The sequence below is a fragment of the Mesorhizobium sp. M6A.T.Ce.TU.016.01.1.1 genome, assembly GCF_003997065.1.
In the GTDB taxonomy this organism is placed as follows: domain Bacteria; phylum Pseudomonadota; class Alphaproteobacteria; order Rhizobiales; family Rhizobiaceae; genus Mesorhizobium; species Mesorhizobium mediterraneum.
This window is the reverse complement of sequence record NZ_RZTJ01000013.1, coordinates 1-42,768: the sequence shown is the minus strand read 5'-3', so window position 1 is coordinate 42,768 and position 42,768 is coordinate 1. Positions and strand designations below refer to the sequence as shown.

At 61.7% G+C, this 42,768-nt stretch carries 49 protein-coding genes, 1 tRNA gene and 1 pseudogene; 15 read left to right on the top strand and 36 right to left on the bottom strand.

The genetic code is table 11. The features are described 5' to 3' along the window. Positions 1-22 precede the first annotated feature (22 nt). Both EOC94_RS21920 and EOC94_RS21915 read right to left on the bottom strand, forming a co-directional pair. Positions 23-241: a hypothetical protein gene (locus EOC94_RS21920; protein ID WP_127293414.1), complete on the bottom strand. Its 219-nt coding sequence runs from the start codon at positions 239-241 to the stop codon at positions 23-25. Further along, on the bottom strand, positions 238-1,086 hold the full coding sequence (locus tag EOC94_RS21915) for an N-acetylmuramidase family protein (protein ID WP_245465625.1): 849 nt from the start codon (positions 1,084-1,086) through the stop codon (positions 238-240). Before EOC94_RS21915 ends, EOC94_RS21920 begins: the two co-directional genes overlap by 4 nt. 39 nt (positions 1,087-1,125) lie before the next feature. Here EOC94_RS21915 and EOC94_RS21910 point away from each other — a divergent pair, with 39 nt between their 5' ends. From EOC94_RS21910 to EOC94_RS35095, 4 genes are all read left to right on the top strand, one after another. Continuing rightward, on the top strand, positions 1,126-1,311 hold the full coding sequence (locus EOC94_RS21910) for a hypothetical protein (RefSeq protein ID WP_127293412.1): 186 nt from the start codon (positions 1,126-1,128) through the stop codon (positions 1,309-1,311). A gap of 423 nt (positions 1,312-1,734) precedes the next feature. Then, on the top strand, positions 1,735-1,935 hold the full coding sequence (locus tag EOC94_RS21905; RefSeq protein WP_095482675.1) for a hypothetical protein: 201 nt from the start codon (positions 1,735-1,737) through the stop codon (positions 1,933-1,935). Positions 1,936-2,084: 149 nt separating this feature from the next. Next, a complete protein-coding gene (locus tag EOC94_RS34150; RefSeq protein WP_185928304.1) occupies positions 2,085-2,255 on the top strand; it encodes a hypothetical protein in 171 nt (56 codons plus the stop codon). A 516-nt stretch (positions 2,256-2,771) separates the two neighbouring features. Then, positions 2,772-3,323 (top strand): acyltransferase, encoded by a 552-nt coding sequence (locus EOC94_RS35095; protein WP_127206649.1) that lies wholly within the window; start codon positions 2,772-2,774, stop codon positions 3,321-3,323. On the opposite strand, the gene EOC94_RS21895 is transcribed toward EOC94_RS35095, so the two are convergent. From EOC94_RS21895 to EOC94_RS21820, 16 genes are all read right to left on the bottom strand, one after another. Next, positions 3,312-4,025 (bottom strand): class I SAM-dependent methyltransferase, encoded by a 714-nt coding sequence (locus EOC94_RS21895; RefSeq protein WP_127293410.1) that lies wholly within the window; start codon positions 4,023-4,025, stop codon positions 3,312-3,314. The two genes, EOC94_RS35095 and EOC94_RS21895, sit on opposite strands and share 12 nt — an antisense overlap. 72 nt (positions 4,026-4,097) lie before the next feature. Further along, a complete protein-coding gene (locus EOC94_RS21890; protein ID WP_127293408.1) occupies positions 4,098-4,280 on the bottom strand; it encodes a hypothetical protein in 183 nt (60 codons plus the stop codon). Between the two features lie 3 nt (positions 4,281-4,283). Further along, complete coding sequence (locus EOC94_RS21885; protein ID WP_127293406.1) at positions 4,284-7,340, bottom strand: SGNH/GDSL hydrolase family protein; 3,057 nt, start codon at positions 7,338-7,340, stop codon at positions 4,284-4,286. A gap of 269 nt (positions 7,341-7,609) precedes the next feature. Then, a complete protein-coding gene (locus EOC94_RS21880) occupies positions 7,610-7,960 on the bottom strand; it encodes a VanZ family protein (protein ID WP_127293404.1) in 351 nt (116 codons plus the stop codon). A gap of 33 nt (positions 7,961-7,993) precedes the next feature. After that, positions 7,994-8,632 carry a hypothetical protein gene (locus EOC94_RS21875; protein ID WP_210212090.1) on the bottom strand — a complete coding sequence of 213 codons (639 nt, stop codon included), beginning with the start codon at positions 8,630-8,632 and terminating at the stop codon, positions 7,994-7,996. A 148-nt stretch (positions 8,633-8,780) separates the two neighbouring features. Next, positions 8,781-9,398, bottom strand: a complete 618-nt coding sequence (locus EOC94_RS21870) for a T6SS immunity protein Tdi1 domain-containing protein (RefSeq protein WP_245465624.1) — start codon at positions 9,396-9,398, stop codon at positions 8,781-8,783. Beyond that, positions 9,398-9,889 carry a hypothetical protein gene (locus tag EOC94_RS21865; RefSeq protein WP_127293402.1) on the bottom strand — a complete coding sequence of 164 codons (492 nt, stop codon included), beginning with the start codon at positions 9,887-9,889 and terminating at the stop codon, positions 9,398-9,400. The genes EOC94_RS21870 and EOC94_RS21865 overlap by 1 nt, the downstream gene beginning before the upstream one ends. Before the next feature lie 90 nt (positions 9,890-9,979). Further along, the gene (locus EOC94_RS34630) at positions 9,980-11,920 is read right to left on the bottom strand and encodes a hypothetical protein (protein ID WP_245465623.1); all 1,941 of its coding nucleotides are present in this window, start codon (positions 11,918-11,920) and stop codon (positions 9,980-9,982) included. Positions 11,921-12,010: 90 nt separating this feature from the next. After that, the gene (locus EOC94_RS21855) at positions 12,011-12,532 is read right to left on the bottom strand and encodes a hypothetical protein (protein WP_127293400.1); all 522 of its coding nucleotides are present in this window, start codon (positions 12,530-12,532) and stop codon (positions 12,011-12,013) included. Between the two features lie 2 nt (positions 12,533-12,534). Beyond that, complete coding sequence (locus EOC94_RS21850) at positions 12,535-13,194, bottom strand: hypothetical protein (RefSeq protein ID WP_127293398.1); 660 nt, start codon at positions 13,192-13,194, stop codon at positions 12,535-12,537. A gap of 161 nt (positions 13,195-13,355) precedes the next feature. After that, positions 13,356-15,821: a hypothetical protein gene (locus EOC94_RS21845; protein ID WP_127293396.1), complete on the bottom strand. Its 2,466-nt coding sequence runs from the start codon at positions 15,819-15,821 to the stop codon at positions 13,356-13,358. Beyond that, a complete protein-coding gene (locus tag EOC94_RS21840; RefSeq protein ID WP_127293394.1) occupies positions 15,821-16,420 on the bottom strand; it encodes a hypothetical protein in 600 nt (199 codons plus the stop codon). The genes EOC94_RS21845 and EOC94_RS21840 overlap by 1 nt, the downstream gene beginning before the upstream one ends. A 298-nt stretch (positions 16,421-16,718) precedes the next feature. Next, positions 16,719-16,970 (bottom strand): hypothetical protein, encoded by a 252-nt coding sequence (locus EOC94_RS21835; RefSeq protein ID WP_127293392.1) that lies wholly within the window; start codon positions 16,968-16,970, stop codon positions 16,719-16,721. Positions 16,971-17,184: 214 nt separating this feature from the next. Then, complete coding sequence (locus EOC94_RS21830; protein ID WP_127293390.1) at positions 17,185-18,174, bottom strand: Coat protein; 990 nt, start codon at positions 18,172-18,174, stop codon at positions 17,185-17,187. A gap of 203 nt (positions 18,175-18,377) precedes the next feature. After that, a complete protein-coding gene (locus tag EOC94_RS21825) occupies positions 18,378-19,286 on the bottom strand; it encodes a hypothetical protein (protein ID WP_127293388.1) in 909 nt (302 codons plus the stop codon). Positions 19,287-19,497: 211 nt separating this feature from the next. Continuing rightward, on the bottom strand, positions 19,498-20,070 hold the full coding sequence (locus EOC94_RS21820) for a hypothetical protein (protein WP_127293386.1): 573 nt from the start codon (positions 20,068-20,070) through the stop codon (positions 19,498-19,500). A 283-nt stretch (positions 20,071-20,353) separates the two neighbouring features. On the opposite strand from EOC94_RS21820, the gene EOC94_RS21815 reads away from it, so the two are divergent. Continuing rightward, positions 20,354-20,671: a YMGG-like glycine zipper-containing protein gene (locus EOC94_RS21815; RefSeq protein ID WP_095482688.1), complete on the top strand. Its 318-nt coding sequence runs from the start codon at positions 20,354-20,356 to the stop codon at positions 20,669-20,671. Positions 20,672-20,871: 200 nt separating this feature from the next. Here EOC94_RS21815 and EOC94_RS21810 read toward each other — a convergent pair whose 3' ends face one another. Both EOC94_RS21810 and EOC94_RS21805 read right to left on the bottom strand, forming a co-directional pair. Next, positions 20,872-21,195: a hypothetical protein gene (locus tag EOC94_RS21810; protein WP_126105759.1), complete on the bottom strand. Its 324-nt coding sequence runs from the start codon at positions 21,193-21,195 to the stop codon at positions 20,872-20,874. Beyond that, on the bottom strand, positions 21,192-22,952 hold the full coding sequence (locus EOC94_RS21805; protein ID WP_127293384.1) for a portal protein: 1,761 nt from the start codon (positions 22,950-22,952) through the stop codon (positions 21,192-21,194). The genes EOC94_RS21810 and EOC94_RS21805 overlap by 4 nt, the downstream gene beginning before the upstream one ends. Positions 22,953-23,060: 108 nt before the next feature. Here EOC94_RS21805 and EOC94_RS21800 point away from each other — a divergent pair, with 108 nt between their 5' ends. Next, complete coding sequence (locus EOC94_RS21800; RefSeq protein ID WP_127293382.1) at positions 23,061-23,678, top strand: methyltransferase domain-containing protein; 618 nt, start codon at positions 23,061-23,063, stop codon at positions 23,676-23,678. A 390-nt stretch (positions 23,679-24,068) separates the two neighbouring features. Here the strand turns inward: EOC94_RS21800 and EOC94_RS21790 are convergent, their stop codons facing one another. From EOC94_RS21790 to EOC94_RS21745, 9 genes and pseudogenes are all read right to left on the bottom strand, one after another. Further along, on the bottom strand, positions 24,069-24,638 hold the full coding sequence (locus EOC94_RS21790; protein ID WP_127293380.1) for a hypothetical protein: 570 nt from the start codon (positions 24,636-24,638) through the stop codon (positions 24,069-24,071). Between the two features lie 198 nt (positions 24,639-24,836). Further along, positions 24,837-25,034 (bottom strand): hypothetical protein, encoded by a 198-nt coding sequence (locus EOC94_RS21785; RefSeq protein ID WP_127293378.1) that lies wholly within the window; start codon positions 25,032-25,034, stop codon positions 24,837-24,839. A 33-nt stretch (positions 25,035-25,067) separates the two neighbouring features. Beyond that, positions 25,068-25,265 (bottom strand): hypothetical protein, encoded by a 198-nt coding sequence (locus EOC94_RS21780; protein ID WP_127293376.1) that lies wholly within the window; start codon positions 25,263-25,265, stop codon positions 25,068-25,070. A 61-nt stretch (positions 25,266-25,326) separates the two neighbouring features. Next, a complete protein-coding gene (locus EOC94_RS21775) occupies positions 25,327-25,554 on the bottom strand; it encodes a hypothetical protein (RefSeq protein WP_127293374.1) in 228 nt (75 codons plus the stop codon). A 234-nt stretch (positions 25,555-25,788) separates the two neighbouring features. After that, positions 25,789-27,483: a hypothetical protein gene (locus EOC94_RS34625; protein WP_245465622.1), complete on the bottom strand. Its 1,695-nt coding sequence runs from the start codon at positions 27,481-27,483 to the stop codon at positions 25,789-25,791. A 541-nt stretch (positions 27,484-28,024) separates the two neighbouring features. Continuing rightward, the gene (locus EOC94_RS21765) at positions 28,025-28,924 is read right to left on the bottom strand and encodes a terminase family protein (protein ID WP_281032976.1); all 900 of its coding nucleotides are present in this window, start codon (positions 28,922-28,924) and stop codon (positions 28,025-28,027) included. A gap of 187 nt (positions 28,925-29,111) precedes the next feature. After that, positions 29,112-29,792: pseudogene (locus tag EOC94_RS21755) on the bottom strand (terminase family protein); the annotation flags it as partial. After that, positions 29,710-30,150 (bottom strand): hypothetical protein, encoded by a 441-nt coding sequence (locus EOC94_RS34620; RefSeq protein ID WP_245465620.1) that lies wholly within the window; start codon positions 30,148-30,150, stop codon positions 29,710-29,712. The gene EOC94_RS34620 and the pseudogene EOC94_RS21755, both read right to left, overlap by 83 nt. Positions 30,151-30,153: 3 nt before the next feature. Continuing rightward, complete coding sequence (locus tag EOC94_RS21745) at positions 30,154-30,552, bottom strand: hypothetical protein (RefSeq protein ID WP_127293370.1); 399 nt, start codon at positions 30,550-30,552, stop codon at positions 30,154-30,156. A 540-nt stretch (positions 30,553-31,092) separates the two neighbouring features. On the opposite strand from EOC94_RS21745, the gene EOC94_RS21740 reads away from it, so the two are divergent. After that, entirely contained in the window at positions 31,093-31,398 is a 306-nt protein-coding gene (locus EOC94_RS21740) for a hypothetical protein (protein WP_127293368.1), read from the top strand. 45 nt (positions 31,399-31,443) lie between these two features. Here EOC94_RS21740 and EOC94_RS21735 read toward each other — a convergent pair whose 3' ends face one another. After that, positions 31,444-31,878 (bottom strand): DoxX family protein, encoded by a 435-nt coding sequence (locus tag EOC94_RS21735; protein WP_127205324.1) that lies wholly within the window; start codon positions 31,876-31,878, stop codon positions 31,444-31,446. Positions 31,879-32,008: 130 nt separating this feature from the next. After that, positions 32,009-32,758 (bottom strand): tryptophan 2,3-dioxygenase family protein, encoded by a 750-nt coding sequence (locus tag EOC94_RS21730; RefSeq protein WP_127293366.1) that lies wholly within the window; start codon positions 32,756-32,758, stop codon positions 32,009-32,011. A gap of 160 nt (positions 32,759-32,918) precedes the next feature. Between EOC94_RS21730 and EOC94_RS21725 the strand changes: the two genes are divergently transcribed. Continuing rightward, entirely contained in the window at positions 32,919-33,389 is a 471-nt protein-coding gene (locus tag EOC94_RS21725) for an Lrp/AsnC family transcriptional regulator (RefSeq protein WP_095482700.1), read from the top strand. An 86-nt stretch (positions 33,390-33,475) separates the two neighbouring features. On the opposite strand, the gene EOC94_RS21720 is transcribed toward EOC94_RS21725, so the two are convergent. Further along, on the bottom strand, positions 33,476-33,949 hold the full coding sequence (locus tag EOC94_RS21720) for an Lrp/AsnC family transcriptional regulator (RefSeq protein WP_127293364.1): 474 nt from the start codon (positions 33,947-33,949) through the stop codon (positions 33,476-33,478). 111 nt (positions 33,950-34,060) lie between these two features. Between EOC94_RS21720 and EOC94_RS21715 the strand changes: the two genes are divergently transcribed. Beyond that, on the top strand, positions 34,061-34,621 hold the full coding sequence (locus EOC94_RS21715; protein WP_126105747.1) for an alpha/beta hydrolase: 561 nt from the start codon (positions 34,061-34,063) through the stop codon (positions 34,619-34,621). Positions 34,622-35,346: 725 nt separating this feature from the next. Beyond that, positions 35,347-35,862 carry a hypothetical protein gene (locus tag EOC94_RS21705; protein WP_127293361.1) on the top strand — a complete coding sequence of 172 codons (516 nt, stop codon included), beginning with the start codon at positions 35,347-35,349 and terminating at the stop codon, positions 35,860-35,862. Positions 35,863-35,926: 64 nt separating this feature from the next. Here EOC94_RS21705 and EOC94_RS21700 read toward each other — a convergent pair whose 3' ends face one another. Then, entirely contained in the window at positions 35,927-36,313 is a 387-nt protein-coding gene (locus tag EOC94_RS21700) for an ester cyclase (protein ID WP_127293359.1), read from the bottom strand. Positions 36,314-36,439: 126 nt separating this feature from the next. On the opposite strand from EOC94_RS21700, the gene EOC94_RS21695 reads away from it, so the two are divergent. The 5 genes from EOC94_RS21695 (at position 36,440) to EOC94_RS21675 (ending at position 37,845) form a co-directional block, all read left to right on the top strand. Next, a tRNA-Gln gene (locus EOC94_RS21695) sits at positions 36,440-36,513 on the top strand. Between the two features lie 166 nt (positions 36,514-36,679). Further along, entirely contained in the window at positions 36,680-36,862 is a 183-nt protein-coding gene (locus tag EOC94_RS21690; protein WP_095482704.1) for a DUF3606 domain-containing protein, read from the top strand. A 156-nt stretch (positions 36,863-37,018) separates the two neighbouring features. Beyond that, entirely contained in the window at positions 37,019-37,228 is a 210-nt protein-coding gene (locus EOC94_RS21685; RefSeq protein ID WP_126105746.1) for a hypothetical protein, read from the top strand. A gap of 66 nt (positions 37,229-37,294) precedes the next feature. Further along, positions 37,295-37,489, top strand: a complete 195-nt coding sequence (locus EOC94_RS21680) for a hypothetical protein (protein ID WP_185928303.1) — start codon at positions 37,295-37,297, stop codon at positions 37,487-37,489. A gap of 170 nt (positions 37,490-37,659) precedes the next feature. Beyond that, complete coding sequence (locus EOC94_RS21675; RefSeq protein ID WP_127293357.1) at positions 37,660-37,845, top strand: hypothetical protein; 186 nt, start codon at positions 37,660-37,662, stop codon at positions 37,843-37,845. A 143-nt stretch (positions 37,846-37,988) separates the two neighbouring features. On the opposite strand, the gene EOC94_RS21670 is transcribed toward EOC94_RS21675, so the two are convergent. From EOC94_RS21670 to EOC94_RS21660, 3 genes are all read right to left on the bottom strand, one after another. Continuing rightward, positions 37,989-40,085: an EAL domain-containing protein gene (locus EOC94_RS21670; RefSeq protein ID WP_127293355.1), complete on the bottom strand. Its 2,097-nt coding sequence runs from the start codon at positions 40,083-40,085 to the stop codon at positions 37,989-37,991. A 244-nt stretch (positions 40,086-40,329) separates the two neighbouring features. After that, a complete protein-coding gene (locus EOC94_RS21665; protein ID WP_185928302.1) occupies positions 40,330-41,535 on the bottom strand; it encodes an NAD-dependent formate dehydrogenase in 1,206 nt (401 codons plus the stop codon). Between the two features lie 264 nt (positions 41,536-41,799). Continuing rightward, complete coding sequence (locus EOC94_RS21660; RefSeq protein WP_127293546.1) at positions 41,800-42,399, bottom strand: YdeI/OmpD-associated family protein; 600 nt, start codon at positions 42,397-42,399, stop codon at positions 41,800-41,802. Between the last annotated feature and the right edge of the window lie 369 nt (positions 42,400-42,768).

The window sequence follows — 42,768 nt, the reverse complement described above, 5'->3', positions numbered from 1 at the left end:
CAGCATGGAAAGCACCCACATCTCAATTGCCCTCCACGGCGGGTTGCTTTTTGACGAGGCCGGCGACGCCGTCGCGGACGACATTCATCAGGATCTTGAGCAGGGTCAGCACCCCGGCGATCTTGAGCGCCAGGGCGGCGTCGATGCCGAACATCGTCCAGTCGAAGCCGACCAAGCTGGTGAGCAGCAGGATCAGCACATTGATCAGATTGTGTGCGGCATTCGTATTGAACCACTTCATGGCTTTGCCTTTCGAAACAAAGAGGGGACCTTTCGAAACAAGGGAAGGATTGCGGCGACCAAGGAGGCCACGACTACGGCCCAGGGCCGGACTCCAGCCTTGCCCGGCTCTGCCTTCGGAGCCGAAGGCGTGGGACCTTCCGGTTGTGGAGCCTGTGGGATCGGGACAGGCGCTGGAGGCTGCGCTGGGGCAGCGGGCGGCCACGGCGTGTCCTTGATCCCAGACCATTTGCGGAACGCGTCGGCAAGCCGGGTGTCATAGGCGTTCTTCCTGTAGGACGCGCCGTTGTAGCCCTTGGCAAAGCCGGCCCAATCATGCTTGCGCAATTTGTCGTCGAGCCGGTTCGCGGCAATGAAATTGACCGCCGCCGCCAGCTGCAGCGCCTCGTCCTCCATCATGGCTTCGACCATGGCCTGCACGGTGAGGAAGCCGGCCGCCTTGAAATTCTCGCCGAGAACCTGGCCGAGACCCCATGACGCCGATCTGAGCGCCGCCGTCTCGTCGATCGCGCAGGCGGCTTTCAGGCGCGGATAGCTGTCCCGGGGATACGGCTTTTCGCCCCACCTGACATAGGCAAGGCCAGCCGCGACAGCATGTGCCCGCGCCGTCCCCGACAGGTTGCGAAAAAAGACATGCGGCTCGAACAGGATGATCGGCCGGCCCTGGGCGTCGAAGCCATGCCCGCTGGTCTCGACATCGAGGAAGGCATGGATCTCATCCTCGCCGACGCCGATCCTGGCGCCAAGCCTCGGCAGATCGAGATCGGTGAAGGCGCCTGGCGGCGCCCTTGAACGTGGTGTCCATGGGTTTCCTTTCCGCCCTCGCGGGCAGGTTGATGTTTGCAAGCGATTGTGTGAGATGAGCCCAAAGGGGAGGATGGGCCCATGTCGCAAGATGACGGAACGGCCGCAGCGCGCTGGACGGTGAAGGCCGAGCTATGCGCGGTCGGCCGCGACAAGCCGTTGCTTGTGGCTTTGGCAGCGATCTTCTGCCTCTATTGCGGGGTGGTCGCGGGGCCAATCCTCTATGCGTTCCTGGCCATCCGGGGCATGGCGGAGTTCTTCAAGTGACGGTGTCGACCATCTGAGAACAGCTCGATCCGTCTTGCCACCTCAACCGAAATTGCTTAGCCGGGATGAAACTGCTCCCATCAACCGTTCGTACCTTGTGGGACACAGGGTGCGGGAGGGCACGTGACAATAAGGATCAGGCTTCCGGGCGGGACGTTGAAGATCAAGAAAAGGGACGAGCTTCGCCGCCGCGAGCAGAAGCGCGAAGTCCCGGTCTGGCAGGTCGGAAAGTACTTCATCGTCTGGTGGCCGAGCAGCATGTCGCCGTCTGGGCGCCCACCAAAACAATGATCCCGAGCCTGCGACCCGGACCCATCTGGAACCAGTTGCAGAAATAGCCCCAGAAATAGTCAACGACCGGCCATTGACTATTCCGCTGCGGAAGCTCTCTAATTGCTGCACTGCACAATTGGGATTGGGCTGATGACGGTTCGTATCAAGTTGCCGGGCGGCACCTTGAAGATGAAGGTGTATCGGGAATTGCGCGAGCGCGAGCGCGCCCGCCGCGTACCGGTTCTGAAGATGGGTTCGCTGTATTTTACCTGGTGGTCGAACCGCCAGCGTCCTTTGAACGGCCAGCCGGGTGCACCGGACGATCCTGACCGGCCCCAGGCAATGCGTTGACACCCTGGACCGTCATCGGGCGCCTGCGCTCAAATCCTTCCGGAAATAGTCAAAGAACTTGCCTATCGGCTGTTGACTCTTCCCTGGGGGAAGTTCTCTAATTGCTGCATTGCACATCATCGTTGCGTTGCACGGCGGGAGTTGAACCGATGGCAGTGCGTATCAAATTGCCGGGCGGCACCCTGAAGATGAAAGTTTATCGCGAGTTGCGGGTGCGCGAACGCGAGCGCCGCGTGCCGGTCATGAAGATAGGTTCGCTGTATTTTATCTGGTGGTCGAACAGCCAGCCTCACAACAGGCCGCAAGACAACCATCAATAGCTGTTGCGCCATTCGCCTGCGTATTTAGCGCCGCTACGGCCTCGGCGCCGTTGATAAAGTTACCGGACCACTCATCCGGTATAGCCCAGCCGATCCGGCGTCACCCGCTACGTTCTTTCCAGAACGTTCCGTTGGATTTTTGCGCCTGGCGACTACGCAGGGGGCTCTTCTTCGGAGCGAGAGAATTCTCTTCGGCAATTTTGAAGGGCGTCTCGATCAGAGTCGCGATCGATATGCAAGTCCGTGCGAATGGCGAACGCCAACTGCGCAGGCTCTCCAATCAGAGACACTGTTAAGCCAAACGTATTAGAGCGTGAACGCGGGACTATCGCGCTTGCAAAGCGCCGCCGCTTGCCGCAAATAGCGGCAGAAACGTGGGCAGCCTAATGATAGTGATGCGTACTGACCAGCCGGTAGCACAAAGCCTCAAGCGCTTTTCGGCCCATTTCCGATTCTTCGCGGGATCGCAGCTTATCGCCGAAAGGTTGCCGAAATCGCGTTTCGGGCGAAACTGAGATGCCGTTCGTTCCACGGTTCATGTATCGCCTAGCTGGCATCAACGCCGGCGCCGGCGCGAAGATGAGTATCCAAAGCATTCGCACCGCACGGCGCGGCCATCATGCGATCGGCGAGGAATGTATCCTCCACTGCGCTTTTTCCTTTGACCGGCCCGACGCAAAGATCACCGTCGGCCAGCGCAGCTACATCGGCAAGAGCCACCTCGTCGCGGCCGAGCGCATCGAAATCGGTAATGACGTGATCATAAGCTGGGGCACCACGGTCGTAGATCACAACTCGCATGCGACAGGATGGCAGAATCGGAAGGCCGATGTCGCCGACTGGCATCAGGGAAAGAAGGACTGGTCGAACATCACCATCGCGCCGGTGAGAATTGAAGACAACGTCTTTATTGGCTTCAACACCGTTATTCTGAAAGGTGTGACGATCGGCAAGGGCGCAGTCGTCGGCGCCGGATCGGTAGTAACAAAAGATGTGGCGCCCTTCACCATGGTTGGCGGCAACCCTGCCAGGCAAATCGGCGACCCAGTGGCTCGATCAGTGGCTTGAGCACAGAGCTCCGGCCATGTAAGCGACACTGCGCATTGCGGCTTTAGGCGCAATTTTCAGGAACTCTGTCCGCACCTTGTACTTCAGCCATCCTTTTGTACGACCTGCCAAGTGTTGCTCATAGGCGAGATCATGAGGAAAGACTTTAAGCCGCTCGACCGCCAGTCCGGAGGTCTTGAGCAGGTTTTCGAATGATAGGGTGGTATAGAAGTTGATATGCCCAGACGGCCCCGACATGCGGATGGCGCGGTCTAGCCTTCGCGTATGCTCCAGTGGGACCTCGATATAGAGCTTTTTGCAGACCCTCGCCGCCTCTGCCAAGAACAAACGTTCGTGTTCGACGTGCTCGACGACGTGGATCGCCAACCCCAGATCGAACGACTTGTCGGAGTGCGGAATGTGGTAGCCGTCAAAAACATCGAGGCTCTTCAGACTAGGGATTTTCCGTGCCTTGATGGCCTCAATACCCGAGGTCGAAATCTCGACCGCTCCGAGTGTCTTTGCCAGATTTCGCTTGTTGAGTTTGTCCAGCACAGCTCCTTCACCGGCCCCAATATCAAGGATCTTTTCGAAGGTCTTCCCCTGGAGGATCGCTTCGATATGACCGACTGACTGCTGCGAAGCAATTTCGCGTTTCGCAGCTACTTTGCCATCTGCGTAGTAATCATCATAGATCGCTATAATGCTGCCGGCGTCCGCCATCGACAAATCCTCCTAAGGATCGCCCCCGCCAACCCGACCGTGCCATAGCGCGCGAACCGCGTCCAGTACGGACTAGGAGCCACCAAGCCACATTTCGACGAGACCTTCGGCATCGTCCTTAGGCATTGTGATTTCTCGACAATGAGTCGGGTCACTGGGCTTGGTAAACAGAATTTTCTTGCCGACGATCACCCATTCCTCACCTTCTTCGAGCGTCGCGATCACTTTACCCTTGCGTCGAATTGCGAGTGGCATCGGCTATCCCCTCTCCGCGACGTATTCGACGAAGCGCAGCGCGTTGCCATAGTGGCCGGCATCGTTGTAGTGCAGGCCCTCTTGATAGGCTCCTGAATTGATGTAATCGAACCCGTCGATCGGGATCGTCAGCACATTTCGCGACCGGTAGGTTTGGCGAATCGCGCCAAGCGCTGCATCGTAGGTTCGGCCACCCGTATAGCTGCCGTTCCACGAAGATGATGGCCGCGTCGGCGGCATGACAATGATGCGGGGCGCCGAGGCCGCTTCCAAAGTGTTGATGATCGAAGTGATGTTAGCCGAAATCGTAGCCGGCGGCGTGCCGAAACTATCGTTGATGCCCAGGGCGAGGACAGGCACAATCTTGCCGCCAGCATACCCGCATTGAGCGATGGTCGAGGCAAGGCGCGGCGCGTTGAAGGACGCGAAGGTATAACTTCCGTGCGCGGCGCGCAACGTGCGCAGGCGCGGGCGCGAGCCGGCCGCCTTGATGCCGAGCCGGATAACCCCCGTGATCTCCACAGGTCCGCCTACGGCCGTGAGCGTATAATTCCCGCTCGCAGCCTGCCCTGTCAGGGACGGGCCGGAATATTGATCGAGCGCCAGGGCGCCGGCAGCGTTCACAATCTTGTAGGCTGCGTCGCCGTTAAAGGCGAAGGCGAGCGAACCTTGACCGGCGTCCTGGGTGTAGTGGACGTCGACCTGTTCATAAGCTCCCGTGAACGCCAGGGACGCGCCATCCGCAAGGATGATGCTTTCGCCGAGCGGCCCACGCGTTCCCGTCGAGACGATTCCGCTGGTCGTAACGCCATAGAAATCCGGGGTGTACGTGGAGCTTGGCCGGAGCGCCGTCATGCCCGGTTCATCGGCCGCGATGCCGAGGTTGGCGAAGCGGGTAACGAGATTGAACCAGTGCGCCGGGCCGTTGCTGGCCAGCGCCCAATGACCAATGCTATCGGCGATCAGGCAGAGCACATCATTGTTAGCGATATGCTCCGCCATCTTAGTGCGGAAGCCGTCATAGAGGTTGTAAAGTGATGGCTTAGGCGAAATGAAGAACCTCTCGCCGTTCACTATAGGCTTGCCCGGTCCATTGAACCCGTTTCCGGACGCAGGCATGGCCGTCAAGGCGAAACTGCCGGGCGGCACATAGGGATATGGATGCGCGGCCGCAGCGGCGGCAAAAATTGCTGTCGCATCAACGACACCATTTGGGTCGGCGTCCGCCAGCAGAGCCAGCCCCGTGTTCTCCCCTCCGCCGGTCAGAGCCCGTGAGACGTCGGCAATAAGCCCAGTCTTGATCGTGAAGGCCACCTCATAGCGGTGCTGGGTGGATGAGGCCACCGTCGCGCCGTTCGACAGCGCGCCGGCCCTGATCCATACGGGGATGCCCTGCGGATTGACGCTGTTTTGAAACTTGTAACCGCCGCCGCTGATCGCCGGATACTGCCCCGCTGCAATCGGGATGCTGAGAGGGATTTTGCTCATACCATTGGCCAGCGTGATCTGATGGGTGCTGATCACGTCGACGGTCGGGTCGCCATTGTACTGGATTACGTGAATGTTGGCAGTTCCGGGTCCGCTTGCGCCAACGTCGACATCGGTGATGTAGCCATCGGCTTCTGCCGGAGTTTGGAAAACGACGCTGTAATTTGCCGGCGTATTCGTCCCGGTGTTGACCAAGGCCGGCCAACCAATCACCTGCTCTGCACCCACCGTCTCTTCGAGTCCGGAAATCGAAGCATAGGCCGTCCGTGCCTTGGCGGAAACTTCGCCCGCAAATGTAGCTTTCCATTGTGGGCCATTGGTGAAACCGACCGATTTTGCCGTACTCACTGTCGGGACAGCGGCCGTGAACCACTCGCTTTCGCCATTCGGAATTGTCCCCAGCGTATAATACCAGGTGCCGGAAATCCACTGGACGCCTACAACACTGCCGGCCGGCTTCAAGATTGAAAGCCCGCTGAGAGTTGAAACGCCGGTCGCGACAATGACCTCTTGCTCGGAGACCTTCGTAAGCGTGCCGTCACCTTCAACATGGGCTATGACCACGTTCAAAATGCCGACCGTCCCCATGCCAGTCTCTAGAGCCGTCAGATACTGGTCAACGGTCTTCAGAGAGAGCGGCCAAAAGTAAACGCTTGGGTTGCTGACGGCCGTTCCCGCACCGGTAATGGCGACGGGACCGGCCTTTTGCGACCCGATCAGGGCGGCGATATCGGCCGGCGTCGACACCAAGCCAGTCTCGGTCGCAACCGGCCCTGCCGCCACTTGGTAAAGTCCGAGCTCCCTCGCCGTGACTGGCGTCCAGAAATATTCGCCAACGCCGACATTCCGGCCCAGGACCGCCGCCGCACTTGCGCCTGCCAACCCCGCCGATGCCGCGAAATTGAAGCTCGGCGCCACTGTGTAGAAGCCCGGCGCTGTGACCAGGATCTGCGTCAGGGCGCCGCCGGCGACCACGAACCGCCCGGCGGCACCCGAACCGGCGCCGCCGGTAAACGCCAGGTCGAAGGCACCATCAGTGCCGCCGGAGCCCGTAGTGATCGCGCCGTTGCCAACAACGCCAAGGCCGATCGCCGCCGCGATCGTCGGAAAGATGCCCTTGCCATACAAAGACGCATCGCGCGCCGCCTGGGCGCTGGCCAGATTGGCCGCGGTAGTGACGACATCGGCGGCGGTTTGTCCGGCATTGGCGGCGGAGGTGGACGCGCTGGCGGCTACCTGGCCGGCACTGGCCTCAGTGGCATCCTTCAGCACCTGCGTTTCATCGCGCAGCGCTTCGACCTCATCGACAACGTCAGAAATGTCGGGCGGCACAAACGGGATAATCGCAATGGCATCGGTGCCCACGACCGGCTCGTCCGCCGTAAACTGGAACACCCGGTCGGAATTGGCTGACCCGACCTGCGTGTGAACCGTCGTTCCCTTCTGCAGGGTGCGGGCGGTGCGGGCGTCGGCGGCGCGGAACCATCCGCCTTCGCTCACCGTGTAGATGCCGTTCTGCGTCGGGTCGGCCTGGTCCTTGACCAGCACCCGGTCGCCGACCGCCGCCGGCACATCGTCGATGGTCTGCAGGCCGTAGAGGATGACATTGACCGTGGTCGCCAGACGCACGGGTTCGCGTTCGCCGGTCAGAAGTCGAACGGCGGCAGTTGCAGGTCGGGCCATCAGGCTTGCTCCATGAAAAAAGCCCCGCGAAAGCGAGGCTGGAAAGTGTTCTGAGATTTCGCCCACGGGACGTGCGGTCCATGGCGTATCGGGGGAAGGTTCCGGCCCTTGGGGCGCGGAAGAAACGTAGCTGGCTTAGCCGGGGTGTCCGCTGCGGTTTATATCAATCTGCCAACGCGCCTCTTTGTCCAGCCTGCGATTGTCAGCCCGCACGCCATGCCGGCGCAGTCGGCAACCCAGTCGAGCACATCCATATCGCGCCCTATCAGTTGCACGCCTTGAAGAACCTCGATCGCCGCGCCGGTCAAAGCGAGGAGAACAACCAGCCTTGCCTTGTGTTCCGGCCAGCCGAGGCTTCCCAAGGCCGCCAGCACGACGAAGGCGATGGCGTGGTTGAGCTTGTCGTCATGAAACGTGACCGCCATGCCGAGATCCGGCAGGAACCGCACCGGCAGAAGAGCAAGCAGGAGAACGCCGGTCAACGTGACCAGAAAAACGATCCTTGCCATGATCGGAAAAGAGTCTACGCGTAACAAGATAGGTCAGTCCTTCATCTGAAAAGTCTGGCTCGCCTGACATGGTCCCGACAGGGAACTACCAGCTCGCGCAACATCCGAGCCTGCGGCACGCCATAGGCTACCATCATGACCATAATCAGACCACCGGCCGGTGCGCGCACGATTGGCCGCGCTTGTCGGCGAGCCCAGTACATCACTCTCGAAGTTCCGGCAGAACCTTTTCGTCGAGGAATTTGAGACGGCTGCCCAACATTTCAGCGTAGCGGGATTCGCCGGCACATTGACAGGGATCAACTTCGCCACCGACTTCCCCTGCCGCGCGGCTTCAACCCATTCTTCCATGGCGCCTATATATCCGTCCAGCGCGTCATAGGGATTCTTGGCGTCGTCACAAGGTATATATGTTGGAGGCACATCGCCAACGATCACCCATATCCACTGAGCCACATCGGGTCTGCCGGGCACGATCTCGAACAAAAAAATGTAGATTATGCCATCGGCGCCGTATCCGAAGTATTCAGCTTTGATGGCTGAAACCCAATCATAGAATTCAAGATATTTCCGGGCTTCCCGACGTGCAGCATCAAGCTCTTCATCGCCTGTGCTTTTGTCGGTCGACGGCAGGCGAGTGACGCTGCTTAGGTCTGGGATGGCAGTGTTCATGTTATTTCCTAGGATTTCCCAACGTTGCAAAGGTTCAGCTACGGTCAATGCAATGGAGGCCCGAACAAGATTGCACCTTAGAGCCCACAGAATTTTCGGGGCAACATCTCAAACAACTCGGTGGTCATCTGCCACCCGGACCTTGTCGTTAGCTAAGGTTGATACGAACGGGTGTTCCCGGTGGCAGGTCTTTAACTTGAACTATCAGTTGGCCCATGAAGTGCCAATAGATCTCCAAGTCCGATAGTTCCAGATTTTCGATTTCGTCCTTGCCGTTCAGAAATAGCGGTTCTTTATAGCCTATGCATTGGTTATACGCAGGCTCGGCGCCGCCCGCGCCCCGCCAATCTGCGTACATGTTGGCGGCCAGCGCTGCCTCTTCGTCCTCCATAAGTTCGACTTCGTGGAAGGTCCGGATATTGGCAGGTATCTGAAGGGCCTGTCCCGTGCCCGGTTCGAACATCACGACACCTGGTTCCCCCTGCTCTAGCCGCCACGTATCGGTCGCGAATGCGGTCCCCTGCCAATCGTAACCAAAGCAGGTGATCCGCCCAGTGAATTTAGGGAAACCCAGGCAGACACGTTCATTCCAATCCGCCACCTCTGACGCACGAATGATGCGGTACAGACCATGCTTGAACGAAGCACCGCCGAAACTGGAGAGCAACTCGCTCAATCCGCGGATTTTCGAATCCAACGGGAAATTGCCACTGTCGGTCGGTAACCTGCCGTCCATTGGAAAGTTTCGAATGAACCTCTCAAACACTAGCGATCTCCAATCGTCACTTTGTTGATTCTCGTCCCGTGAGGGAGATTCTTGATTTGGTTCTTTATCTGGGCGCCAAAACTCCGATTCACGCTCAGATCTAGGCCGCTAAAGTTAGATAGTGTTTCTTGCCCATTTAATTGCAAATCAACTATATGATCGACGTCCTCGTTAGGCGCGACCTCGTTGCCAGCCTCAATATACCTGCGGCGAGCCGGTTTCGAATCCCGAACCGAGTGATGGTTTACAGAGGTCTCACGATCAGTCAGCCGCTGGGCTTTGAGGCTTGCTGCTTCTCGTTGCGCATCATTCCATTTTCGCATGTAGCGCATGCGCAAGTCATCACCAACGGCGATGTGGCTGCCGCCGCCGGCGACGCCCTCGCCCTCCATTGTGAGCGGCTCTGGAACAGCCTCCGAAACCAGAGAATTTGTAGGTTCCGGGCTTGCGGCAGGATCAACATCGGCGGGCCGACCGGTGAGCCTTGCCACCACCTGGCTGCCAATTGCACCGAGCCCCTCGGCAAGGAGATTGCCGCCAGCGCCCCAAAGCGCGCCGTTGGCAATCCCCCACGGAACGTTCTAGCCTGTGTTGAAGGCGTATGCCCCGCCATAAGCGCCACCCGCCACGCCCCCTACGCCGGTTCGGGCGGCAATGCCGGTCAAGCCGGTCTCCGCCGCCGCGCCGATGCCTGCCCGGCCTAGCAAACCGATTGCGCCCTTTACCAGGCCATATCCGCTCAAGCCGGCGCCGAAGGCCTCGGCTGCCCAACCGGCCGAGCCGGCCCGGTCCTCGGCGTCCTCGGTCTCGGCCCGCTCATTTTTGAGAAGGTCCTCGTAATTCCCACCCGACAAAGCGGAGTCCAGCTTGGCGGAGATCGCATCCGCACCTCCGGCGGCCGCGCCCTTAGCCGTGAGGCGACCGACATCCGAGAACGCCAAGCCGAATTGCTGTAGCCACGGCATGGTGCTGTACTGAGCCTGCGCCGGATGTTCCCCGATCCACGCCAGCCCATTCTTGAGCACCGCAACCTGGGCTTCCAACAATTCTGACGTGACGTTCGGATCTTGGGCAACCTTGGCTCGCCATTGGGCTTCCGCCGCCAAGGAAATCTGTTCGGCCATCGCCTTGCGTGCATCCGGGTCACGAACCGCCAGGACAATCGAACTCAACTCGGCAAGACGCGTTTCGAACGGCACGCTTTGGTCGATATATTTCGCGGCCTGTTGGTCAGCTGCGGCCCAGGGCAGCGGCAGCATCCCGTCGAAGCCCATCTCTTGTTGGGCAGCGACGGCCCAGGTTACGGCAGTCTTGTAGTCGTCCGGAGTTGAGACCTTCCTCCAGTCGGGAGCCTTGTCTTGGAATAGTTGGCTGATATAGCCGACGGGGTCGGCGCGTCTGGCACCCAGTACCAATTGCACGGCGCCGGCCTTTATCTCGTATTGCTCGCGCTCTTCTGGCGAACCGTTTGGGCCGGGTTCAAAATCCCGAAGCTCAGCATGTATTGCTTGGTTCGGCGCCGAGCGCATGTCGAAGACCGCACCGGCAATGCCAGCCGTAATGTTGAATTTCTGGAAATGCCTGATGCCCTCTTCGGCACCGTAAATGTTGACGAAATCCTGCTCGGTCGGCTTCTTCTCGGGATATTTGCCCGTGGTGGCGATGACGGCCGGGGCATTCTGCTCTGCGAGTTGCACCTCGGCGCGGGCATCGACGAGTTGCGCGGCATTCGCCGTGTTGGCCTGATTGCGTAGCGCTTCAACTTCGCCGGGCGCCAGGTAGGTGATGGCGTCGATGGGTGCGGTGCCAGTCCCGTCGCCCTTCAGAGCCACCGCGCTGGAGCTACCGCTCGATGCATTGGCGGCACCGGCGACTTGGGTGATGTCGCTGCCAGAGGAATTCGCTGGCTGCACCACGCCGAACATTTCGAGGGCCCGCGTGGGATCCTTGGCAATCAACGCCTGGAACCGGGCCTTTGCCGTGGTGCTGAACCAGTCTTTCACGATCTGCTGCCTGATCTGCGGGTCGAGCCCCATCTTGTCGATCAGGTTGAGCCCGTCCTGCCGGGCCGCTTCGAATGTGATGGTATCGTCCGGGTCGCTCTGCGCGATGGCGGTAGCGTTGGTTTCCAGCACCGTGCTGAGCTCGGTTTGCTCATAGTCCTGGCGGCGCTGAACCTGTTTCGCCGCGATGCGCGCCGAACCGGCCGCGCGCAGGATTTCCTTCTGCTTGATAAAATTCGCGCGCTGACTCTCGGGTATTTTCGGCAGGATGCCGTCGAACAGCGTGTCAAACAGGCCTGGCTTGACCACCTGGCCAGTGCGTGGATCGACCTGGCCATACATGCTGTCATGCAGGCCGCTGCCGTCTGCCGGCGCGTTCTGGGTCGCGTCATTCTCGGCCTGCGCGATCTGCCCGTCGAACTGCCGGCGGACGATCTCGGCATCGAACGCTTCCTGCTGCTCTTTCTGCTGCCGATACCGCTCGGCGACGGCCGAGAGCTCGTCGCCAAAGCCTTGCATGGCGGCGCCGAGCGGCGAGCCGCCGGGATAGGAAACCACGTTGCCGGTATCGAGCCGGCGCTGGGCGAGCTGGAGGGGAATGGTCGCCATTTATCGCATCCCCGCCCACGGATCGTTGAGTGCCGAACTGCCAAAGATCACGGCCCGGTTCGGCGCCGATGCTGTCGGGGTCGAACCCTCGCTCGGGTCCTGGATTTTGGAGAGGCCATCGACGAGATTGCCGCCGGCCTTGAAGATTGAGGCGGTCACCGCCTGCTTGCCGGAAAAGCGCGAGATCGCAGCCTGGGTGGTGAGGCTGTTCTGGCGCAGCTGCGAGCCGTATTGGATCGCCTTGATGTCGAGCTGGCCCTGCCTTGCATTGGCGGCCAGCACCTCAGTCGGCGAGCCTGCGATGCCGACGCCCGAGGCACCCGCCTGGGCGCGCGCCTGCGACAGCAAGAGGTCCTGCTTGTGAAGCTCCTGGCCCTGTTCGAAGGCCGCGCTTTGAGCCTCGGCCTGCGCCTGCTGCTCATAGGCCTTGGCCTGGTAGTCGGCCATCTGCCTCGACTGCTGGCCTTCGACCAGCGCGCCGCCCACCGAAAGAGCCGTGCCGATAAGGGCAAGTGTGCACATGGTCAGCCTCGTTCGCTGGCGGGAATGAATTTGCTTTTGACACCTTCGACCGGCGCGCCGAGCGCCGGGCGCGGGTCGAGCGCGCCGCCGGGGCTGAGGAAGGACAGAAGCAGCCTGTCGGCCTGAACCGCTGGCCGACTGAGACGGGCAGGCACGGCCGCGTGCGGTCCGGCCATGGCAGCGCGCCGGGTGGTGGTCAGATTGATTTTGAGGTCAGCAACGCCGGCGGCGTTGAACAGGCCGTTGGCAGTGGCGATCGCGCGGACGAGCGCGTCGGCCTCGAACAGTTCCTGGCGCAGTTGCTCGATCAGCCGGTGGACGGTGCGCCAGCGCTCGCCGAGCGAAGCGGCCTTGGACTTGATCTCGTCGCCCAGGGCGACGATGTCGGCCCGCGCTTCCCTTTCGGCGGCTTCGGCGCGGCGCTTGTTCGCCGCCTCGACGGTTTTCTCCAGCAGCGCGATTGCCGCATTGCAGTCGGTGAGCGCGGCGCGCAGCTCGCCCAAGTCGCCGTCGCCGAAGATCGCGCGATCCTCGGCCCGTTCCAGCTCCTGTTTGCGGGCGGCAGCATTGTTGAGGTCGGTGTCGAGCAAGGCGATGACGGCAGCGAAATCGGCAGCCGTCCGCGCCCTGCCGAGATCTTCGGCATGGGGGAATGGGGTCACGGGGAATTCCTTGTGGGAAAGCGATGGAGGGCAGAGCGGGTGATCTCCCCCCTCGAGGGGGAGATGGCTGGCAGGCCAGAGGGGGTCGTCCCGCGTGGATCGGCGACCCCCTCTGTCGCCTTCGGCGACATCTCCCCCTCAAGGGGGGAGATCAGCAGTTCCTAAGGCTCGGCATCAAAAACCGGCGTGAACGCCCGAATGGTGCAGGGCGTCGGGTTGACGTGGCGGATCTTCACTCTGCCCTGCCCTTCCCAGCTGTCGTCGATCGGTACCTCGACATTGCCGGTGAACAGGCTGGCTCTGCCGTCAGGCGCGACAATGCTCGGCATGCGCACCTTCTCCCAGCGGCCGCGCAGGGAGGACTGCACTTCGAGCCCCGACATGTCGGTCTCAAGCAGCGAAAGCATCACCTTGGCGATCTTCTTGCGGCGGCCGACAATGGAGCCGTCGCGCCCGCCGACATCGAGTTCCAGCGTGTTGGCCTCACAGCGGTAGCCGAGCCCGACCTGCCATTTGCTGGCCACGGCGCCGCCCGGTAGCGTCACCTGGCCGGCAGCGACGGGCAGGCCCTTATAGACTTTGCCGCCGGCCAGCACGTCGACGCTCTCGCCGTCGAGATGATCGAGCCCGGAGATGGCGTTGACGGCGGCCCCCAAATAGGTCAGGCCGCAATCGACCTGAAAGGCGTCGTCGAGGCCGCCATATTCGAACGGCGCCGTCATGATCTCGATGGTGCGCTTGGTCACGCCACTGAGCGTGCGCTTGACGAACAGCCAGACATCGTCGGCGCCGTTCTGGCCTGGCGTCACAACCGCACTTTCAACGATCGCCCATTCCGAACCGGCAAAGCCGCCACCGAGGCGATGCCGGTGCATGCCGCGCACATCCTGCGACGGCTGGTGCGTGTAGCCGCCGAGCTCGCCATTTTCGAGCGGGAACCACAGCACCGGATCGGGGTCGGTCTGGAACGCCAGCTCGACGACGCCTTGCTTGGGAATATGCTCGGAGACCTGGCCGATATCGTCGGAGGTGAATTTGCTGACCGAGGTCTGCACCAGCTCGGCGATCGACTTGCGGCTGCGGGTGACATAGAGGAACGACTGCCCGGCGGCGACCGGGCGGATGCGGGCGCAGCCGAAGGTGCGCGAATTGCGGTTCTTGAACGACGACGGTGTCAGCGCCTCGTCGATGCCGGAGCCCGACAGCGCCCGGACACCGCCTGATGTGCCGATCAAAAGCGCACCGTCGGAATCGGCGATCCAGACGATGTCGTTGGCCTGGCCGCCGCCGGCCTGCACGAATTCCAGTGCGGCGTCGTCCTTTTCACCGAGCGCAAAATTGTCGAAGTCGCCGGTCGCCGAGGCATAGACCGAGAATCTACGGCTGAAGGCCAGCCGTTCCTCGTAGAGCGAGCCGGTCTCGACATATTTGCCCGGCACGAAGGTGCCGAGCCGCCAGCGGGTGATCGGGCTCAGGTTCGGCAGAGCATGGTTGTGGAGCACGATCTTGACGACGGTGGGGCTGGTGCGGCTGGTGATCCTGGCCCAGCGCCAGCGACCGTCCGAACCCAGCAGCCGGATGGCGCGGCCGACATCGCTTGACTGGAAGCCGGCGTCGCCATTGATGCCGACGATCGAGGAAGCAGTCAGGTTGAATGGCGTCTGGTCCGAAGCCTTGATGTGGAAGGCGATTTCGGCGCAGCGTGTGTGCGTTGCGTCGTCGCCGCCGCCGCCGCTGAAGACGATCTGGTGGTATTCATAGGCTGTCGAATTGGTGAATTCGTAGAACCTTGTCTCGCTGTTCGACCAGCCAGTCTCCGCCGTCCTGGTGTCCAGGGTGACCCAGTTCGCTCCATCGTTGGAACCCTGGATTTCCCAGGCCGTGAAGAAGTCGAAATTGGTCGTCGCCTTGCTGGCCGCGGTGATCCAGTAGGCATCGACGACGCGCTGCGCGGCGGACGCGTTGCGGTAGCGGATATAACCGATCGAGTCGCCGGCGATCAGTATGTTCTGGACCCTGTCGCGGTCGAACATCTGGTAGGCGTCGGGATCGCCGCCCGCATTCGAGACCGTCCCACCTGGCGTCGTATTGCCAGTCATGGCCGGCGTCAGATGACCGGTCTCGGCTGGCGTCAGCGTCGTGCCGGTCTCGTTGATGTCGTCATAGGGACCGTCGAGGAATTCGAAATCCTCCAGCGTCCATGTCGTGTGCGCGGTGCGCGTCAGCACCTTCGGTGGATAGTCCTTGTGGCTGATCCACATCTGGTCGGCAGACTGCACATAGGCGAGATCGAAGAGGTCGGCTTCCGCATAGGGCGAAGCGACCTCGACCGTGCCGACGCGGGCGCCATAGGCATAGACGCGGATATAGAAATCGCCGAACTCCAGGCAGTAGGCCTGCTCGGAGGAGAAGATGAACGGGATGCCGCGCGTTGTCTTGGCCGCGTTCTTTACCTCGCCGACGAAAATGGTGCCGCCGCGCTTCCTGATGCCGCCATGCGGCAAGGTGACGAAATTCTCGCATTTGGAAAGCGCTGCCCGATAAAGATCGAGCGAGGCGCGCGCATGCAATCGCGGACTGATCTCGCCACGAACGAATGTGTCCTGGACCGGATAGAGCGTCGTCATCAGCGCGCAAACCGGTTGTCGCCGCGCTGGATCGCCCAGGACGACGTCGAAAGCCTGCCGCCTCGCTGGATGGCGTTGGTGTGGAACGCCGCATCGAGCGCCCGGTCATAGGCACCGCGGGCGATGTCGATCATGCCCGCCTTGTGGGTCAGCGGATGCGCGATCTTGATGGCGAGTGCTGCAACCAGCACCTCAGTGAACAGCGCGTCCCAGTCGTTCGGATCGGTGAGATTGGCGACGTAGCGGATGAGGCGCGGCCCGGGCTGGTCGCAATAGATCAGCCCCGCTTCCTGGCGCCACGAGATCGGCATGCCGTCCGGCTCGCCATTGTGGGTCAGCGGCAACGGGCGCAGGCAGTCCACGGGCAATTCATAGGCAAAGTTCAGCGTGCCCGCGCCGCTACCAGTGTCGGCTCCGGCGACCGTGGCCGCCAGGATGGCGAAGACCCAGGCGTGTTTCGTCAGTTCCGCCTCCCGCGTCAGGTCGAAATGCAGGTTGAGCAAGCGCGCGGCTTTCACATCCTGGTCAAGGCTGTCGATCGGCGCCTCGTCGAGGACGCCAAGCGCCATGTTGGCGATGTCGAGCGGGGTGATGGCCATGGTTTTAGGCCTCCGTGAGTATGGATCGGGAAAAGCAGGGCATGGCGGCCCCACGGCAAAAGCCGCTTCGTAGCGGCTGGGGATTTGGTGATTTTGGGCTTGAGCAAAACGTTCGCACGTCTTGTGCGTGGAACCCGTCACGATACCAACCACCCGTCAGGAAACGGGTGGCGTGGGATGTGTTTTCAGTCCCTTGTGCTCGTTCGAGCAAGGAAAAGACGATGATATTGTCGCTATTGCAGTTTCACGATGTCGCCGCGCAACGCGGCGATGACTTGCGGCCTGAATTCCTGCGGCATCAGCCGAGGCGTGCGCTCGTCGAGATCCGCCGCCCTGCTTCGGCTGACTTGGCAAAGGCGCTTGCTTGCAGCTTTCCGGCACCTCTTCCCATCGCCAAACCCTTGTCCAGGGCGTCTTGAAGACTTGTCGTGTAGTAGGCGGTGTTTTCCAGGCCGCTGAAGAAGTTTATACGGTGAACTTCCCCCTTTTTGCTTATGACAACGCCCGCTTTTCGGAGCACTTCCTGAACCGCCTTATATGTCATGTTCATGGTTACCCTCCTTTGCCAAGACAAGGCAGCATCGCCCTTTTGTGTAACCGTTTGGTGACGGCGATTGATTAAAGTGCAACATGAATATGTTGCGAGCCCCCAAGACTTGTTTCACTCTGGAGCAGCGCAGCGCGTGAATCTGGAATTCGCTACATTGGCCGACCTGGCGTCCGGAAGGGGCGGGAGATCTGATACTCCCGCCCTTCCGGTCCGATCACGCCTCGGTCGTCTTCAGCGCGATGAACGTCATGTTCTTGACGTTCGACGCAGTACGGTCCCAGTTCGCCGCCAGCGCAAGCTCGGCGTCAGTGGCGAATTCGCCGGCCGAGGAGGCGTCGAGGAAGCGCGTGCCCGGAACGTGCGGGACGAAGTGCCGGCGGCCGACCATTTCGGTGACGCCGCCGCCATGGCCCTGGCGCGGCTTGCGGTCGAACTCCAGCGGCCCGCCTTCGGTGTTGACCGGCAGCTCGTTCCACAGGATCGCCTTGTCCTTGAACATGAATGCAGTGTAGACGCCCGCCGCGACCGGGATGTCGTCGTCGACGACGGCCCGCAAGCCCATGTAGTACGGGATCAGCGGCCCGCCCTGCTCGGAGGGCGGCACATAGTCGATGAGGTCGGCGAGCTTCAGCGCCTTCATCTGCTTCGAATGCATCCAGATCGTCTTGAACTTGTCGGCGCGGTCGCCCATCAGATAGGCGGCCTCGATGATGTCGGTGTCGACGATGGAAGCACCGGTGACGCGGACGAGGTCGCCCGCATCATTGGCGATGTTATCGGCCAGCACGCCTTTCAGGATGCCGAGCAGCGTCAGCTTGTTGGCACGCTGCCAGTAGTCGGTCTGGCGGCGCACGATCAGCTTCTGCGGGTCGTCGCCGGCAAGGATCGAGGTCAGGTCCGGAATGCCCCACGCCTGGGCGCGGACATTGCGGGCAGCGACCTCGCGGCGCGCGCCGATCTTCTTCATCTCGATCGAGTCGGTCGGATCGTCATTGACCGGCTCGGACGGATCGTTGCCGAGATCCTTCCAGCCGGGCATGTCGACGGAGCGGCCCCCCATCGAGAGTTTCGAGGCGATGGCCGGGTCGGAAAACAGGATCCCGGCTTGATAGATCTCGAGCGACTGGACATGCTCCTCGAACGAGTATTGTGCATAAACGGACGGAACGATCGCGTCCGCGATACGGGTGTAGGCGTCTGCCATTTTTGTCTTCCTTCATGGGTTGATTGGCGGAGAAGGTGTGTTGAGATTCAGGTCAGGCCGAGCCGGAGTCGAAGACGGGCGCGAAGCGACCAAACAAGGTGGCTTTTGAGAACTGGAGCGGAGCGGACATTTGGGTCCGTGAGCACCGGAAGCGCAGAAAGCCGTCGTTTGCAGGCCGGCATCACCTGGATATCGACACAGCTTTAGAGGGGGTTGTTGGGCATCCACAGATCGGGGTTTTCGCCGGCCTCGCGTGCCAGCCGCCGGGCGCGGGCGGGGTCGCTTTTGACGAGGGCTGAGATATCAGTCAGGTTGCGTTCGCCGGCGGCGTTGCGCTTGAAGGGGTTGCCTCCACTCAAAGCCGCGCCGCCGTCGATCGTGTCTTCCCTGAACATCGCCTCGCCGATGGCGTGGAACGCCTTGGCGATCTGCGGATCGGTCAGCGCCCCGTCAGGCAGAAGGATGCCTTTCGCCTTGTAGGCATCGACCAGGCCGAGCTTCTTCATCGCCCGGTTGGCGACCTCCAGCCTCTGGCGAAAGCCATCGCTGTCGGTCGGTCCCCAGTCCCTTACCAAGTCGTCGTGGGTGGTCTCGACCGAACGCGCCAGGGTTTCTTGCTGCATCTTGGCCTGCTCGGCCATGTAGCCCACGAACTTGTCGTGATAGGCCTGCGCGACTTTTGGGGTCGCGCCTGCCTCGACCGCCCACGCCTTGGAGGCGTTGGCAAGCTCGTCCGAATAGGCGAAGTTTTCGGGGAGCCCGTCGGGACGCCTGTACTCGACCTTGTCAGGCGACGTCAGCGGACGCATCGCCAGGGGAAGCAGGGCATGGAACCTGTCCCAGTCTTCCCCAGGTGCGTCCGCCGCGGGAACGCGCAGGCTCTCACCCTGTTGCCGTTCCAGCTCCGCATAGGACGTGAAAACCCGATCGAGGCTTTCAGGCTTGGTCCAGCCCTTGGTTTCAGCGAGCTTGCGGTTGCCTTCGGAAAGACCGTCAAACCAACTCTTGCCGGCCGACGGGGCTGACCCGTTGTCCCCGTTGGCCGGTGGCCGTGCAAGGTTGCCCGCCGGTGGTGCCGCCACCACGGACCCGGCGTCTGCCATATCTGTCATGAGATGTTCCTTTGTTAAGGTTAAAGCTGATGATAGGAGCTGGCGGCGGAGCCCAGTATCTCCCCCCTTGAGGGGGAGATGGCCGGCAGGCCAGAGGGGGGTACCAACGCGTGGAGCGCCAACCTCCATCTGTCGCTGAGGTCGCGCCCAGTCGCACCGACCCCCTCTGTCGCCCTTGGCGACATCTCCCCCTCAAGGGGGAAGATTAACGCTACGCATTATCGCCCCAGTTCTCCCACAGCAACGTGATCGTGCCGGTGATGGCGAGCGTGCCCTCGGCGTCGATGTCGGTGCCGGTCGCGAAGGCGAGGTTCAGGTAAAGATCGACCGGCGTCACCGTGCCGTCGAGCGTCGCTGCCGCAGCCACGTCGGCGACCGAGGCGGCCGACAGCGCGGCACCGGCGCCGTCCAGCGTGCGGCCGGTCGCGGCCAGAACGTTGACCATGGTGCCTGTGAGCGCGGCGCTCGACGCCGCCGCCGACCCGAGCGACCAGGTGAGTGCCGCATTGTCGTTGATGGTCGAGGCGCGTGTGGTCAGCACGGCGAATTGCAGCCTTGCGGTGCCGCCCTTGATGCGCACCTTGCCGTCGAGAAAATCGAAAAGCTTCTGGCTGGCATAGGCAAGCGCATCGGTGACCGGCACTTGCATGGCGTTGAACGAAAAGACGGTGCGATATGCGCCGCCCTGCCCGCTCGTCCTGACGGCAAGCCCGGCTTTGGGCGGGGCAAAGCCGGCCTCACGGGCCGCGGCACGGGAAAGCGTCCGGGAAAGACCTCGGGTCATGGCATTCTCCATTCTTGGGGATTTGGGATTGGCTAGACCCGCCGCAGGCGGGGTTCGTCACGGCCGGAGCCTGATTCATTTCGATAGAGCCCGGCTCTATCGCCTTGTTAAACCATGATCTTTATGATCTTTTTGTTTGACCATGATTTTTCCCAGCCGGAGGCTTGGGCCGTCAAGACGAAAGAAACCATGTCTTATTTCGTGAGGCATGGTGCCCCTGTTCCGCCGCAATGCGACCGCACTTGGCAAAGCATTGACCCAAGGCTTTAAAGGAGGACTCCAAATGACCATGCAGAAAGCCATTGCCGCCGCGCTTCTGACTGCCGTGCTGGCAGGGTGTGCGCAGACCGAAGGCCAGCAGAGAGCCGGAACCGGCGCATTGATCGGCGGCGCCGGCGGCGCTCTCGTCGGTCAGGCGATCGGCGGCAATACCAAGAGCACCGTCATCGGCGCAGCCAGCGGCGCCCTGCTGGGTGCGGTGGTGGGCAGTGCGACCACGCCGCAGCGGCGCGGCGAACAGCTTTGCCGCTATCAGGACCGCAACAGCGGCCGCATCTACACCGCACCTTGCGACGACCGCTACTACGACGGCAATTATTGAGCGTAGCGCCGGCGCTGGTCTTCCCTTCTCCCCTTGTGGGAGAAGGTGGCCGCGAAGCGGCCGGATGAGGGGTGTTCTAGCTTGGCGCACACCTCGTCCAGATCGGTGACTCGGTAGCCAGCCTCTCATTTCTTCCAACACCCCTCATCCGTCTCGGCGCTAAAGCGCCGATCCACCTTCTCCCACAAGGGGAGAAGGGATCACTTGCTTTCCAGCCTCGCCGCCTTCTCCAGCGCCGCCAGCTGCGCCTCATCCAGCGTCAGGAACCCCATAATGTGCTGCACCACTTCGGCGCGCGCGTTGCTCAGCGCGCTGTGCAGTTCGAAGCCATTCGGTGTCCTGGTCCGGGCCATCCATTCGCCATAGGACGGGCGGCGGTAATAGCCCGTCGTCGCCGCGAGATCGGCCAGCACCATCTCGCCGTCTTGCCCGGAGAAAACCCTGAGATAGGCCTTGGTCAGCGCATCACGCGCTTTCGCCGGACCGCCGGCCTGCCCGGAATGGGCAAAACGTTTCCGGCTCATGCGCCGGCACCCGGCGCAGCCGGGCCGCCCGACGTGTCAGGCTGACCACCCTGCAGCATGCCTTGCAAACCATCGAGCAGGCCGCTGTCGCGCGCCTGAATCGCCGCCGGCACCCCATCCTTGGCCACTTTGCCGGCAGTGGCGATCGCCGCCATGCCAGCCTGGGCTTGTTGAGCCTTGGCTCTGGCGTCGCGGATACCGGCGACCTCGTCCTGGCGGCGAAAGATGCGTTGCGGGCTGCGGCCGGCGCCCTGCACGATCTTCAGCGCCTCGTCGCCGTCGATATTGTCCATGACGCCGGGATCGAACTGCGCCATCTGCATGGCCGTGGTGACCACCTGGATGGTGTCGCGCGCCTCGGCCGAGCGGCGCAGGACGTCGAGCGGCCCGGTGAAGGTCGGTCGCACCGCCTTGCCGGCCAGGCTCGCCGGCGGCAGGAAGCGGCTGTCTTCCTCATACAATCCTTTGTCCTCGAGGATGCCCAGCTCGCGGTCGAGGTTGGAGGCAAAACCCGCCTGGATGATCGAGCCGGACGGGCCGAGCAGCGCGCCCTTCTCTTCCTGCCTGATCAAGGCTTCGGTCGCCGTCATCTGCGGGTTCTGCACCAGCGTCTGGAACAGATTGACGAACATCATGTCGCGGATCTCCTCGGCCCGGCTTTCCGCGTAATTGAACGCATAGGTCGGCTTCTGGCCGGTGGCGATCGGCGCGATCAGCGGCCGTCCCTGGTCGTCGATCAAGCCGGGATAATTCTCGCCGGGATTAAGCACCGGCACATAGTCGAGCCGCGCCTTCGAGGCGGTCGCCGGATCGGTGATCTGCTGCAGCGCCCTGAGGCCCGACCGGCGCACGGCGTTTTCCTCGCGCACCGTGGTCAGCGCCTCGATGGTCGGCGAGATGCCATAGGGGTCGCCCTCGTAGCGGCGCCAGTTGAAGCACGACACCGGGAAGGAGCGGAAACCGCTTTCCCTGACGATGACCTCCTCGTCCTCGATGACGTGATAGGAAGCGAATGCCGTGTCGAGATACTGGTAGGAGCCGCTGAGCCGGTACATCTTGCGCTCGTCGCGCGGTTGGATGCACTGGATCAGCGAAATCTTCGTCTCGCATTTGGCCGGGTCGTCGACCAGCATCTTGATCCGTGCCGGCAGCTTCTCATAGCCGAGCAGCTGCGCCGCTTGCCGCGCGGTGCGCTCATAGCGGCGGTGGAAAATATCGACCTGACCCCAGCGGTTGCGCGAGAGAAAACCTTCGACCACCGGGATCGAGGCATAGCGGATCAGCGTGCCGCCAAAACCCTCCTCGGCATAGAGATAGGCCGGACCGTAGCGCACGACATTGCGCAGGCAGGCCTGTGTTGCCGGCACGAAATTCGAATTGGCGGAATAGCGCAGAGAGAACAGGAAATCGCGAAGCGCTTCCGCCCATTCCTTTTCCTCGTCGCTCTCCTCGTCATTCATGGCGGCGGTCGACAGCCCGTGCCATTTTTCCGACTGCGGAATGATCAGGCTTTCCAGCCCGGCGGCCAGCCGGTTGGCGGCCGAGTTGATCGTGTTGGCGTAGACACGGGCACCGCGCCGCTCCTGCCGTTCGGCCTGTGGGCCCGCGCCGGACCGCCGGCGGCCGCTCCAGATGTCGGGGGCATCGGGATCGCAGAATTCCGACACCGCCTCCCAGACAGCCTCATACTGGCTGCGCTCGCTCTCCAGTTCGGCCTGTCGCGACAGGATATCGTGGGCACGGGAATCGCTCGTCATGGCAATCTTTCTTCGGTGATCTCAGCTTATTTTAGCGCGGTCGAATTTTGTCCGCTTTTGCGATGTTCAAGGGAGGCGCGGCGGGCCTTTAAGGAGGTCGATGTGACAATGACGGAGAGCCTACCCGGTGCCCTGACGAGGCGAAGCAAGCAGGTTGCAAAGCGGCTGATCGGCTACGATTCCCGCAACTGGCTGCGCATCAGGCAGATCGAGGCGTTCACCGCGTTTCTTGAGGCGGACGGCCGCAAATCATCTGACGTGATCGAGGTCTCGCCCGGCTGGAACCGCTACTGGAAGACGATGTGCTCCAATTATACGTCGGTCGATTTCCCCGACTTCGACATCTGCAAGGACCGCACCGACCGGCAATATTCCGTCGTCATCGCCGACCAGGTGCTGGAACACGTGCAGCGTCCGCTTGCGGCGGCTGAAAATATCCACGCCATGACCAGACCGGGCGGCTGGGCGATGGTGGCGACGCCGTTCCTGTTCAGGGTGCATGCCCGGCCGCACGACTACAACCGCTGGACCCCCGCCGGCCTGAAGCAGGTGATGGTCGAAGGCGGTTTCCCGGAATCCGAGATAGAAGTGTTCGGCTGGGGCAACAAAGCCTGCGCAAAAGCCCATATCGGCGGCCCCGTGCGCGCCTACGGCCTATGGCGCGATTTGAGCAACGACGAGGAATACCCGCTGATGGTGTGGGCGTTTGCGCATAAGCCGGAGTGAGCCCTCAAGGTGGCTTCAGCGCCGGCGCTTGAACACCCCCCCCTGTCCTGCCGGACATCTCCCCCTCAAGGGGGGAGATTGGCAGCTTCGCCGATAGCTCACTTCTTCAACGCTGGAGATTGGCGAAAGCCGCCATGCTAGCCAATCTCCCCCCTTGAGGGGGAGATGTCCGGCAGGACAGAGGGGGGCCTGCTTGGCGCTACCCCTGCCACCGCTTCACCAGCCGCGCCAGACGCCGCCAATACCACCAGGGCCAGTCGCCCCGGCTCCTGAACACCCGTTTCATCGCGCCCATTTCACACCCCCAGAAGCACGCGGCGCTGGCCGGTGAGATCACCGGGCGACAGATCGGTCTTGACAGTGCTCAGCGTTCCCTGGCGCTGCTCGAGCTCAGCCCGGAGCGCGGCTTCGCGCGCCTGCACGTCCTTGTCGGCGATCGTCGGTGTCGGTGGCAGCGGCTTCAGCGCCGGCGGCTTTTGAAAAAGGCACATGGTTCCAGCTTTCTCTTGTCCAGTCATAGAGGATGAAGGTTTCGCCGTTGCGGCCGTAGCCCGGCAGACGGCAACGTTCAGTGGCGCCCAGCCGGGCAAGCCAGCGCAGCGCCAGTTCATTGGCAGCCAGTGCCCGCGCCTCGACCCGCCAGGCGCCGCGCGCAGCGACCTGCGGCCCGAGCACAGCGTGAAAGAACTCAGTAATCCCAGGCACGCAGCGCCTCATCCGGCGCGTGCCCCAACTCCAGGCGATCCACAGCCCGCCACGCTGCTCGGCAGCGCCAAAGCCGGCTTCCGCGTTGCCGTCCAGCTCGGCGACATAGGCAAAGCCCTGCAGCGCCGTCATCGCCAGCATCGCCGGCGACCACTGGTCGAACTGGCAGTCGATCTCGGCCCGGTCCTCGGACCGCAGATTGGCGGCGATGTAGGAGAGATCGCGCAAGGTTGCGGGGATGATACGGAGCGTCATGCGTATCCTTCGTCATCCCGGTGCGAGGGCGAAATTTCCGAAGCTCGTGCACTGTGCCGTGCCAATGCTGTCCAAGCTTTGGGCCGTCAAGCTTATATATCCAGACAAGATTACTCTCATCCGAAACCTTGGGATTTGCATAATTCAGATATCACCGACCACAGACGGCGCACCGCCTTTACTTAAAGGCGTTGAAAATCAGAATGGGCTGTCATGCATCAGAATGGCAACTACGAATAAAAAATAAATAGTAAAAAATCCGGGAACGCTAAGTGCTGCAGCTCCAAAAAGGACAAAAGCGCGCTGAAGCGGCGTCAATGATTTGGACATGACGCCTTTTACTGCCAAGTATATCGCCAACACAAGGCTCACAAATCCCCAAAAAAATAATGACATCTATTGTCTCCTGCGGAATCGGGAACACACAGCTTAACCCCACCAAAAAAACCAAATCTCTTTATAGAAAGCAAAATCCCAAATAACTATATATCCTGGAACGCTGATAATTGCCGCAACAAAAATAACAGAAACACGCCGATTGGAATCGATACTTTTTGACATAACACCAAACACTGCCAATATTATTGCCAATACAAATGAGACAGACCCGAAAATATAAAATTCCATCGGTTATCCCCTAAAAAATTATCACAATATATGACGATGGGTGCTGAGCTTATCCAGATCGTTACCAATTGCCAAATGACATCCTACTTCCAAATTGCGCCTGTCCAACGGCTGATTGTGCGTCATCGTAAGCCCTTTGCGCATCATCGCGAGCCGAAATCTCTATGGCGCTCGGTATATGGAGCGCCATCTCTCCAGCAATTTTACCTTGGAAAAGTTTCATTGCGCGCGAAGCATATGTTGACGCCTCGTTGCGCTCTTCGTCGGTCTTTAAGGCCGGATCTTTCATGTAATCCTCATTGTCGAGGTATGTTTTCAAAGACGCTACAAGTTTCCTATCGGCCGCGATTACATCGCCCGGCGTTTTCGCGTCGCGATAGTCCCCGTCATGTTGCTTATAGAATCCGTCCTGAATATCAAAAGGTGGTAGGTCAAAACCACCACCCCGAGTACCGCCAGTCCAGCCAGGCCCGCCGTAAATGCCATAGGTAGGAATCTTCCTGTTGAACCAATCGGACCAGCTTTATGCCTGGTCGCCATCCTGATCATGGCTTATCGGGTGGTCGGATTCCCAATGCTGTTCCGAGTGGCCATCTCCCAAGGGAGTATTGGCGAGGTCGAGCAGACCCATGGGATCAACCACTGCCGCCCGAAGCGACCTGTCGGCCGTATTGTCGGCAACCTTGGATACGCTGGTTCGAAGCAAATGATCGAGCACTGCCCGGCGTTGCTCACGAGGCGTCGCGATGAGCACATTGCGCAAAACCGCGTCCTGGTCCTGTGGAGGTCGATTCTGATCTCGGAGCGTGTCGACAACCCGTTCCGCCACGGAATTCGGCAGCGGTTGTATGGTCTTAAAGCCCATCTGCTGCTGGGCTGCGATGGAGCCGACGATTGCCACTTGATAGTCTTCCAGCTTCGACAGATTATTCCAGGCAGCATCGAGCTTCGCGAAAGCCCTGCGAACATATCCGCCCGGATCGCCTTGCCTTGCTTTGAACGTCAGATTGGCGGCCGCGGCGATGGCGTCGTGTCGCGCTTTGCCCTCCTCCGGCGTTGCGCGGGCCGCCTTAGTGTTGGCGTCGTTGACCATAGCGTCTATTGCGTTGTTGGGCACATCACGCATGTCGTGGAATTGACGGCTGACATTGACCGCCCGGTTGAATAGCTGAAAGCGCCTGTCGCCTTCCGTCGCGCCATGAACATTGACGAACTGCTCGGGAGTGGGAAGCGGACCGTCATAGGCTCCGGTATCCTTGATGGCTTCAGGTGCATTCTGTTCGGCAAGACTGATATTGGCGCGTGTATCTACCTGTCGTGCCGCATCGACGGCGAGGGCCAGCCGGACCAAGGCCGGCCGGTCTTCGGGCGCAATGTCGTCTTGAAACGCCTGCGCTGTTCGCTCTTCCGGGGTTAGCTGTCCGACGCGGTCGCCCTTCGAGCCCGATGGGCTTGCAGTGTCTTGCCTCGGCTCGCCACCAACCGCGGCGGTATCGTCCTTGGTCCTATCGCCGGCTTGTGTCGCACCGAGCATTTCGGCGGCGCGTTTCGGGTCCAGGCCGATCGTCGCCAGCATCAACGCCTTGGCCGTGTTGCTCCGCCAGGCAACTTCCGCCGCTTGCCTGGCAACCGGGTTGCCGATCTTGGCGATCAGGTCGAGGCCGTGCTGTCGGATCGCCTCGAAGTTCGCGGTATCGTTAGGGTCGCTCCGTGCGATGGAGTTGGTGGAGATATTCTCGACCTTGGTCCACTGGTCCTGCTCGTACTCGTCGCGGCGCGCCTGCTGCCGCGCCGCCATGCGCTCGGAACCCATCGCGCGGATTGTCTCCTTTTGCCTGGCGAAATTGGCACGTTGGCTTTCGGGTATTTTCGGCAGGGCATCGTCGAACAGCGTGTCGAACAGGCCGGGCTTCACCACTTGGCTGCTGCGCGGATCGACTTGGCCGTACATGGCGTCATGCAGGCCGGCACCATCGGGCGCTGCATTGCCCGCCACATCGGCCTCGGCTTGGGCGATCTGGTCCATCATCTTGCGGCGGGCAATTTCGGCGTCGAACGCCTCCTGCTGCTCTTTGCGCTGTTGAAAGCGCTCGGAGACGGCCGAAAGCTCGCCGCCCAGGTCTTGCATGGCGCCGCCGATTGGCGATCCCTGCGGATATCGCACCACGTTGCCGGTATCGAGCCGGCGCTGCGCCAGTTGGAGAGGTATGGTCGCCATCTAATTGTTTCCTGCCCAACTGGCTCTGAACAAAAGGGGTCGCTCTGCGGGAGATCACGGCATGGCTGATCGCATTGCATGCCGGCCGCCGCATTCGCGGGCTTTGTCGGATCGACGATTATTGGAGAGACGGCGGAGTTGCCGGCGTTGCGGATCCCCGCCGCCAGAAGCCCCGTGAATTCCGTCGAAACAATGCAGCGTCGTCCGCCCCGCCTCACAGGTTTCGGAGTTTTGCGGCATCATGGATATCGGTGCGGCCAGCACCGGGGAGACAGGCGGAACCCCATGCCGTCGGCGACCAGGAGCCCAGCGCGATATGGCGCACGAACCATCAGCCGTCGACGCTCCAGACAAACGCACCCCCGGTCGAAGTCGGGTGGGTCTAGAGTGGGGCGGCACGCCAATCTAGATGAAAGTTATTTCAAACTTTACACATTAATTAAACCGCTAGTTAATCAGCACATTCACGAGCACGTATGCTAACGGCCCCCCTGCTTTGGGGGACTTGTTGACGTGTTAGAAGAGGATGTGTTGGAGAAGATCACCGATAATCTTCCAGCGGGTCGGAAATCTTACCGCTTTTCCGCAACGTCCTGAACTCCGCCGGGTCGACCACCGCTTCCCTCAGCATCATCACGCCGTAGCGGGTCGCCGCCATCAAATCGTCGCGTAGCTTCACCACTTGCCCGTCCTTGCGGTGATAGAGCCGAAACTCCTCGAACCAGGGCAAAAGCGTCGAGAACACCTTGAAGCGGCCGGATTGCATGCGGTCGAGCATTTCCATCAGCCCGGCTTCGACCGAGACGGAGCCGTCGGCGAACTGCGCATGGCTGGAAAGCATGTTCAGCCCGTGCGCGGCATATTGTTTGGCCAGCGCAACGCCCGCCCCTTCCAGCGTCTCGCGGCGGCCGTCGCGCGGCCAGGCCCAAGGCAGCCATTCGCCCCAGGGTTTGAGCGTCAGCGCCTGCATGGCGGGCGTCTGCTGCGACGCGCGGCAGGCTTTCGAGACATAGACGACATCGGCCTCCGTATCCCAGGCGAGCTCGACAGCGGCCGAGGGATGGTCCCAGCCGAAATCCAGCGCGCCGAGCCGCGGCCAATAACGCGGCAGCCGGAACGGCTCGCAGACGATCAGTTCTTCCGCCACCGGAAAGATACGGCCGGAGCCCAGCACCGGAATGCCCTTGGCCCGCGCCTCGCGCTCATGAGCTGGATAGGCTGATATGATCTCGGCGCGTTGCTGCGGCGTGTAATGCTCGGCATCGTCGATGGTCATGAAGGTGACGTGGCGGGTCATTTGTGCGGCTTTCCGGCTTGAATCGTTTTGGCAGTCGTCGGACGTATGGTGTTGTTTGGGCGAGATCTTTTTCGCGCTGGCGGGACAGCGCCCCCCTCTGTCCTGCCGGACATCTCCCCCACTTGGGGGGAGATCGGATGTCATCCTGGTTTTCGCCAATCTCCAACGGTTGCAGGCAAGCGGGACGCGGAAACTGCCAATCTCCCCCCTCGTGGGGGAGATGTCCGGCAGGACAGAGGGGGGCGCGCAGGAACGCAACGGGTGAGCGGAAGCGAATGCTTCCTTCCCTAAAACCACCTCACCGCCCCATTCCCTCCACTTCCTCCGCCGACAAAAACAACAACACCACCTCCGACATGCCGAGCAGCGGCGTGAAGGTGACGATGGTGATGCCGCCCGTCGCGTTGGTGCGGGTCAGGCCTTCGGAATAGATGTCGAGCGGCGGCTCCTCGTCGAACCAGACGCCGTGCAGTGTTTCGCCCTGCCACTTCTCGCGGCCCTTCTCAAAACTCTTGAACGACAGCACCGATTCATCGGCCTGGACATCGCCGCCACCGCCATGGCGGACCACGACGCTGTCGAGCCCATGCGGCGCGCCGCGCCCCATGATGGTGCTGACAATGGCGTCGGCCGGGATCATGCCGGTGCCCCACGCGGCCGGCTGCTGCGGCGGGCCGATCAGGATGCGTTGCGGGTTGTCGCGCGTGCCCTCGGCGGTGACGCCGGCCGCCCAAAACCGCACCGGCGTGTCGAAAACCTTGCCTTGCCACCACTCGGGATAACGGCCGGTGAGGTGCATCGCCCATTCGGCGCCGCCGGCCCTTGTCTTGCCGAGCTGGTTGCCGGCCATGAACAGCCGCTCGCGGCTGGTCGCGCCCGCTGCATGGAACTCGGCCTGTTTTGGATAGGGCCGGTACGCGGCAAGCTGATTAGCGCGGCGTCTGCGGTCCAATTCCCTCAGCAGGCTCAGATACTCGGTCTTTGCCGTCGAGGCCCGGCTTTGCGTGACCAGGCTTGGCGAGGCCAGGCTTTGCAAGGCCCGGTTTTGCGAGGCCCGGTTTTGCGAGAAATGGCCGGAGGACGGCTTCGAGGCCGCGGATGCGCTGCCTGATTTCGTCATCGCTCAATGCTTCCAGACTGTTGATGTTGAGATGCAGATCCTTGGGCAGCACCGACAGCACGATCTTTAGATACTGGTCGGGCTTTTCGGTGCGAACCTCGGCGATGACGCCGGCGCCATGCGCCCGGAAATCGGCACGGATCGCTTCCAGAAAACCATCGGCCAGCGTCTTTTTCGTCCGCTTTGACCGGCTGGAGGACCTGGGTTCCGTCACGCCAGACGGTTCGTCGTCGAAAGTATCCTCGGCCATGCCCTACCCCGCAGCCCCGGCGAGCGCCGCGATCTCGGGCTTCGCCGCTTTCTTGACTGCCGGCGTGGGTCGCTTGCGGGACTTCGCCCGCTTGCCGGCGCGCTTTGCCTTTGGTTTCCGCGGCCGGCTTGCCGCTTCGGGCTTCGCCTTGCCGGAGCCTATCTGGGCTTTGAGCGCCGCCCTGACGACACTCACGGCATTGTCGCTGACGCCCGCCAAGGGAAAGCCAAAGCCACCGGCCGCATCGACGGGACCGCCCCTGACCATGCCGATCCGTACACCGGCCGCAACCGGCTCGAATTGGCCGTGGCGCACAGGTGCGGCGCCCTCGAACTGGCCAATGGCGCTAACGACCTCGCGGCCGTCATCGTCGGCGATGATGGTGGCGTAACGGTTGGACATGGGGTTCTCTGGCGAGCGTGGTGTGCGTTGACCGAGATACTTTGACGAAGGTTCGTGACCGACGACCACACGCGTCGCGTTCCTTCGCGCCCCCTTTTGTCCTGCCGGACATCTCTCCCACAACTTGGGGGGAGATCGGCAGCTAGAGCGCAGTCGCTATTCCTGCAATGCCGGTGATTGGCGAACGCCGAGGTGACAGCCGATCTCCCTCCTTGTGGGGGAGAGTCCGACAGGACAGAGGGGGGCGCTGTACCGCCGACATTTGATATCAGCAACACAGGCAGCATACGTTCGAAAGGGCTTGAAACAAAAAACCCGCCTCGGGGGCGGGTCGTTGGCGCAAATCAGCACCATGCCTGAATGTATAGCATAGCTGCCGGCACGAAGTCAATGGTGGAGCGGTCGATTCGAGGAAAAAATTCCTGGACCGAGCGACTCTCGCGCACGAATGCCTGCGAAGCGCCCGATCTCCATACCGCCATGCCGGGATCGGAACCGGCGTTCGCGCGTTTGGGGCTTAGCCAATGGGAGCAACCAGCCATGAATGTCGCCAATCTGCAACTCGAAGGCCTGCTGATGGCCGTCGCATCGATCAACCAGGTCCTTGTCCGCAAGGGCGTGCTCTCGGTCGAGGAGATAGACATCGCCTTGCGCAAAGCCGAAGCCAGCGAGACCAGCGAAGAACGGTCGGAAGGCATGTCGGCGTCGAGCCGCGATGCCGTCAACTTCCCGATCCGGCTGCTGGAACTGGCCAATCAGTGTCAGCCGGAGGCGGATATGCCGTCATTCTCGAAACTGGCGCGCATGGTCGGCCAGATGAAGGAACCCTACAACGACCAGATGTGACGCCCTCCCCACATCAAAGATGGCAGGTCGACCGAAGGTTCGCGATCAGCTCGCCGATCCAGGCTTCCAGGTCAGCACGCCGCCAGGCCCATGCACGGCGGCAAACAGCAGTCCGGCCACGAAGGTGAAATGGTCGACGAAGAAGCCGAACTCGGCCTGGTTGCCGGCCCAGTGCGACGGCCCGTGGAAGGCAAAGGCGAGGAACAGCACATAGGCGGCGGCGACAAGAGCGGCCTGTGAAAAGAAGGCACCGGTCAGGAAGCACAGCACGAGGACGACTTCGAGCAGGGCCGCGCACCAGGCCAGAAACAGCGGGAACGGAAATCCGGCAGCGGCGATATAGCCCGCTGTGCCGCCCATGTCGGTGAATTTGAAAGTCACCGCCATGAGGAAGACGGCCGCGAAGATCAGCCGGCCGATGAGGATTGCGGTGGTTTGCCACGGTGATTGAACGGGTGATTGAGCGGTTTCCAACGACATGATGTCCTCCAGGGTTGCGACGGGTTTCGCCCCAAGGACGATACACCAGCCGCAAACCCGACATCGTCCCCTGAGAACCTGGCTGGGACAGCACAAGTGGCCAGGCCGCCGCAAGACTGGGTTCCTGGATCTACTCGGCCGCGTGGTGGTGGCTGATCGAATCCCGCACTGTGCCGTACTGGCTGCCCCAGCGGTCGGTCATCTCGCAGCGGACATCCCACAGCTCCGGGAAGAAGCGGTGGCGGGCGCCGGCCTCAAGCAGTTCGACCGGCCGGCCCTTCAGCGATTTCGCGCCCAGCCCGATCGAGCGGTGGATGAGGTAGAGATGGTTGGCGCGGAATTTTTGGAACAGCTCGTCGAATTCGATCAGCGCCTCGGCGACGACATAGCTGTCGCCATGATCATACTGCGCGTCATAGACATCCTCGACCGAGAGCCCGCGGCCATCGAGATAGGACGCCTTGAAGGCCCGCCACAGGTCCGGCGGCATGCGCAGCAGGAGCTTGAAGCCCGGTGATTCCTGGCCGCTGCCATTGCCGAGCTGCAGCCGAATCTCTTGGTATTCCTTGGGCGACATGGTTTCGAGCAGGTCGAGCTGCGCCGTCATCATGCGCATCAGCCGATGCACGCGCCCCATCAGCGTGACGATGCGATGCGTGTTCTGCTGCTCGAGGAAGTCGACGACATCGACCAGCGTGTAGGTGATGAGCTTCATCCACAGCTCCTCGACCTGGTGCACGATCTGGAACTGCAGCTCGTCGGCATTGACCATCTCGGCCAGCGGCTTCTGGCAGGCGAGAAGCTTGTCGCATTTGAGGTAGACGCCGTAATCGCGCATTTCGGGCGCTTCGATGCGGGCATAATAGTCCGGCTTGTGCATGGCAGCTGCTCCTTTGCCCGGCCCATAGGGCTCAGGGCATCTGTTCGGTCCGAGCTTGAAGGATAAGCGCTTTTGGCTTGAACATTGTTCCTTTTTGTTATCCAAATACAGGAAATGAAGGACGAATGCCCGTTCATGAAGCGATTTTGGAGAACGATTTGTGCTGGATGCCCTCGACCGGAAGATCGTCGCGGCACTGGAGCGCGACGCGCGAATCTCCTTCGCGGCGCTTGCCGACGAGGTCGGCTTGAGCAAGACGCCGTGCTGGAAGCGGGTCAAGGCGCTGGAGGACGCCGGCATCATCCGCGGTTACTCGACGCGGATCGACCCGGCCAAGCTCGGCTTCGGCATCGAAGCCTTCATCCAAGTGTCGATCGATTTCGAGCTTTCCGAAGCCTTCGAGGCCGCAGTCCAGGCACATCCGCTGATCCGGCGCTGCCACGCCACGACAGGCGAAGCCGACTATCTCCTGCAAATCGTGACGGTCGACATGATGGCGCTGGACAGGATGCTGCGCGTCGAGCTCAGCCGCCTGCCCGGCGTGCGGCGGACGATCACCTCGATGGCCATGCGCGAGATCAAGGGTGGCATTTCTTTCGCCAATGCCGTTGGGCATACGCAGAAGCGATAGACGCTCGACAGCGCGGAGGCCGCCTGCCCTAATGAAATCCGTCCAGCACTCCTTTTTCGGAGGTCTGTCGGATGGCAGCGCTTCGGTCACGGCCTCGTCATCAGCTCCCGCCCCAGCCGTTTCGGTTGCTCGGCGCGCAGCACCACATTTGTCGTCACCGCGCCATAGCGGCCGATAGCATCGACGATGCTTTCAAGGTCGGGCGGCGACGGGACGACGACTTTCAGAAGAAAGCAATCCTCGCCGGTCACCCGCAGCACTTCGATCACCTCAGGCAATCCCGCGAATTTCTTCAGGCAGGCCTGGATGTGCTCATGCGTGGTGCGCAGGCGGATGACGGCCATGGTGCCGAGCCCCAGCGCCGCCGGATCGATCACCGCTTTGTAACCGGCGACGATGCCGCGCTCCTCCAGCCGCTTGACCCGTTCCGAGGTGGCAGGCTGGGACAGGCCGACGCGCCGGCCGAGCTCCGAAATGCCGATCCGGCCGTCCTCCTGCAGGGCTTCGATGATCGCCACATCGGTGGGATCAAGTTTTGGACGATAAATGCCGTTCTGCATGGAAACCTTCAATCCATCGGAATTCGCCGCTGTTTTCCGATGATCTCTCATTCCACCGGCCAGGGAAAGACCTAGAATCCGGGCGAGCGTCCAGGAGAAACAAGGATTCCCATGACTGACTTCATCATCGTGCCGGGCATTGGCGGGTCGGGCGAGGCCCATTGGCAGACCCGCTGGCAGCGGGTGAACCCGGCCATGCGGCGGTTCACGCCGGCGAGCTGGGACCTGCCCGATTTCGACGACTGGGTCGCTGCCTTGGAAACTGCGGTGTCCGAGGCCAAGACACCGCCCGTGCTCGTGGCTCACAGCCTCGGCTGCCTGCTGGTCGCGCACTGGCAGCACATCTCGGGCCGCGACGTCAGCGGTGCATTCCTGGTCGCGGTTCCAGATCCGGCGGCGTCAGCCTTTCCCTCTGTCGCGCACCGCTTTGCCGGCAGCCCGCAGCAGCGGCTTCGCTTTCCCTCGCTGGTCGTTGCCAGCACCAACGATCCCTATGGCTCGCTGGACTCTGTCAGGGCCAAAGCCGGCCAATGGGGCAGCGAGCTGCATGTCGCCGGACCGTTCGGCCACATCAATGGCGACAGTGGCCTCGGCGAATGGCCAACAGGAATGGAACTGCTACGGGCCTTCGTGGAACAGACGGAACGAGGCGGCCAAGGCTTGCTTCGCTAAGGCGAGCGATCCGGCGGACCACCTCTTAAGACCGCAGCCGGCCTGGAGCGGTTCATCGTTTCACGGAAACGCCGAACCGCTCTATCTCTTTGTTTTTGCGCAATTCCGGACGGAAAACCGCTTCACACTTTTCCTGGAATTGCTCTAGGTGCGCAAGGCCCGGGCTGGCAGACGCGTATGAACGATGATTCGCGCAAGGCGACGAGGCTGAAGCGCTCTGTCCGCCGAGTGCGGCGGGGCGCCCCGCTCTCCGCTGTTCGGCGTCAGCTTTCCGCTTCGGGCAGTCCTCGTAGCCATGATCGCGCCCGCCGCAATAGGCGCAGCATTTTGCCGGGATATCGGGGCGAAACATCGTCGTCATGCATTGAAATGCACGTGGCGCCCGTCTGGTTGCGTCGCACCGTTACTTTTCGCTTACATTAGGGATTTGGGCGCCGAATCCGAGACTTTAAGGCGTGTAGCCCAGCGCGGCCAGGACCGACAGCCCTGCGACCAGGCCAATTGCAATAACAATGCCGAAATGCCGTTCCAGGAATCTGGGCGGCCCCTGCCAGTCGTATCGCATATCTGAAACTCCGCCGGGTAATCTGGGGCAAAGTGTTCAGGCGTCAAGGCCGGCGGTCCTGACAGGCGATAGACTTGACACCCGGTAGACTTGATGGGCGGTAGACAGGCAGCTGCCATTGTTCATATCGTTGTTCATATCGGAACGCGGGACGGCACTCATGCCCGAGCATCCTTCATCAGCGGGAGAAAGCCATTCCCAGCCCGCTGCGGCACCTGACCCTCGTCTGGCCTTTGTTTATGCGGAGGCGGTGCGTGGGCTCCAACACCAGCAGAACGTGGTGGAGAGCCTCAATACGCGCGCTGGCAATCTGATCTTTGCAACCGCGTTCGTGAGTTCTCTCCTCGGCGGCAGAGCTCTCTTGGATGGGCTCGGGCCGTGGGACTGGCTGGCGCTGGCGCTGCTTTTTCTGATCGGGCTGCTGGTCGTCATCATGTTGTGGCCCTACTACGCCTATACGTTCCGCTTCGATCCAGAGAAGTTGCTCCAGGACTTTGTCGATCAAAACCCTTCCGTATCCATGGATGTGATGCACCGCGCGCTTGCGCTCCGCATTAAAACCGACATGGCCAACAATTGGCGGATCATTCAACGCCTGCGCATGTCGCTACAGCTTGCCCTGTTTCTATTGTTGCTGGAACTTTTGGCGTGGCTGTTCGCGATAACCCGCGTCTAGGCTCAGGGCCATTAATCCAGCAAGGTTAAGACTGCCTTGAGACTATACACGCGATAATCTCGCGCTAAAGCTGAGCTTCGATGGCCGTCTTGTCTATGACAGACCATACTTGAACGATCTTTTCGTCGCGAAATTCATAGATCACGTTCTCGGCGAAGGAAACTTTCCTCCCGCCTAAAGGGAGACCAAGGAACGTTCCTTTCGGCGTACAGTCGAAGCCTAGTCGGCTCGCTATATAAGGCGGTTCGGAAATCAGCATCTGGACATTGAAATAAAGGTCCGGAATTTCATCAAAGTCTCTCTCCAGCATTTCGCGATAGCCTGACAAGCCGAGCCGCCGGCCGTTGTGGATCACCTCATCATCGACGAACTGTCCCAGCTTCGGCCAGTCCTGCTTATTCAGGCAGGCAATGTAGTCTCGGTAGACGTCGCGGAGGTCGGTTTTAATCACGGCGATTGCTCCTATCTCTACAAGGCCCTGCTGAAAAGGCAGTGTCTCACATGCTCAAGCAGATGACTGCATGAAGCGGCTTCATGCGCGGATGAGAAAGTGCTAGACAGCGTCCACTTCCTCTATTCCCGCTTCGTCTAATGGTAGGACAGCGCCCTTTGAAGGCGTGAATCGTGGTTCGAGCCCATGAGCGGGAACCAGCATCGGACCGCCCGTGCCGGGCAGCCGATCAGTCTTGATCCGATCAGATCGCTGCAACGCGCCAACAATGCCAGGACGAGGCCGGCGTCCCGTCCTTTTCCCAACGGCAAGGATGGTCGGTCGGACCAAGGAGCCCTATAAAGACCACATGTGACGGAGGACGACATGGCCGACGACAAATCCAAGACCAAGCAGGATCGCAAGCTGGCTTCCAGCGAGCAGCCTTACGAAGTCGCCGCCTTTGCCAAGAAATACGGCATACCGCCGAGCGAGGCCGCGACGATCATCAAACGGTACGGGCCTTCGAGGAAGAAGCTCGATGCGCATATGGCGAGCCGCAATGCCTGATCTGTACCCGGCGGCGTCGACCTGGATCATCACCGCGGCTTGACCATGCCGCTTGTTTCCGGCCTGCCGGCGCTATCGACCGGATTCAACGCCAGGTTTCAATAACTCGTTTACTTTGACGCGATACCACCCAACGGGGAATCGTTGGGAGGTCGGATGTCGGACCGTGCATTGCGCTTTGAATGTGTCATGGAGCCAAACGGCCGATGGATGGTGTGGGACGCCAGGCGCGATCTTCCGGCCCAGTTTTCGGCGCTTGCGCTGATCGGCCTGCGTCACGACGAGGCCGCTTCGCTTTGCCGCCTCTTGAACGAGACAGCCTCCGAGACAGACGCCATCTATGCCCGGCAGAGCCGCGCGTCCTGATGGTTGCGCCGCACAGCGCTGAGGCGGCTGGCGCTCCGAACTGAATCCATCGATCTGTAGAAGCAGGTGGCCCTTGCCGAAGTCATCGGCTCGGCTTCGCGGGCCTCGGAAATCTTGAACAGGAAGCGCTTGCTGACGATGGATATGGTGCACCAGATCCACAAGAATTGGCACATTCCAGCGGAAGTGCTTATCCAGCCTTATCACCTTTCAGGTGATGAGAAGGCCGAACAGCGCCGGGCCCGAGCGGCTGCTGGATAAATCTCTCTCCCCCGCGGAACGCTGCCTTTGGCTGCGGATGGCGTATTGGCACGGCAGGCAGATGTCGCGCACCCTGCCCGCTCGCCATTCACCCGCGGGACCGGGATTTTGCCTTGACAAACAAAGGTGCTATATTAGCTGACTAATCGATTCACAGTCGGCGAGCCGGCATGGCCAAGAAGAAGTCAAAACTGGAACCGTCCAGCATTTCCGCGGTCTCTTCGGCGGAAGCCTATGAGGCGACCTATTTTGCCCGCAAGTGCGGCCTGACGCGGGATGAAGCGCTGAAGATCATGCGCGAGGCCCAGGGCTGGGTGAGCATGACGATGCCGTCCACCGCCAAGCGGAAGAATTAGCCCCACGAGGCGGCGCAGTGGGCGGTAAGGCATCGGCCAGGGAGGCGCAGCCGCCCCCTCAAGCGGCACGACGAACACGCGCAGCATTGAGCGGAGGCCGCGTTCCGTCCCACCGGCTCGACCCATCAGCCCTGGATAGAGTCCTACGCTTGCCGTCCTACCGGCAAAGCCGCTTGCGCGCTCGCTCGCGCCACGATCGCTTGCAGCGGCTCCGGCCGGTGCAGCAGAAATCCCTGGCCGAAGGCAACGCCCATATCCCTGAGGATGTCGAGCGCGTCCTGCTCTTCGATCTTCTCCGCCACCACGGAGCAGCCGAGGCTTTTGGCGATCCCCGATATGGCCGAGACGATTTCGCGGTCGAAGCGGCTCTCCGCAATATGCTCGATGAAGGACCCGTCGATCTTGATCGCATCGATGGGAAAGCGCCGGAGATATTCGAACGAGCTCATGCCCGCCCCGAAATCGTCGAGGCTGACGCGGCAGCGCCGCTCGCGCGCCTTGCGGACGAACTGTTCGGCAGCAGTGAAATTGGTGACCGCGGCGGTCTCCGTGATCTCGAAGCCGATGCCGGAATGCGGCGCCCCGGTCTCATCGATAACGGCGTCGACGAAATCCCAAAGCTGCGGGTCGCTCAGCGTCTGCGCCGACAGGTTGAAGCCGAGCGTCAGCGCCCCTGACTTCAGCGCCGGACCATGAAGCGAGAGCGCCGTCCTGATGATCCAGCGGTCGAGCCGCGAGGCGATGCCGAACCGCTCCGCCGCCGGGATGAACTCGTCCGGTGGAATCAGCCGCCCGTTGCGCCCGACGAGCCGCGCAAGGACCTCGACATGGCGGTTCTCATCCCAGGGTTTTCCGAGCCGATGGATTTCCTGGCCGAACAGTTTCAGCCTTCCGTCCTCCATGGCATCGACGGTGTCGGCCGCCAGCCGTGCCGCATTGAGGCCGCCGGAACCGGATGTTGTCTCAGGGGAGAACACCGCGAAGCGATTGCGCCCGGCAGCTTTGGCCGCATAGCAGGCGTCGTCGGCGCAGGCGAGCGCGTCGGCCACCGCGGTATTCGCATCGGCGATAAAGGCGATGCCGATGCTGGCCGCGAGCTTGCGCGACGTCGCCGTCGAGCCGAGATCGGCGTCGCGAATCGCAGCGAGAACGGCGCCGGCGATACGCTCGGCTTGGGCTGCGTCGCAATCAGGCACCAGCAGCGCGAACTCGTCGCCGCCGAGGCGCGCGGCATGCACCGACGGCGGCAGGCAGCCCAGAATGCCCTCGGCGACGCTCTTCAGCGCGAGGTCGCCGGCGGCGTGGCCGGCGAAGTCGTTCAAGGCCTTGAAGTAGTCGAGATCGACGTAGAAGACCGCGAGCGGGCGCGCCGTTGCGATATGCTGGGCCAGCAGCCGGTCGAATGCGGCGCGGTTCAAAAGGCCGGTCAGCGCGTCGTGATCGGCCGCGTGGGCAAGCTCCTGCTCGCGTTGCTTGGCCTCGGTGATGTCGCGCACCGTGCCCAGGATCTGACCCGACGATTGAGCGTCGGCGATGAACCGTATCAGCGATTCTATATGTCGGACCTCGCCGTCCCGCTTGATGATGCGGTATTGCACGGCAACGACCTTCTGGGTTTGCAGCGGCACCTTATGCGCCCGCTCGGCGTAGTCCCTGTCGTCCGGATGCAGATAGCTGTGCCAGAGGTCGCTCGACACCTCGTCGGTGTCGGCGACAAGCCCGAAGATTTCCCTGGTGCGCTCGTCCCAGTAGCTTTTGCGTGCGGCGAGGTCGTGATGCCAGATGCCGGTGCCGCTGGCGGCCAATGCCAGCCGAAAGCGCACATTCACCTGTTCAAGCTCGTGTTCCGCTTGCTTCTGCTTGGTGATGTCGGTCTGGACGCCCATCAGCCGGACCGGCCGGCCTCCGGCATCGCGCTCGACCACCCCGCCGCGATCGAGTACCCATACCCAGTGGCCGGATTTGTGCTTCAGCCTGAGCTCGGTCTCGATGGAATCGGTCTGGCCGGCAATGTGGCGTTCACCGCTGGCCACCGCCCGCTCGCGATCGTCGGGATGCGTCAGCTGCAACCAGAGATCGCTTGTCTCGACAAGCTCACCCTCGCCATAGCCAAGCATCTGCAACCACATTGCCGAATAGAAACAGTCGCCGCTCGCGAGATCCCAGTCCCAGACGCCAAGATGCGCGCGTTCGAGCGCCAGCTCCCAGAACTCTCCGTTGCGATTCTTCCTGTCGGCCATGCCCTGGACTTCGCCCGCTCCGTCGCGGCCAATGTGCAGCGAAATCAGAGAAGAAACCGTTACTGTGCAAAGAGCGGGCGAAGGGGCCCCTCGGAGACATCACGGCTGGCAGTTTCTTTGGCCCCGCCGGTCGATGCAACGAGGGATGCGGAGGCCATCCGGCCCATCGCCTACACGATACCCGCGAACTGCCGCATTCGACCCCTGCGGAGACCTGATCCCGCCTGGATCAGGCCCTGTTGGCTCACGCCTTGGCCTTGAAGCGCGCCGCCTCTTCCGAACCGCTTGTGGCGTCGCCCGCGCTATAGGAATGCGCGCCGGCACCGGCCAGCTTGCCGCCATCGACGATCAGGTAGTCCTCGCGGATCGGCCGGCTTTCGAACCAGCATTCCAGGATTTCGCGCGTGCCTGCGGCATAGCGCGCCTGCGCCGAGAGCGACGATCCCGAAATATGCGGCGTCATGCCGTGATGCGGCATCGATCGCCACGGATGGTCCTTGGGGGCCGGCTGCGGGAACCAGACATCGCCGGCATAGCCCGCGAGCTGGCCGCTCTCCAGCGCACGGGCGACGGCGTCGCGATTGCAGATCTTGCCGCGCGCGGTATTCACCAGATAGGCGCCGCGTTTCATCCTGGCGATCATCGCCTCATCAAACAGGTTCTCCGTCTCCGGATGCAGGGGGGCATTGATCGTCACCACGTCGCAGATGCCGACCATGGCTGCGGCGTCCGGGTGGAAGGTGACGCCAAGGTCCTTCTCGACCGCCTCGGGCAGGCGGTGGCGGTCGGTGTAGTGCAGCTTGACGTCGAACGGCCGCAGCCGACGCAGCACCGCGCTGCCGATCCGGCCGGCGCCGACGGTTCCGATCTGCATCCCCTCGACATCGTAGGAGCGCGCCACACAGTCGGCGATATTCCAGCCGCCCTTGATGACCCACTGGTAGGACGGGATATAGTTTCGCACCAGCGCCAGGATCATCATCACCACATGCTCGGACACGCTGATCGAGTTGCAGTAGGTCACCTCGGCGACGGTGATGCCGCGGTCCATCGCGGCCTGCAGATCGACATGGTCGGATCCGATGCCGGCGGTGATCGCAAGCTTGAGTTGGTTTGCCTTGGCTATTCGTTCCTTGGTCAGATAGGCCGGCCAGAACGGCTGCGAGATGACGATTTCGGCGTCACCGAGCTCGCGTTCGAACACGCTGTCGGAACCGTCCTTGTCCGAGGTCACGACCAGGCTGTGCCCGGCGCTTTCGAGAAATGGCCTCAGGCCGAGCTCGCCCGACACGCTGCCGAGCAGGACGCCCGGTTCGAAGTCGATGGCCTTCGGCGTGGGAAGCGTCTGGCCGCCGGGATAGCGGTCGAGCTTCGGCAGCCCATCCCGCGCATAATTTGACGGGTAGCCGTCGACCGGATCGTCATAGAGAACGCAAACGACCTTTGCCATTTTGATCTCCCTTCGTCTGCTAACGAGGAAGACGCTCGATTGTTAAGGCTGCCCGCCAAAAACCAGCGGGCGGCCACTCTGGTTTGTCGGAGGCCAGCAACTCCTGGCGCTTCCTCGGAAAGTTGCGCGCTATTGCGAACTAGATGGAGGAGCCTGACGTGGTTTCAAGGCCAGCGGCAGGCAACAGTGCCGCGTTCATCGTCGGACTTGAGCGTACACCCGATGACGATCCGCAGCGACGGCCACGACGCCGGCCACAAACCCTCATTTCTTCCCTTGCGGGTAGATCGTTTCGCCGCGCTTCAGCATTTCGACAAACGCCGCGATCTTCTTCTTGCGCCCGGCTTCGGTCTTCATGTTGTGGATGCGGAAGGCGAGCGCGAAACGGTTCTGCGCGCTGAGCGTTGCCAGCATCGCCTTGGCCGTGGGCTCGGCATCGATGGCCGCGTGCAGATCGTCGGGGATCTGCATGTCTTTGCCGCTTCCATAGGCGCGCGCCCAGCGGCCGTCGGCCTTCGCCGCCTCGACCTGTTTCAGCCCATGCTCGGTCATCCGGCCCTGCTCGATCAGCCGGGCAACGTTGTCGACGTTGATCTGGCTCCAGGTGCTCTTCCTGCCGCGCGGCGTGTAGCGCTGCAAATAGCTCTTGTCGTCGAGCCCCTTGCGCACGGCATCGATCCAGCCCCAGCACAGAACGACGTCGATGGCCTGCTTGGGTGTGATCGAAGGCAGACCCGAACCGACCTTGTGGATCTTGATCCAGACTTCTGTCTCGGTGTCGTGGTGCTTGCCCAGCCAGGCATAGAAGCTGGCGGCATCGCTGAATTCGTGCACCTTGGCGGGATCGACCTTGACCGGCGCCATCAGAGGGTTGGCCTTTTTGCGGTGGTCATCGGTTTCTTCCTTGTCGCTGCTAACTCCGATCGAATGAAGCAACAGTGGCCTCGTTGCAAGGCTGGCGGGACAGCGAAGCTGTCGATCTCCCCCCGTGTGGGGGAGACGTCCGGCAGGACAGAGGGGGGCGCTGTCCCGCCGACCTTCAACTCTTTGCAACTGCCCCATGTTAATTCTCGGTTGGTCATGAGGAAACGAGACGCTGGCGATCCGTCGCGCCCCCCTCTGCCCTGCCGGGCATCTCCCCCACAAGGGGGAGATCGGCAGCGTCACCGACGGCTCAAGATGCCGCCCCTAATCCCCGGGAATCGTGAACACCTCGTCGGCGCGGCCGTAGCC

Excerpts from the sequence above, each read along its gene's own strand:
- EOC94_RS21920 (WP_127293414.1), bottom strand. The coding sequence starts at position 241 with ATGAAGTGGTTCAATACGAATGCCGCACACAATCTGATCAATGTGCTG.
- EOC94_RS21910 (WP_127293412.1), top strand. The coding sequence starts at position 1,126 with ATGTCGCAAGATGACGGAACGGCCGCAGCGCGCTGGACGGTGAAGGCC.
- EOC94_RS21905 (WP_095482675.1), top strand. The coding sequence starts at position 1,735 with ATGACGGTTCGTATCAAGTTGCCGGGCGGCACCTTGAAGATGAAGGTG.
- EOC94_RS34150 (WP_185928304.1), top strand. The coding sequence starts at position 2,085 with ATGGCAGTGCGTATCAAATTGCCGGGCGGCACCCTGAAGATGAAAGTT.
- EOC94_RS35095 (WP_127206649.1), top strand. The coding sequence starts at position 2,772 with ATGCCGTTCGTTCCACGGTTCATGTATCGCCTAGCTGGCATCAACGCC.
- EOC94_RS21895 (WP_127293410.1), bottom strand. The coding sequence starts at position 4,025 with ATGGCGGACGCCGGCAGCATTATAGCGATCTATGATGATTACTACGCA.
- EOC94_RS21890 (WP_127293408.1), bottom strand. The coding sequence starts at position 4,280 with ATGCCACTCGCAATTCGACGCAAGGGTAAAGTGATCGCGACGCTCGAA.
- EOC94_RS21880 (WP_127293404.1), bottom strand. The coding sequence starts at position 7,960 with ATGGCAAGGATCGTTTTTCTGGTCACGTTGACCGGCGTTCTCCTGCTT.
- EOC94_RS21875 (WP_210212090.1), bottom strand. The coding sequence starts at position 8,632 with ATGAACACTGCCATCCCAGACCTAAGCAGCGTCACTCGCCTGCCGTCG.
- EOC94_RS34630 (WP_245465623.1), bottom strand. The coding sequence starts at position 11,920 with ATGCAAGGCTTTGGCGACGAGCTCTCGGCCGTCGCCGAGCGGTATCGG.
- EOC94_RS21855 (WP_127293400.1), bottom strand. The coding sequence starts at position 12,532 with ATGTGCACACTTGCCCTTATCGGCACGGCTCTTTCGGTGGGCGGCGCG.
- EOC94_RS21845 (WP_127293396.1), bottom strand. The coding sequence starts at position 15,821 with ATGACGACGCTCTATCCGGTCCAGGACACATTCGTTCGTGGCGAGATC.
- EOC94_RS21840 (WP_127293394.1), bottom strand. The coding sequence starts at position 16,420 with ATGGCCATCACCCCGCTCGACATCGCCAACATGGCGCTTGGCGTCCTC.
- EOC94_RS21835 (WP_127293392.1), bottom strand. The coding sequence starts at position 16,970 with ATGAACATGACATATAAGGCGGTTCAGGAAGTGCTCCGAAAAGCGGGC.
- EOC94_RS21830 (WP_127293390.1), bottom strand. The coding sequence starts at position 18,174 with ATGGCAGACGCCTACACCCGTATCGCGGACGCGATCGTTCCGTCCGTT.
- EOC94_RS21825 (WP_127293388.1), bottom strand. The coding sequence starts at position 19,286 with ATGACAGATATGGCAGACGCCGGGTCCGTGGTGGCGGCACCACCGGCG.
- EOC94_RS21820 (WP_127293386.1), bottom strand. The coding sequence starts at position 20,070 with ATGACCCGAGGTCTTTCCCGGACGCTTTCCCGTGCCGCGGCCCGTGAG.
- EOC94_RS21815 (WP_095482688.1), top strand. The coding sequence starts at position 20,354 with ATGACCATGCAGAAAGCCATTGCCGCCGCGCTTCTGACTGCCGTGCTG.
- EOC94_RS21810 (WP_126105759.1), bottom strand. The coding sequence starts at position 21,195 with ATGAGCCGGAAACGTTTTGCCCATTCCGGGCAGGCCGGCGGTCCGGCG.
- EOC94_RS21805 (WP_127293384.1), bottom strand. The coding sequence starts at position 22,952 with ATGACGAGCGATTCCCGTGCCCACGATATCCTGTCGCGACAGGCCGAA.
- EOC94_RS21800 (WP_127293382.1), top strand. The coding sequence starts at position 23,061 with ATGACGGAGAGCCTACCCGGTGCCCTGACGAGGCGAAGCAAGCAGGTT.
- EOC94_RS21790 (WP_127293380.1), bottom strand. The coding sequence starts at position 24,638 with ATGACGCTCCGTATCATCCCCGCAACCTTGCGCGATCTCTCCTACATC.
- EOC94_RS21785 (WP_127293378.1), bottom strand. The coding sequence starts at position 25,034 with ATGTCATTATTTTTTTGGGGATTTGTGAGCCTTGTGTTGGCGATATAC.
- EOC94_RS21780 (WP_127293376.1), bottom strand. The coding sequence starts at position 25,265 with ATGGAATTTTATATTTTCGGGTCTGTCTCATTTGTATTGGCAATAATA.
- EOC94_RS21775 (WP_127293374.1), bottom strand. The coding sequence starts at position 25,554 with ATGAAAGATCCGGCCTTAAAGACCGACGAAGAGCGCAACGAGGCGTCA.
- EOC94_RS34625 (WP_245465622.1), bottom strand. The coding sequence starts at position 27,483 with ATGGCGACCATACCTCTCCAACTGGCGCAGCGCCGGCTCGATACCGGC.
- EOC94_RS21765 (WP_281032976.1), bottom strand. The coding sequence starts at position 28,924 with ATGACATCCGATCTCCCCCCAAGTGGGGGAGATGTCCGGCAGGACAGA.
- EOC94_RS34620 (WP_245465620.1), bottom strand. The coding sequence starts at position 30,150 with ATGGCCGAGGATACTTTCGACGACGAACCGTCTGGCGTGACGGAACCC.
- EOC94_RS21745 (WP_127293370.1), bottom strand. The coding sequence starts at position 30,552 with ATGTCCAACCGTTACGCCACCATCATCGCCGACGATGACGGCCGCGAG.
- EOC94_RS21740 (WP_127293368.1), top strand. The coding sequence starts at position 31,093 with ATGAATGTCGCCAATCTGCAACTCGAAGGCCTGCTGATGGCCGTCGCA.
- EOC94_RS21735 (WP_127205324.1), bottom strand. The coding sequence starts at position 31,878 with ATGTCGTTGGAAACCGCTCAATCACCCGTTCAATCACCGTGGCAAACC.
- EOC94_RS21730 (WP_127293366.1), bottom strand. The coding sequence starts at position 32,758 with ATGCACAAGCCGGACTATTATGCCCGCATCGAAGCGCCCGAAATGCGC.
- EOC94_RS21720 (WP_127293364.1), bottom strand. The coding sequence starts at position 33,949 with ATGCAGAACGGCATTTATCGTCCAAAACTTGATCCCACCGATGTGGCG.
- EOC94_RS21715 (WP_126105747.1), top strand. The coding sequence starts at position 34,061 with ATGACTGACTTCATCATCGTGCCGGGCATTGGCGGGTCGGGCGAGGCC.
- EOC94_RS21705 (WP_127293361.1), top strand. The coding sequence starts at position 35,347 with ATGCCCGAGCATCCTTCATCAGCGGGAGAAAGCCATTCCCAGCCCGCT.
- EOC94_RS21690 (WP_095482704.1), top strand. The coding sequence starts at position 36,680 with ATGGCCGACGACAAATCCAAGACCAAGCAGGATCGCAAGCTGGCTTCC.
- EOC94_RS21685 (WP_126105746.1), top strand. The coding sequence starts at position 37,019 with ATGTCGGACCGTGCATTGCGCTTTGAATGTGTCATGGAGCCAAACGGC.
- EOC94_RS21675 (WP_127293357.1), top strand. The coding sequence starts at position 37,660 with ATGGCCAAGAAGAAGTCAAAACTGGAACCGTCCAGCATTTCCGCGGTC.
- EOC94_RS21670 (WP_127293355.1), bottom strand. The coding sequence starts at position 40,085 with ATGGCCGACAGGAAGAATCGCAACGGAGAGTTCTGGGAGCTGGCGCTC.
- EOC94_RS21665 (WP_185928302.1), bottom strand. The coding sequence starts at position 41,535 with ATGGCAAAGGTCGTTTGCGTTCTCTATGACGATCCGGTCGACGGCTAC.
- EOC94_RS21660 (WP_127293546.1), bottom strand. The coding sequence starts at position 42,399 with ATGGCGCCGGTCAAGGTCGATCCCGCCAAGGTGCACGAATTCAGCGAT.